This is a genomic window from Methanosarcina sp. UBA411, from assembly GCF_002495725.1.
Classification (GTDB): domain Archaea; phylum Halobacteriota; class Methanosarcinia; order Methanosarcinales; family Methanosarcinaceae; genus Methanosarcina.
This window is the reverse complement of sequence record NZ_DAGK01000034.1, coordinates 221,537-279,207: the sequence shown is the minus strand read 5'-3', so window position 1 is coordinate 279,207 and position 57,671 is coordinate 221,537. Positions and strand designations below refer to the sequence as shown.

49 protein-coding genes (1 of these 49 cut by a window edge) are annotated in these 57,671 nt (G+C 38.4%); 17 read left to right on the top strand and 32 right to left on the bottom strand.

What is annotated here, in order from left to right; translation table 11 throughout:
• On the bottom strand, window positions 1-702 hold the 5' portion of the coding sequence (guaA, locus tag BP861_RS14475; RefSeq protein ID WP_292376709.1) for a glutamine-hydrolyzing GMP synthase. Its footprint begins 216 nt before the window's first position; only the first 702 of its 918 coding nucleotides appear in the window; its start codon is at window positions 700-702; its stop codon lies off the left edge, out of view.
• A 507-nt stretch (window positions 703-1,209) separates the two neighbouring features.
• Here guaA and BP861_RS14470 point away from each other — a divergent pair.
• Both BP861_RS14470 and recQ read left to right on the top strand, forming a co-directional pair.
• Window positions 1,210-1,344 (top strand): hypothetical protein, encoded by a 135-nt coding sequence (locus BP861_RS14470; RefSeq protein ID WP_292376708.1) that lies wholly within the window; start codon window positions 1,210-1,212, stop codon window positions 1,342-1,344.
• A gap of 682 nt (window positions 1,345-2,026) precedes the next feature.
• Window positions 2,027-4,684: a DNA helicase RecQ gene (gene recQ / locus BP861_RS14465; protein ID WP_292376800.1), complete on the top strand. Its 2,658-nt coding sequence runs from the start codon at window positions 2,027-2,029 to the stop codon at window positions 4,682-4,684.
• Between the two features lie 114 nt (window positions 4,685-4,798).
• On the opposite strand, the gene hxlA is transcribed toward recQ, so the two are convergent.
• Entirely contained in the window at window positions 4,799-6,079 is a 1,281-nt protein-coding gene (gene hxlA / locus BP861_RS14460) for a 3-hexulose-6-phosphate synthase (RefSeq protein ID WP_292376799.1), read from the bottom strand.
• A gap of 365 nt (window positions 6,080-6,444) precedes the next feature.
• On the opposite strand from hxlA, the gene BP861_RS14455 reads away from it, so the two are divergent.
• The 4 genes from BP861_RS14455 (at window position 6,445) to BP861_RS14440 (ending at window position 9,074) form a co-directional block, all read left to right on the top strand.
• Window positions 6,445-6,921, top strand: coding sequence for a DUF5788 family protein (locus BP861_RS14455; protein ID WP_292376707.1), 477 nt, complete (start codon window positions 6,445-6,447; stop codon window positions 6,919-6,921).
• A 103-nt stretch (window positions 6,922-7,024) separates the two neighbouring features.
• Window positions 7,025-7,951 carry an aspartate carbamoyltransferase gene (pyrB, locus tag BP861_RS14450; RefSeq protein ID WP_292376706.1) on the top strand — a complete coding sequence of 309 codons (927 nt, stop codon included), beginning with the start codon at window positions 7,025-7,027 and terminating at the stop codon, window positions 7,949-7,951.
• Window positions 7,948-8,418, top strand: a complete 471-nt coding sequence (gene pyrI, locus BP861_RS14445) for an aspartate carbamoyltransferase regulatory subunit (RefSeq protein WP_292376705.1) — start codon at window positions 7,948-7,950, stop codon at window positions 8,416-8,418. The genes pyrB and pyrI overlap by 4 nt, the downstream gene beginning before the upstream one ends.
• A 182-nt stretch (window positions 8,419-8,600) precedes the next feature.
• Window positions 8,601-9,074, top strand: a complete 474-nt coding sequence (locus tag BP861_RS14440; protein ID WP_292376704.1) for a DUF5788 family protein — start codon at window positions 8,601-8,603, stop codon at window positions 9,072-9,074.
• Window positions 9,075-9,143: 69 nt separating this feature from the next.
• On the opposite strand, the gene BP861_RS14435 is transcribed toward BP861_RS14440, so the two are convergent.
• The 9 genes from BP861_RS14435 to BP861_RS14395 form a co-directional block, all read right to left on the bottom strand.
• Window positions 9,144-9,863, bottom strand: a complete 720-nt coding sequence (locus tag BP861_RS14435; protein ID WP_292376703.1) for a DUF1673 family protein — start codon at window positions 9,861-9,863, stop codon at window positions 9,144-9,146.
• The gene (locus BP861_RS14430; RefSeq protein WP_292376702.1) at window positions 9,864-10,061 is read right to left on the bottom strand and encodes a DUF1673 family protein; all 198 of its coding nucleotides are present in this window, start codon (window positions 10,059-10,061) and stop codon (window positions 9,864-9,866) included.
• The gene (locus BP861_RS14425) at window positions 10,039-10,464 is read right to left on the bottom strand and encodes a DUF1673 domain-containing protein (RefSeq protein ID WP_292376701.1); all 426 of its coding nucleotides are present in this window, start codon (window positions 10,462-10,464) and stop codon (window positions 10,039-10,041) included. Before BP861_RS14425 ends, BP861_RS14430 begins: the two co-directional genes overlap by 23 nt.
• A complete protein-coding gene (locus tag BP861_RS14420) occupies window positions 10,461-11,090 on the bottom strand; it encodes a DUF1673 domain-containing protein (RefSeq protein ID WP_292376700.1) in 630 nt (209 codons plus the stop codon). The genes BP861_RS14425 and BP861_RS14420 overlap by 4 nt, the downstream gene beginning before the upstream one ends.
• Window positions 11,091-11,699, bottom strand: coding sequence for a DUF1673 domain-containing protein (locus tag BP861_RS14415; protein WP_292376699.1), 609 nt, complete (start codon window positions 11,697-11,699; stop codon window positions 11,091-11,093).
• Window positions 11,696-12,313 carry a DUF1673 domain-containing protein gene (locus BP861_RS14410; protein ID WP_292376698.1) on the bottom strand — a complete coding sequence of 206 codons (618 nt, stop codon included), beginning with the start codon at window positions 12,311-12,313 and terminating at the stop codon, window positions 11,696-11,698. The genes BP861_RS14415 and BP861_RS14410 overlap by 4 nt, the downstream gene beginning before the upstream one ends.
• 13 nt (window positions 12,314-12,326) lie before the next feature.
• On the bottom strand, window positions 12,327-13,034 hold the full coding sequence (locus BP861_RS14405; RefSeq protein WP_292376697.1) for a DUF1673 domain-containing protein: 708 nt from the start codon (window positions 13,032-13,034) through the stop codon (window positions 12,327-12,329).
• 107 nt (window positions 13,035-13,141) lie between these two features.
• Entirely contained in the window at window positions 13,142-13,447 is a 306-nt protein-coding gene (locus BP861_RS14400; protein ID WP_292376696.1) for a DUF1673 family protein, read from the bottom strand.
• A 23-nt stretch (window positions 13,448-13,470) separates the two neighbouring features.
• Entirely contained in the window at window positions 13,471-13,929 is a 459-nt protein-coding gene (locus tag BP861_RS14395) for a hypothetical protein (protein WP_292376695.1), read from the bottom strand.
• A gap of 251 nt (window positions 13,930-14,180) precedes the next feature.
• Between BP861_RS14395 and BP861_RS14390 the strand changes: the two genes are divergently transcribed.
• A complete protein-coding gene (locus tag BP861_RS14390; protein ID WP_292376694.1) occupies window positions 14,181-14,591 on the top strand; it encodes a hypothetical protein in 411 nt (136 codons plus the stop codon).
• A 252-nt stretch (window positions 14,592-14,843) separates the two neighbouring features.
• Here the strand turns inward: BP861_RS14390 and dapB are convergent, their stop codons facing one another.
• From dapB to BP861_RS14355, 7 genes are all read right to left on the bottom strand, one after another.
• The gene (gene dapB, locus BP861_RS14385) at window positions 14,844-15,635 is read right to left on the bottom strand and encodes a 4-hydroxy-tetrahydrodipicolinate reductase (protein ID WP_292376693.1); all 792 of its coding nucleotides are present in this window, start codon (window positions 15,633-15,635) and stop codon (window positions 14,844-14,846) included.
• On the bottom strand, window positions 15,632-16,507 hold the full coding sequence (gene dapA / locus BP861_RS14380) for a 4-hydroxy-tetrahydrodipicolinate synthase (protein ID WP_292376692.1): 876 nt from the start codon (window positions 16,505-16,507) through the stop codon (window positions 15,632-15,634). Before dapA ends, dapB begins: the two co-directional genes overlap by 4 nt.
• Window positions 16,508-16,547: 40 nt before the next feature.
• Window positions 16,548-16,742, bottom strand: a complete 195-nt coding sequence (locus BP861_RS14375) for a 30S ribosomal protein S17e (RefSeq protein ID WP_292376691.1) — start codon at window positions 16,740-16,742, stop codon at window positions 16,548-16,550.
• A gap of 457 nt (window positions 16,743-17,199) precedes the next feature.
• Window positions 17,200-17,499: a hypothetical protein gene (locus BP861_RS14370; protein ID WP_292376690.1), complete on the bottom strand. Its 300-nt coding sequence runs from the start codon at window positions 17,497-17,499 to the stop codon at window positions 17,200-17,202.
• A gap of 294 nt (window positions 17,500-17,793) precedes the next feature.
• Window positions 17,794-18,561 (bottom strand): heparan-alpha-glucosaminide N-acetyltransferase, encoded by a 768-nt coding sequence (locus BP861_RS14365; protein WP_292376689.1) that lies wholly within the window; start codon window positions 18,559-18,561, stop codon window positions 17,794-17,796.
• Between the two features lie 337 nt (window positions 18,562-18,898).
• A complete protein-coding gene (locus BP861_RS14360) occupies window positions 18,899-19,774 on the bottom strand; it encodes a CPBP family intramembrane glutamic endopeptidase (RefSeq protein WP_292376688.1) in 876 nt (291 codons plus the stop codon).
• 2 nt (window positions 19,775-19,776) lie between these two features.
• A complete protein-coding gene (locus tag BP861_RS14355) occupies window positions 19,777-20,658 on the bottom strand; it encodes a DUF1616 domain-containing protein (RefSeq protein ID WP_292376686.1) in 882 nt (293 codons plus the stop codon).
• A gap of 465 nt (window positions 20,659-21,123) precedes the next feature.
• Between BP861_RS14355 and BP861_RS14350 the strand changes: the two genes are divergently transcribed.
• Window positions 21,124-22,020 (top strand): SDR family NAD(P)-dependent oxidoreductase, encoded by an 897-nt coding sequence (locus tag BP861_RS14350; RefSeq protein WP_292376685.1) that lies wholly within the window; start codon window positions 21,124-21,126, stop codon window positions 22,018-22,020.
• A gap of 178 nt (window positions 22,021-22,198) precedes the next feature.
• Here BP861_RS14350 and BP861_RS14345 read toward each other — a convergent pair whose 3' ends face one another.
• A complete protein-coding gene (locus tag BP861_RS14345) occupies window positions 22,199-24,406 on the bottom strand; it encodes a TIGR04279 domain-containing protein (RefSeq protein WP_292376682.1) in 2,208 nt (735 codons plus the stop codon).
• Between the two features lie 98 nt (window positions 24,407-24,504).
• Window positions 24,505-25,470 carry a hypothetical protein gene (locus tag BP861_RS14340; RefSeq protein ID WP_292376680.1) on the bottom strand — a complete coding sequence of 322 codons (966 nt, stop codon included), beginning with the start codon at window positions 25,468-25,470 and terminating at the stop codon, window positions 24,505-24,507.
• Window positions 25,471-26,051: 581 nt separating this feature from the next.
• Between BP861_RS14340 and BP861_RS14335 the strand changes: the two genes are divergently transcribed.
• Window positions 26,052-26,255, top strand: a complete 204-nt coding sequence (locus tag BP861_RS14335) for a hypothetical protein (RefSeq protein WP_292376678.1) — start codon at window positions 26,052-26,054, stop codon at window positions 26,253-26,255.
• A gap of 285 nt (window positions 26,256-26,540) precedes the next feature.
• On the opposite strand, the gene BP861_RS14330 is transcribed toward BP861_RS14335, so the two are convergent.
• Both BP861_RS14330 and BP861_RS14325 read right to left on the bottom strand, forming a co-directional pair.
• Window positions 26,541-27,665, bottom strand: a complete 1,125-nt coding sequence (locus BP861_RS14330) for a CPBP family intramembrane glutamic endopeptidase (RefSeq protein ID WP_292376676.1) — start codon at window positions 27,663-27,665, stop codon at window positions 26,541-26,543.
• Between the two features lie 573 nt (window positions 27,666-28,238).
• Window positions 28,239-29,135: a DUF1616 domain-containing protein gene (locus BP861_RS14325; protein ID WP_292376674.1), complete on the bottom strand. Its 897-nt coding sequence runs from the start codon at window positions 29,133-29,135 to the stop codon at window positions 28,239-28,241.
• A gap of 874 nt (window positions 29,136-30,009) precedes the next feature.
• Between BP861_RS14325 and BP861_RS14320 the strand changes: the two genes are divergently transcribed.
• The gene (locus BP861_RS14320) at window positions 30,010-30,963 is read left to right on the top strand and encodes a glycosyltransferase family 2 protein (protein WP_292376672.1); all 954 of its coding nucleotides are present in this window, start codon (window positions 30,010-30,012) and stop codon (window positions 30,961-30,963) included.
• A gap of 97 nt (window positions 30,964-31,060) precedes the next feature.
• Here BP861_RS14320 and BP861_RS14315 read toward each other — a convergent pair whose 3' ends face one another.
• From BP861_RS14315 to BP861_RS14275, 9 genes are all read right to left on the bottom strand, one after another.
• Window positions 31,061-32,554 (bottom strand): lipopolysaccharide biosynthesis protein, encoded by a 1,494-nt coding sequence (locus BP861_RS14315; RefSeq protein WP_292376671.1) that lies wholly within the window; start codon window positions 32,552-32,554, stop codon window positions 31,061-31,063.
• A 567-nt stretch (window positions 32,555-33,121) separates the two neighbouring features.
• A complete protein-coding gene (locus BP861_RS14310) occupies window positions 33,122-34,168 on the bottom strand; it encodes a polysaccharide deacetylase family protein (protein WP_292376798.1) in 1,047 nt (348 codons plus the stop codon).
• A 59-nt stretch (window positions 34,169-34,227) separates the two neighbouring features.
• Entirely contained in the window at window positions 34,228-35,655 is a 1,428-nt protein-coding gene (locus BP861_RS14305) for a nucleotide sugar dehydrogenase (RefSeq protein ID WP_292376669.1), read from the bottom strand.
• A gap of 88 nt (window positions 35,656-35,743) precedes the next feature.
• Window positions 35,744-36,688, bottom strand: coding sequence for a UDP-N-acetylglucosamine 3-dehydrogenase (locus BP861_RS14300; RefSeq protein WP_292376666.1), 945 nt, complete (start codon window positions 36,686-36,688; stop codon window positions 35,744-35,746).
• A gap of 45 nt (window positions 36,689-36,733) precedes the next feature.
• A complete protein-coding gene (locus BP861_RS14295; protein WP_292376664.1) occupies window positions 36,734-37,816 on the bottom strand; it encodes a DegT/DnrJ/EryC1/StrS family aminotransferase in 1,083 nt (360 codons plus the stop codon).
• A gap of 64 nt (window positions 37,817-37,880) precedes the next feature.
• Window positions 37,881-38,549, bottom strand: coding sequence for an acyltransferase (locus tag BP861_RS14290; RefSeq protein ID WP_292376662.1), 669 nt, complete (start codon window positions 38,547-38,549; stop codon window positions 37,881-37,883).
• A 700-nt stretch (window positions 38,550-39,249) separates the two neighbouring features.
• Window positions 39,250-39,459, bottom strand: coding sequence for a hypothetical protein (locus BP861_RS14285; protein ID WP_292376660.1), 210 nt, complete (start codon window positions 39,457-39,459; stop codon window positions 39,250-39,252).
• Between the two features lie 611 nt (window positions 39,460-40,070).
• Window positions 40,071-40,913, bottom strand: a complete 843-nt coding sequence (locus BP861_RS14280; RefSeq protein WP_292376658.1) for a CPBP family intramembrane glutamic endopeptidase — start codon at window positions 40,911-40,913, stop codon at window positions 40,071-40,073.
• A gap of 2 nt (window positions 40,914-40,915) precedes the next feature.
• Entirely contained in the window at window positions 40,916-41,803 is an 888-nt protein-coding gene (locus BP861_RS14275) for a DUF1616 domain-containing protein (protein ID WP_292376656.1), read from the bottom strand.
• A gap of 903 nt (window positions 41,804-42,706) precedes the next feature.
• On the opposite strand from BP861_RS14275, the gene BP861_RS14270 reads away from it, so the two are divergent.
• The 3 genes from BP861_RS14270 to BP861_RS14260 all read left to right on the top strand — a co-directional run bounded on the left by BP861_RS14270 (window position 42,707) and on the right by BP861_RS14260 (window position 46,863).
• Window positions 42,707-43,603, top strand: a complete 897-nt coding sequence (locus BP861_RS14270; protein ID WP_292376797.1) for a glycosyltransferase family 2 protein — start codon at window positions 42,707-42,709, stop codon at window positions 43,601-43,603.
• A 25-nt stretch (window positions 43,604-43,628) separates the two neighbouring features.
• Window positions 43,629-44,642 (top strand): glycosyltransferase family 2 protein, encoded by a 1,014-nt coding sequence (locus tag BP861_RS14265; RefSeq protein ID WP_292376654.1) that lies wholly within the window; start codon window positions 43,629-43,631, stop codon window positions 44,640-44,642.
• 187 nt (window positions 44,643-44,829) lie between these two features.
• Window positions 44,830-46,863 (top strand): hypothetical protein, encoded by a 2,034-nt coding sequence (locus BP861_RS14260; protein ID WP_292376652.1) that lies wholly within the window; start codon window positions 44,830-44,832, stop codon window positions 46,861-46,863.
• 183 nt (window positions 46,864-47,046) lie between these two features.
• Here the strand turns inward: BP861_RS14260 and BP861_RS14255 are convergent, their stop codons facing one another.
• Entirely contained in the window at window positions 47,047-48,252 is a 1,206-nt protein-coding gene (locus BP861_RS14255; protein WP_292376651.1) for a glycosyltransferase, read from the bottom strand.
• A 200-nt stretch (window positions 48,253-48,452) separates the two neighbouring features.
• On the opposite strand from BP861_RS14255, the gene BP861_RS14250 reads away from it, so the two are divergent.
• The 4 genes from BP861_RS14250 to BP861_RS14235 all read left to right on the top strand — a co-directional run.
• Window positions 48,453-49,637: a glycosyltransferase family 4 protein gene (locus BP861_RS14250; RefSeq protein ID WP_292376649.1), complete on the top strand. Its 1,185-nt coding sequence runs from the start codon at window positions 48,453-48,455 to the stop codon at window positions 49,635-49,637.
• Window positions 49,638-50,582: 945 nt separating this feature from the next.
• Window positions 50,583-52,070: a right-handed parallel beta-helix repeat-containing protein gene (locus tag BP861_RS14245; protein WP_292376648.1), complete on the top strand. Its 1,488-nt coding sequence runs from the start codon at window positions 50,583-50,585 to the stop codon at window positions 52,068-52,070.
• Window positions 52,071-52,826: 756 nt separating this feature from the next.
• Window positions 52,827-54,803 (top strand): right-handed parallel beta-helix repeat-containing protein, encoded by a 1,977-nt coding sequence (locus tag BP861_RS14240; RefSeq protein ID WP_292376646.1) that lies wholly within the window; start codon window positions 52,827-52,829, stop codon window positions 54,801-54,803.
• A 961-nt stretch (window positions 54,804-55,764) separates the two neighbouring features.
• On the top strand, window positions 55,765-57,671 hold a 1,907-nt coding region (locus BP861_RS14235), incomplete at its 3' end, for a disaggregatase related repeat-containing protein (RefSeq protein ID WP_292376645.1).

Genomic DNA, 57,671 nt, shown 5'->3' with positions numbered 1-57,671 from the left:
GCCAAGCACAGCAGCAAAAGTTTGCCAGGGGCAGAACCTGTCAAGAAGCTCTTCTTCTACTATAAAGTTTGCTTCCCGTACAACCTCAAGTTTCTCTTCTGTAATTTCTCCAAGAATCCGTACAGCCAGGCCAGGTCCTGGGAAAGGCATCCTTTCGCAGATCTCGTCAGGTAACTGGAGCGCCCAGGCAACTTCCCTAACTTCATCTTTATAAAGGTCTTCTATAGGTTCGACAATCTTCTTGAAGTCCATTACGCTGGGCAGCCCTCCAACATTGTGGTGGGATTTGATCCCGCCTTCGGACTCGATCCTGTCAGGATAAATTGTGCCCTGGATTAAATAATCGGCTGCAAGTTTTCTTGCCTCTTCTTCAAAGACCCGGATGAAAGTTTCGCCTATAGCTTTTCTTTTCTCTTCAGGGTCAATTACGCCTTCCAAGGCTGCAAGGAACCTGTCTTTTGCATACACAACGTCCAGGTTCATATGGGAGAAAATATGTTTTATTCTCTCGGTTTCTCCTTTCCTCATTAGCCCTGTGTCAATATAGATTGGCTGCAGCCTGTCCCCAATTGCCCTGTAAGCCAGTTCCGCGCAAACAGAACTGTCCACTCCACCCGAAAGTGCAATAATTGCTCTCCCGTCCTGAATTTCCTTGCTAATTTTCTCAACTGCTTTTGGAATGAATTTTTCGGGTTTTACCATTGAAATGCTCCTTAATGATGCTAAACTGAAATCCTTTGAAAAAATGATCGTGATCAGTGAATACTGTCCAAACTATCTAAATTTGATTATTTTATTGTGATATATGAGTCTGTGCATGGGGGTTTTGATATTTAAAGGTATCATAAAGGAATTCATAATATAAGTGAAAATATTTTACTTCTGCTAAGATGAAATCAATTTTGTGTAATCTTTTTCATCTAAAAGTTATAAAACGTAAAACTGTATTTTTCTTTAATCTCCCGTTCTGGGTTTCAGCTTATATCTTACTGCCCAGTAACTTATTGGGTGGTAAGATCTCTTTAAATGGAGCCGAAAACTCACCTCCTGAAGACTTTTGGGAAATTACGCTTGATAAGGAAAAGCAAGTTAATTCTACACAGACAGAAATTTAAGTCTACCTTTTTCAGAAAATTAAAAATTAGAATTATATACAAAGCTTTTCCAAAAATATTCCTATTAAAATCCCGAGAGGAATTGGTGATAGGAATGGACAGTGAGAACTATGAGGTTGTTGATAAGCTTGAAAGGATTGCAAACTCCCTGGAGAGCCTGGCAGAGTCGCAGAAAAGAGTAGCTGATACTTTGGAGTGGATTGCAAAGGAAAAGGGAATCTTAGGTTAAGTTGGGAGAAAACTTATTGAATAAGATAAGTATGCCAAAATGGAAATTCGCGGAAAACTGAAACATAGGTGGCTGGCAAAGCAGCATAACTGAAGAGGAAGATAAGAAGTGCCTGGGTGTAGCCACACTCCTGATCTTCCTATCCTTACCTCAAATCAAACATTAATAATGCTGACGCTAGAAACCAGTAAACCATTTGCTTATTTTCCATTTTTCAACCTTCAATCATTTTCATACTTTTTCCTCGTTTGGTGATCTGATTTTTTTCCTTTCTAAACCTTTTTTAATCTACTATTTTGGGAGGTCTTCGATGTATATCCAGAGCTTACAGTTAATATATCCGAATACTTTCACCCCGTACACCTGCAACTTAAATATGATGAGCTTTAAACATCACAGCGTCAGGATTCTATAACTGGCAGACTTATACCAATATCTGATTTATCATATCATGGGAACAATCTATCATATACATGGAGATTTGTCTACCATAAACATAGGAATTCATAAAAACGGAAAATGTTTAGGATATAGCTGTGCATGAGAGCATATCCATACCTTGATTTCTCCGGATCTTCCGAGATTTATATTCTGGCTTGACATTGATTCTACAGGTCAGGAGGATTTGAAAACGAGCACTGAGTATGATTTCTTTAAGGAGAGTAAACGCGAGCTTGAGCCAATGCCTTCGCTGTCTGCCAGAATATACTCAGCCCTGTACCAGTATTTCGGATACACTTCTTTTCGTCCATTGCAGGAGGAAATTATTAGGGATGTTCTGGAAAGAAAAGACGTTTTCGTACTCATGCCCACTGGCGGGGGTAAGTCAATGTGCTACCAGCTGCCTGCCCTTCTTATGGAAGGAGTTACAATTGTTGTTTCCCCCTTGATTTCCCTGATGAAAGACCAGGTTGACGGCCTTGAAGCAAACGGAATTGCTGCAGCCTGTATGAACAGTTCCCAGAGCGCCAGAGAACTTCGGGACGTGAAGACTGCTTTCCTCGAAAACCGGTTAAAAGTTCTTTACGTCGCTCCAGAGAGGCTCATGATGCCAGGAACCTTTGCCCTTTTGAAAAAAGGGAAGGTCAGCCTCTTTGCAATTGACGAGGCCCACTGCATTTCCGAATGGGGTCATGATTTCCGGCCTGAGTACAGGAAATTGAAACTTTTGAGGGACCCTAAAACAGGCTTTCCCAATATCCCAATTATTGCGCTTACTGCAACTGCTACCGAAAGGGTTCGAGAAGATATTATATCACAACTTAACCTTCGTATAGCTCCGGAAAAAGGGCCTTATGTAGCCAGTTTTAACCGAAAAAACCTTTACTATGAAGTCAGGCCAAAGAAGGAGACTTTTTCCGAGATTACAGGCTATCTGCGCAGGCATAGAGGCGAAGCAGGAATTATCTACTGCCAGAGCAGAAATAGCGTCGAAGCCCTTACAAAAAAATTGAACCTTGCAGGTTTTAGGGCTCTTCCCTATCATGCAGGACTTTCGGATTCCGAGAGAAACCGAAATCAGGAGATGTTCATTAAAGATGACGTGGACATCATAGTAGCTACAATCGCTTTTGGGATGGGGATTGATAAATCCAATGTACGTTTTGTAATACACTATGATCTCCCCAGAAATCTTGAAAGCTATTACCAAGAAACCGGTAGGGGCGGAAGGGATGGAAGCCCATGCGAATGTATCCTTTTTTTCAGCAGAGGGGACCGCTTCAAGATAGAGTACTTTATCTCACAGAAGACAAACGAAAAGGAAAAGGACATTTCTCTTGTGCAATTAAGGCAAATGGTAGCTTATTGCGAGGCAAATAAATGCAGGCGCCAGATCTTAATGGAATATTTCGGTGAAGAGCTTTCAGAATCCTGTGGAAACTGTGACTGCTGCCTTAGTCCGAAAGATACCTTTGATGGGACTGAGGCTGCGAAAAAATTGATAACCTGTGTTCAGGAACTGAATCAGCGCTTTGGCACAAACTATGTTATTGATGTCCTCACAGGATCAAAAAATAAAAAGATCCGACAAAATCGTCACGAAAAATTGAAAAGCCATGGCATTGGTAGGGAATTTACAAAAGAACAATGGAGATCATTAGCTTCCGAGATGATAAATACCGGACTTCTGGATGTAAGCGGGGCACAGTATCCTGTGTTGAAGCTGAATGCCATGAGCAGAAAAATACTGAAAGGCCTGGAACAAATAGAGCTTGTATGCCCTGAAGGTTTTGCTCCTGAGGCTGAAGAAAGTTTAATACTTTCTACAGCTACCAGTGCAAAAGGAAAACCAGCCGATGACATAGAGTTTTCTGCAGAAGGTACCTTCCCAGAAAAATTTTCAGTTGCTTCTGACATCCTGAAAGCATCAGATGCGAAAAAAACCATAAAATCAGGAAAAGAGCCTGATCCTATCCTTTTTGAGCGGTTAAAAGCTCTAAGAAAGGATATCTCTATAAAGAAAAACCTTCCTCCTTATATTGTTTTCTCTGATACCTCTCTTAAGGAAATGGCTACAAGATTTCCGCATAGCCTTGAGGAGTTTCATTCAATTACAGGGGTTGGAGAATATAAACTAAGAAAATACGGGGATGTTTTTCTCAAGGAAATTGAAAATTATTGCAGAGATTACAATTTAGTTCCCGCTGAAAAATCCGCTGAAAAACCCACTGAAAAATCTGCTGAAAAACCTGAAAAACCGGAGATCGCCTGTAAAAATCCTGAGCGAGAGGAAATAATCTCACAAGAAATTGTTCAAAACGATGAAAATTCCGAAGCTGAGATCGAGATGCTCGGGCCTAATATGCCCGATCCTGAATCTGACAGCATAAACAGCTTGGAAGCTTGCAACTTATCTACAAAAAGAATAAGATATCTGGATACAAGCATTCAGGATTGGTCAGAGAGAAGCTCTTCAGCACGCGACTCCAGGGAAATAGATTCAACAGATATTTTGCCTGAATCAGAGACTGTAGACGGCGTCAAAACAGATTCTTCTAACTCCAGTTCTTTTGAAAAGGATTCTCTGCAAAGAACTTTTTCTCTTTTTACGCAAGGGCTCGGGATCGATGAGATTGCTGACATCCAGGGCATGAGTATCAGAACTGTTTTCAGGCAGCTTGAACAACTCATCCTTTCTGGAAATATCAGGAGTATTGGAAGAATCTTGCCTCCCAAAAGACAACAGCAGATAAAAGCTGCACTGGAAAGCTTAGAAATTGAGCTGGATTCCCTGCTTCGGACAAGGTTAGGTAAGAACTGCCAGGAAGAAGAAATGAAATTTGTCAGGGCCCTCCTTCTGTCCAGAATCTGCTTTTCCCAGTCTGAGGAAGGCGAGTAAAACTTTCTCCTGCAAATTTCGCTGTTTTTCTCCGATTTTTATGATTTTATTGTCTTTTTATTCTCACTTACGTTTTAGTCTTTTTTTTGGTCTGAGTTCTGAAAGCGGGGTCATTCAACGCTTTTCCCATTTCTTCAGATTCATTATCTCAGACAGCGTTCCCCCTCTTTTGATTTCATCGAAGAGTCTTTTTTCGGTTTTGTAAACCTCTTTTGCTCTTCTTGCCAGCTCGTATGCCCTCTCTGCTGGAATTACCACAACACCGCTTTCATCGCCCACAATATAATCTCCTGGCTTCACGGTCTGGCCACCACAGGTAATCTCAGCATTGATTTCTCCAAAACCTTTAGGATCCCCAGCGTTAGGTACTGTATTGCTTGTATAAATGGGAAGTCCCAAGTTTTCGACTTCGTCAATATCCCTGACAGCGCCCTCTATTACCACGCCTGCAATTCCCTTGTTTAAGGAACTCCAGGTTGCAAGTCCTCCCCAGCAGGCAATATCCTTGTTTTCGTTGTAAATAACGAGTACATCTCCTTCTTTTGCAACATCAATTGCTTCCACAGGTTTTGCCCAGTCTCCGGGAAAAGTCTGCACGGTAACTGCAGTTCCTACCATTTTTCCTCTTACTAGAGGGTGAATGCCTTTCATCGCGCCTTTCCTGTGCATGGCATCCGAAATGTTTGAAGTGGATACTTCCTTAAGAATTGCCCTGATTTCTTGGTCTATAGTGCCGGCAGTGCGGATTTCCACAGCGTCCGGGGAGTCTACACTCTGCCGGATTTTTCTTGCGGCTTCAGTTACGTTGTCAGAGTGGGTAATATTCCCTCCGACAATTATAATTTTAGCTCCAGCTTTGACCGCCTGCACTGCAGTATTTGCATCAAGCCCTCCAGCGACTGCAAGCTGTACGTTGACTCTCTGTGAAATTTCGTTGAGAAGAGATATGGGGTCTTTTCCCATCATCTGCTGGTCTATGCCTATATGTACATTAACATAGTCCACGCCCAGAGCCTCAAGTTCGATTACTCTTTTTACAGGGTCAGGAGCCGAAATGAGGTCTGCCATCAATCTGACACCATATTTATGGGCTGAACGGAGAGCATCAAGTAGTGTAGAATCATCTGCGCTCCCTAGCACAATAACGACATCAGCCCCAGCTTTTGCTGCCATCTCGACTTCTATAGCGCCTGTGTCTACAGTTTTCATATCTGCCAGAATCGTTCGGTCTGGAAAAGCTTTCCTCATTGTGCGAATTGCATCCATTCCTTCACTTTTTATCAGAGGGGTTCCAATTTCAATCCAGTCCGCACCCCCTGCTATCGCCTCTTTTGCAATCTCTACTGCGCGATCCAATTCCAGAAGATCAAGTGCAACCTGAATTATCGGAGCTATGGTATCACCTCAAGTGAAAAATCGAAAAAGCTGAAATTTTCAAGCATTTTTATATCAGATGTCCTGTATATTTTCATTCTGTTTTTATTCTGGATTCCTATCGAATTTCCGGTTTTTGTATTGATTAGCTTAATTTATTCTTTTAATTTAATCCTCTTTATTTGATTCTTTTAAATTTATTCTTTTATTTTGATTTGAATTATCTTATTTTTGTATGTGAGTTTTTCATTACCTATATTTCTTTTTATTTGCGACTGTTTTTGTGTTAATGTTGTTATTTTATATTTGAAGTTCACAGATTAAGAATGAATTTTAACTAGTTGTCATAGAAATTTGACGAGCATACAATATCTTGGGGGAGGACGATGGAGGAAAACCGTGGAATATGCAAGAAAAAAGCCTCTGAAAATTATATAACCGATGAAGAACGCAGGCAGCTACTTTCGGCTCTGCATTCTCGCCTTTTCTGGGTTGGTCAGCATATTCCGGATTATATTGAATTTGAAGGAGAAACTTATCCTCTGCACAACTATGTATGGGAATTGATTCAAAAAGGCGAACTTAGTGTAGCTGAAAAATCCAGGATAGATAAATGTATCGAAATAATTTCAGCAAAGGAAATGGAAGAGGAAAAGGAACTTGAAGAGAAGTCCCTTACCTCGGAAGAAGCAAGAAAACTCTATCATGAGACTGCAGGTTTATTGCGTGCAATAACAGATCTTAAGGAAATCGAGAGCGGAACATTTAAAGAAAATACAAAATGCTTTCAGGAAAAGTTCGATAATCAGAGGATTAAAGATGCAAAGCTCTGGCTTGAATTTATCAATAAGGTATCTAAGTGAAGTACCAAAATTGATATGCGGAGATAGAATTTAATTCCTTAAGTACTCTTAGTTATTTCTGGAGCAAAGGTTATATCTCTGGGAATCACTTTATGAAAATAGGATGTCATTTAAGAACAGACACATCATCTCTATGAAGGACTTTTCGCGGGAAGAAATTGATTACATTCTGGACACAGCAGAAAGGCTTGAGCCTGTGGCCAGAGGTGAGGAAAGGTCCCGGCTGCTGGATGGAAAAATTATAGCTCTTCTTTTTTTTGAACCAAGCACAAGGACAAGGCTGTCTTTTGAGGCTGCTGCGCAGAGACTCGGAGGAGAGGTTCTCAACCTGGGGTCCATAGAGGCAAGTTCAGTGATGAAGGGAGAAAATCTTGCCGATACTATCCGTGTAATCAGCAACTATGCAGATCTTATAGTGTTGCGTCATCCCCTTGACGGATCAGCACGAATGGCTGCGGAATTTGCAACCGTCCCTATAATCAATGGTGGAGACGGCTCTTTACACCACCCTTCACAAACTTTCCTTGACCTTTATACTATTCGCAGAGAAAGCCATCTTGAGGGCCTGAAGATAGCTATGGCAGGGGATCTAAAATATGGAAGAACAGTTCATTCCCTATGCTATGCCCTATCCCTGTATGGAGCTGAAATGACTTTCGTTTCGCCTCCTGAACTCAGGATGCCCCAAGAGATTGTAAGGGATCTTCAAAAGAATGGAATCCACATCAGGGAAACCGATTCCCTTGAGGAAATAATTGGAGACGTCGAGGTCCTTTATATGACAAGGGTTCAAAGAGAACGTTTCCCTGATCCTGAAGAATATGAGAAGGTCAAAAACAGGTTGAAAGTTACAGGTGACCTATTGAAAAATGCAGATCCGAAACTTAAGATTCTTCATCCTCTACCACGGGTCAACGAAATCTCTCCTGAAGTGGATGCAACACCATATGCATGTTATTTCGAGCAGGCTTTCTATGGGGTTCCTACGCGGATGGCACTTCTTGCTCTTGCTACAGGAGTGATTGAATGAAGGAAAAACGAGACCTTAAGATCCAGGCTATTGAGAAAGGAACAGTTATTGATCATATAAAGGCAGGACAAGCCTTAAATGTTCTGCGCATACTTGGGATTTCCAGTGCTTTTCGAGCTACCATCAGCTTTGTCATGAATGCTCTTGGTGCCAGAGGCAAAAAAGACGTTGTGAAAATTGAAGGCAAGGAACTGAGTGTAGAGGAGCTTAATAGGATTGCCCTTATCTCTCCGAAAGCCACTATTAATATTATAAGGGATTTTGAAGTAGTTCAGAAAAATAATGTTGTACTCCCTTCTTATGTTGAAGGCGTTGTACGTTGTATCAATTCTAACTGTATTTCTAACAGCAGCGAACCTATAAAATCCAAATTTTCCGTGCTTCAGTCAGAAGAAGAAGGGGTAATTCTACGCTGCCTTTACTGCGAACATGTAATTTCAGAAAATATAGCCGAAAATTTACTGTAAAGATGACTTTCAGTGAAGCTAAAATCAATTTTTTTCTTTTATCTTGGAGTTCTCTCAGAACTTAAGCTCTCAGAACTTAAGTGTTCAGAGAAATATTGTTTCAGTATAACAGTGAATCTGATCTTAATAGTGAGTCTGATCTTGCAGTTTTAATTGCTACTTATTTTCAGGGGAAGTTGTTCATGGTAAAAAGCGATAATGACACGGAAGAAGCAGATGAAGAATGTCTTAGTTATGAAGAGCGCAATAAACTCCTATGGAGCCTCAGGAGTGACTTTGCTTGGGCAGGAAAGAAAATCCCTGAAAGCGTAGAGATCGATGGGTGCGAGTACAAACTCAGGGACATGGTTAGAGGGCTGAGCGAGAAAGAATCGCTGGATACGGATAAGGCTGCCGAAATAAAGGCTTTAATTCCAAAATTGGAAGAAAAGTCAAAAGCAGACGAAGAACTACTGGAGACTGAAGAACTTACAAAAACAGAGGCTAAAGCCCTCTATGAAGAGGCAACTGGGCTTCTGCGGGCCTCAATGGAATTAAAAGACAAACTTGAGGGGAAAGGCGGGGAAAAAAGCGTCGATGAGTTTAAGCGGATGCTCAATATCCAGAAGATAGTGGACGAAAAGCGCTTTCAGGAGCTTATTAAAAGTTTAAAGTAATGATTTTTTTCATCGGGCACCATCCCATCAATTTTCTAAAATATTTTACTAAAGTCATTTTATAAACCTTCACAAATGCCTTTCAATAGATGATTTAATCTTTGCAGCCGAGACTTCGTCCGTGATTAGGGAATGATAAGAATTCAGTTCGTACCATTTTTTGTGTTTAGTCTTGATATACAGTTGCGTGTTCAGTTTCCATAAGTGGGTTTTTTGCTTTCTCGTAGCAAACAGAATAAGGGGAAGCAGTGAGACCAATAGCAGAGGTATTTTCCATTCCCCTTTTATTACAGTCATGTAGACCACGAATCCACAGAAAGCAATTTCTCCAATTACAAGGAGAAGGGACATTTCCTTTGAACGCTTTTCAAGCCTGTGTGACGTTATGTTTTCGATCTCTTCATAAGGGATGTCAAATTTCTTCAATCTGAATGCCTGAAGGTGTACTCCTGATTTATCTATCAGAACTGCTGCCTCGAAGGTTTTGAGAATTAGCAAGTAACAAGGAATGTTCAGCAGGAAGAGACCGACTAAGAAGAGAGAAATATTTTCTGTATGCGTCATGAGCAGGTTGAAGAATATTACAAAAAGAAAAGTAAACAGAGCTGTATTTGCAGGGAAGATCACATTTGCTGTTCGGAATTCAGTGGTGTTTTCTGTTTTTCCGGAAATTATGGCTGTGTTTATAAAGTAACAGGACTGTTTTGTTTGATGAGCCGTTTTCTTGCAGGCTGGGCACCATCCCATAAACTTTTCGATCTGCTCAAAAGCAATAGCTTTAGCAGACATTTATTTTTTCTCCCTGATAATATACGAAGTTTTCCAGGTCCCGTGCTTTTTGCCGAAATAAATAGTTTTGTGGTTCTCTTTCTCCCAATATATTAGCTGGAAATAACTAAGCCACATCGCAACCGTGGAACCTCCCAATAATGAAAATATTGCTTGCATAGCAAGTTCTTGGCCTTTAAAATATAGGTAGAAAATCACAATTATAAGCGCATATGCGAGTATAAAATAGAGTTTTTTTCTTATCTGAATAGTCGATTACCGGATGTTTTACTAGAGCATCATATCTTTGCATTTGAGCTTTCCAGTCAAATATAACGAAAAATAAAGGAACTAAAAATCCGGCAAGTAGAAAGATCAGGTTTATACCTAACTGCTTAATTATTAGGAGATATGCGAGTGTAAATAAAGTGTTAATTAAGAGAGTATAATTACTCAGTTTTCGGAGCCATCCGGGATTTTTTTGATCCTCGTTATCTCCACTTATTCTACTCGAAATACCAGATTCAAAACTTTCAAAGTTAATGGGTTGTCTTGCCTCATGTGCTTTTGCATTTGGGCACCATCCCATCAACTTTTTTATGCATCTGGACTCCCAGTTCATAGTTCTTCCCCTTTTTCTCCAAGGACATACAGCTTTTGCTGTCCCTTTTCTCTTTTCGTATACATTTTCATATGGTTTTTCCTTTCCCAGTAAATTAGCTGGAAATAGAAGCCCCACATCAATATCAGAGTTCCTGAAGTGAAAGAATACAATGCCTGATCGTTAAAAATATAAGCTGCATGAGATGAGATATAGGGCAAAAAAGCCATGAGCAAAGTGAAACCCAAAAATAGGAATAATATTACACAGGCAAGTGTTTTTCTAAAGGAAGGAGAAACGACAGGATTTTTTTTCACGGCATAGTATTGATGCATTTGCTTTTTCCAGCCAAGCAAATTTATTGGCAAAGAAAGTAAAATGCCTAGAAGGAAAGCCTCTGTGTTTATACCTTTTTGAAATAGTTTTATGTAAACAGGAGTAAAGAAAATTGGTAGCAGGAAGAGTTGGGTATCAAGCCTTGAATGCTGGCTAGAAACCTTCGGACTTCTTGTTTTTTCTCCTTCCGATTGATCGTTTGCTTCAAAATTAGCAGAACTAATCCTGGGTCCGGTTTCAAGTGCTTTTACATTCGGGCACCAACCCATAAACTTTTTGATCTGATCAAAACCAAAAACCTTAGCTGGCATTTATTTATTCTCCCGAATTATGTATGACTTTTTCCACTTTCCGTAACTTTTGTCTAAATAAATTATCTTGTGATTCTCTTTCTGCCAATATATTAGCTGGAAATAACTAAGCCACATTCCGACCAGGAAACCACCCATAAACGAAATGATTACTTGCATAGAATGATTCCTTGCCACATCTCCAGAAAAAATCCAATAAAAAAGAACTGTATAGAAAATTAGGTTCATTATTTGAGACACTTTTTTCATGCCGGGATTCTCGCAAATGAGTTTCTGTGCCAGGATATCGTATCTTCTCATCTGCTTCTTCCAGTCAAGGACAATAAGAGCTACAGAAATGAAAAATCCGGCGAGTAAAAAGGCTAGATTTAGGCCCAGATGATTAATCGCTAGGATGTACACGAGTGTAAACAAAGTGTTAATAAAGAGAGTATAATTACTCAGTTTTCGGAGCCATCTGGGATTTTTTTGATCCCCGTTATCTCCTTTTTCTCTATCTGGGATACCAGATTCGAAATTTTCAAAGTTAATGTGCTGCCTGGTTTCAGATGCTCTGGCATTAGGACACCATCCCATTGGTTTTCTAATGTATTTTGCTCCCCAATTCATAACTCTCCATCCTTTTTCCCAATAGCATACATTTTTTGGAACCCCTTTTCACTTTTTATATAAATTTTCATATGGTTTTTCCTCTCCCAGTAAATTAACTGAAGATAACTTCCCCACATAAGGGTCCCAGCTCCAGCAACTAAGGAATACAGTGACCGTGCGTTAAGAAAAGAAGGTATCTGAGATAAGAAAACCATAGGCAAAATTAAAAACAAAATTAGGGTTAAGAATACCCATAAGAGTATTTTCTTTGAGGAAGAGCCAAAAATGGGGGTTTTTGCCAGGGAATCGTAATAATGCATCTGCTTTTTCCAGCCGAGCATATAAATCAGTAGAGAAAGTGAAAAGCCTAAAAAGAAGGCCTCTGCATTTATACCTCTTTGAAATAGCAAGTTTATGTAAATAGGAGTCAAGAATAGTGTTGGTAGGAGAATCCGGACATCAAATCTGGAAAAAAACCTGGAAATATGACTCGAAATCCCTGTATTCCTGGCCTTTTCTCCTCCCGATTGATTATATGCTTCAAAATTAGCAGGACTTATCTGGAATCCATTTTCAAGTGTTTTTGCATTCGGGCACCATCCCATGAGTCTCTTGATGTGTTCCAGAGTCATAATATCCCTCCATTCATGCATTTACAATGTAGATCTCTGGCATTTTGTGCCCATACACAAGCAATATTTTCCCGTTTCTCTTTTCCCAGAATATATCTGTAAGGTAATAGAGAAAAGCCGTCAAACAAAAGCCAGATATAAAGCCTATAGTGTGTCTCCAACCAAGCGATGAACCAAAGACAAGAAGCAGTACTAGGCCGGTTGAATCAAAGTTAAAATAATAAAACAAAGCTATCAAACAAAAGGCAGAAATAAAAAATAAAACGAGTCCCCAATTAGACTGTGAAAAAAAGAGATACAGTAATACCAAGGAAAGTATTATATTTATAACTCTCCATTTTGGAGATCTAATATTCTTCTTTATTTTCTTGCCTGTGTTTTTTATATTATTCAGGTAATGCCAGTTCCAGATGCAAATGTATAGGTTAAAAATGGTTCCGATAATTAACCCAAATATGAAACCTTTATCCATGGGATGAACTTCCAGAAATCCAATTCCCAGTATAGAAAAAAGAGTCAACGCTGAGGATATTATTAGTGCTCTATTATGGCGTTTGTTCCACCAATCAGTGGGTAAAACCGGAGGATTTCCAGCATCTCTTCCTTTAGCCTGGTCATTCGTTTCAAAATATTCAGAATGGATAGAACGCTGAGTTTCAAGCATTTTTGCATTTGGGCACCATCCCATCAGTTTCCTTATATTCTTAATTAACACGTTCATAGTCTATGTTTCCCCCATTCTCAGCTTATTCCCACTGGAATCGTGAACAATCACCCTTTCTATCAAGAAACCTCATTCTATCATGACTTCGATGCATGGAGTCGCTATCATCCTTTAATATAGAGAGTAGCACCAATTAAAAATAAGAGAGTTCCTACTCCGACCGTAAGCGATAATAGGTTATCCTTTAAATCCAAAGTAAGTGACAACATTGAAATCAAAGCACCTACACTGGCAAGTAGCAGTCCAATTCTTTTCATACGGCTGAGATTGTTTCCGGCTTTTTCTCCTCCAGATTTATCATATATTTCAAAATTTGCAGGAGTAATTTGAGATCCGATTTCAAGTGCTTTTGCGTTCGGGCACCATCCGATTAATCTCTTTATGCTTTTTGTGAATACATTCATTGCCATCTTTTCCTCAGTTTTATCTGGCTTTAGTAGGCTTGTTCAATCGATTCTTTTAATTTCTCAAATAATTCATCAGCTATCTTTGTGGGATCTTCTGTACTCTGTAGTTTGAGCTGCATCTCTTCTGCAAAGTCCCAGAGAAGTTCAATACATTCCCTGTATCTTTCGCAAGATCCGCATTCTCCCTCGTGCTCGTACCAAACTTGCATTCCATGTTTTGCCGAGACAAAAATTATTGCGTTGGCTTTGAAAGGAACCGATCTCCCGAAGAGTATCCCTTTCTTTGAGTCTAGTTTTTGGACTTCAATCCTGTTTGCTCTGGCCATTTCAAGCAGGGTTTCTTCAATACGCTTATCCATACTAAGAAGGGCTCGCGAGACTGCCTGTCTTGAGACTCCGAAATGTTTTGCAATATTGATATTCGGAAGCCCGTTTCGGCGCAAGATCCAGAACTCAAACTGTTTTTCACCTGCCGGAAGGAACATATGTAAACATATAAATGTTGACTATTTATATCTTTCTACTCTGGAAGTTTTTGAAACTTTCTAATTAAAAATTTCTTTTCTCTAGAACAAGTTTTGATGTTTTCTCAAGAACATTTTGATGATCTGGCCATAAAAAATATATGAAAGATGGTTAAAATTTATCTCATTTGTGAATTTTTTCTGTAACCTGAACATTAAATTAAATTTGATAATTATATAACGTAAAACTGTAGGTCCAACGAGGCTCTTTTATGCAAAAGAAGGACAACTTTGAGGCAGATTCAGATGTTTTATATCTTTCTGATGACTTAAAAGCCAAAAATGAAGACGAAAGAACTAAGAATGAAACTGAGGAACTTGGAGTTAAAACTAAAGCAACTGTTGATTCCAGAATCTATGAACGTCCATCTTTCTTTCTCGGTGCCCTTTTTATTATTATATTTGGAAGCATTGGAAGCAAATATGAAAGTGTATTTTCCATCGAATATGAAGGAAAAAACGTACTTGTACTCTATCATGGCTTATGCCTAGTTTCAGCGGGGGATAGACTTCTTATTCAAGGAAAATGGTATAGTGGAAAAAAGCTGGGGATACAGGGAAATATCGTTGTAGCGGATAGAGTTGAAGACTTGAGTTCCGAACTTGTCTTCAGCAAGAAATGATCTTGCTTGGGCTATATGGTTAGGTGTTAACTATAGCTCAAATTCAAATTACATATTATATATTATTAATGATATGCAACTTCCAAATTAGGATCAGGTTCGAGTCAAGTTGAATCAGGTCAAAAATAAGAAATCAAATAACTCTGTTTTGAGCTGAAAATATGGGTGGGCCTGATAAGTAAACTCATGGCCCAAGCACATAATTCTAAAGTTTTTATTAGCTGATGTAAAATTGTGATCTAATATATTGCTTTATAATCCGAGCACATCGTCCATGGAATAAATTCCAGGTTTCTGCTTGCAGATCCATTCGGCTGCACGCACTGCGCCTTTGGCAAAGATCTGGCGGGAGTGAGCCATATGCTTTATTTCGATCCTTTCAGAATTGCCTGCAAAGAGAACGGTGTGATCACCTGTGATATCTCCGGCGCGGACTCCGTGAATTCCGATTTCTTTTCCGCGTGGGGCAATACCTTCTCTGCCGTAGACATAATCCTTTCCGCCGAGAGCCTCACTGATGACGTCGGCTGCCCTAAGGGCGGTTCCACTCGGAGCATCTTTTTTCTGGTTATGATGAGCTTCTATAATCTCTATATCATAATCTGCAAGGTATTTTGCAGCTTCCTTGATTATCTTGAAAAAGACATTAACGCCTACCGAGTAGTTAGGGGAAATTACGGCACTTACCTGACCTTCCTTGATAGCCTCGTCAATTACTGCTCGCTGCTCCGGAGTCAGGCCTGTAGTTCCTATAATAAGATTTACTCCAGCTCTGGCTGCTATTGGAGCGTTAATTACGGTTGCACCAGCTGCGGTAAAGTCGATAAGGATATCAGCCTTGCTTTCTTTCAGAACAGTTTCAAGGTCTTTTACATCCGAGATCTGGACTCCCAGGTTCCCGACATGGGCAAATTCTCCTGCATCTCTTCCGAAATTATTGATGTCAAAAGCAGCAACAAGCTGCATGTCCGTAGAGCTGGTAATATTCTCCACAATTAAAGAGCCCATTCTGCCGCAGGCTCCGAGTACTGCCGCGTTAATCATTCAATAACCCCCAATTTCCTGAGTTCATCTGCAACCTTTTCAATGTTTGTATCGCTAAGGGGTGCGAGTGGAAGTCTCAGATGCCCGCTTGCTAGGCCTGCAAGCTCTGCAGCTTTCTTGACCGGGATCGGGTTTGTTTCGAGGAAGAGGGCACGAATCAGAGGGGCAATCTCAAAATGAATCTTTCTTGCGGTTTCATAGTCTCCGACAAGAGCTGCATTTACCATCTTGGACATCCTATCAGGTACTATATTTGCAGCAACAGAAATGACTCCTTTCCCTCCTACAGAAAGAATCGGAAGAGTCAAACCATCCTCACCTGAAAGAACCACGAAGTCATCATCTGCAGTATTTTCCAGGATTTGGGAAACTTTCCCGACACTTCCGCTAGCTTCCTTAATTCCCACAATATTCTCGACTTTTGCAAGCTCGGTAATAACTTCTACTGGCATGTCCTGTCCTGTGCGGGAAGGGACATTGTACAGAATCATAGGAATATCGATTGCCTCGGCAATTTTCTTGAAGTGCGCAATCAGGCCTGCAGGATTTGGCTTGTTATAATAGGGAGAAATTAGAAGAACTCCATCTACACCCGCATCTGCAGCGTGTTTTGTAAACTGGAGAGCTTCTCCTGTATTATTTGAACCTGTTCCTGCGATCACAGGAACCTTTGAACATTCTACTGCAATATCTATTACTTCTTCGTGCTCAAGTGCAGAAAGAGTCGCGGATTCTCCTGTAGTGCCACAGGGCACAATCCCTGCAACTCCTCCTTCTTCAACAAATGCAATATTCCTTTGTAGACCTTCCCTGTCAATCCTGTCGTCCTTAGTAAAAGGAGTTATCAGGGCAGGTATTGCTCCTTCAAACATTTCAGATATCCCCACCTATATTCAGAAGTAAATCTTCTGCTTAGTATACTTTCATGCGTGCAACTTTTCTTGTGACGTAACCTGCAACCCTATTTCTTATAACTTTGCTTTCAATGGTTGTATACTTTGTCACAAGAGTCTTGTTAGTTTCAAAATCTTTTGTGAAGACATCCCCGTGGTTTTCAATCAGTCCGAATGCAATTTTTTTTATGTTTGTCTGTCTTATATTTCCCATCGTATCTCCTCTTAGATGTTTTTGCTGTTTTTTAGTCCAGTTATTCAATTCTACTTCTAGTTTATATCACATGTTTTCCTGTGAATTCTGGTTAACGTGAAGTCGAAGATAGAAAATATGGTTATTTGACGTCTATTTTCTTCTTTCGAATTGATAGGTTTAGTGAAAACTGGATTGAAAAATTTGATTGATTATGAATTCGTCGACTAATAGGTCACTTGAGATTTATAAGTTTTGGGGTCAATACTCCAGTCTAAAGCTGTGAGGCTTATCATTCTTTTTCTCAATTAGTTCTACATGTAATAGACACTGACAATTTTTCCCTAAGATAATATTAATTTTGCAAGATGAGTATAGCAACAATGGTTAGATTTTTGATCTAATCTCTTTATTCATCATACGGCATTTGGATAATCCTGTATTAAAATATATTCTGCATTCTTATGTATTATCCTTCTCATTTTCTCTTTACATAATCTGTTTTTCCGAGAAAGCGGTCAAGAGTTCCTGCACTAGTAAAAACACGCTCTCTTATTCCTTTACGATTGATAAAGAGTCCTATTAATACGAAAAGCAATCCAAGCTCCGGGTTTACCTCAACAACAACTGCTCCTATCAAAACTAGGGAAGAAGCTGCAAGTCCCTTCATGGCTCCTCTCCTGTAAGAACGATAACCGGTTCTTTTAAAAATCCGAACATCTCGAAGAGTCAAGAAGAGAACTACAAAATAGGCAAACATCGCAATTTCGAGATACATTTTTTTCTCCATCTTCTGTTTTTGATTTTGCACTTTCTGCTCCTTTATCGGACTGAAAATATGAATCTGATTTGTTTTTGACCTTATATCCTGGCTATACTTTACATCATTATATTTTTTCAGAGAGCAGGCGAAGATTGATCAGTATATGAGTGCAAGTAAACAGATATACAATTACGTCTGTTAGATAATATAAAACCATCAGGTTTAGGTCTACTGGTAATTTTGAGTCGTAAAGAAAACCTAGAAAAATATACTTCTTAGGGTTTCTTTTAAATGGACTTTGTATAAGTTTTATAGTAATATATTCAGATTGATTAGCCCACTCAGGAATAAGAATCCGAGAAAGACCGGCTGATGAATGAAATATATGACCAGAGAATGTTGCCCCACTCTGGAAGACAATCTGAAGAGAAGATTTTTTCCGGTATATGGAATTTCAAACTGCCTTTTCCCGCCTGCGTACAGGAAATTCCCCAGGAAAACTCCTGCAAGCAACACCCCAAACCAAGGAAAGATGGGAAAGTAGTCAAGGGTTCTGAAATTTTCGGGAGTGAAACCCAGCCAGAGAAGGCTGGAAAAACCGAAAGTTATAGTCCTGAGGTAAAGCCCTGAAAGGATGAAAAACAGGCTGAAATAGAGGTTTTCTCTCCCATATCTCAGGAAGGGATAGACAAGCACGGCCGAAACCCCAAAAAATTGCAGGATCCCAAAGACAATATACTCTTCAGGTAAAAAGATCCAGGTTATAACTGTGAGCAAAAGCCCCATTAAATATAGTTTGATTCCTCTCCTCAGGTATTTACAGAAGTTTTCGGTTCTCTTTCTACCAAACTCTTTATTAAGGGCTCTTGAATGGCTTATAGAAAGGGCGGTTCCTGAGATAAGGATAAAAAGGAAAGCTGAAAATCTGCCTGCATATAGGATAAGGCCTGATCTTAGCTGAATCTCCGCAAGTTCAAAAAAGTCCAAGTCATAAAGAAAATGGTACAGGAGCATCAAAAGGACGGCAAATCCTCGCAGACAGTCAATCTCCCAGAAACGGTCTGCATATCTGGCCATAAGTTTTTCTCCAGAGCCTATCAAGTTCTGTTCACAAAGAATGACAGTTTTCTTTTATATATATACTTATAATTTGTGGTTCTTCCAACAGGAGAAAAGCAGGTTTTTTATTCTTTATATATCTTATTCTTCCTTCAAAAGTAATAATTGTAGTCCGTACTCAACCAAAATTCCAATCAGCAATCTTGATCTGCTATGGTTTTTCTCGCAGCAGGAGAAAATAATCCCTGAAAGAAAGGAATACAGAAGTGTTCAGAAATGAGGTTTTACCTCACTTCTATTTTAAGATCAAATACCTACCTTTTACAGACTTTTTCAAATCAATTTTTACAGCGTTTTATATCAATCCAAGTACAGGCCCTGTATGTGGAATTATCCCAAACAAGAATACATTTATTGATCCATGAATCATTACCACAAGGGGAAGACTTCGGGTTCTATAAAATAAGTATCCTAAAAAACCTCCTACAAGGAAGGTATATGCCATTTCGTAGGGCATGCCATATGCAGAATGCATTATTCCAAAAAGGAGGCTTGAAAAGAAAATTCCCCCAGCTGGTCCCAAGAACTCTTCTAGGCTCGTCTGGAGAATTGACCTGAAGATGAGTTCTTCTATCAATCCCACAATGAAAACCATTATGATTATAAGTATCAGCAAGTTTGTTGCTGAGAGGTCTGGAATAAATTCTCTAGTCCCTATGAGTGTATATTCTACCTGGCCGAAAGCCAGTCCTGCAAGAACAGATAGGGGGAGATAGATCCATATTCTCTTCAGAGTGTCTCTTTTTCTCTCATATCTCACTTTCTGATGAGTGGTAGCAAGAGTTATTGGAATTGCCAGAGGAGCATAAATAAATACGAAAGAATAAAGATTTTTTTCTAAGAAAACCGGCATCGAAAAATTTACCAATCTAAAAATTGTCAGAAGCAAGAAGGCTTGGTAGATTTTCCTTATCTCAGGCTTTGTAATAACTGCTATTGAATACGAAAACAACAACAAAAGCAAAGTATAAGCTATTGAGGCTTCTCTCAACCTTCCTCCAAAAATCAATAATTCGGTAAGAGTAATAGCAGTTATCGGGATTCCTACATATAATATCTTTTTCAGGAATCCGGTTTTTTCTTCAGTTTGAATTTTAAGCACTTTCCCGAGCCCCGGCAGAGATGCCTTTCCCGCGTCTAGTTCTGAAGATGTAAAGCTCAAAATTGCCATCTTCAGGCCTCCTCAGTAACATTAATCCAGAGATGCAGGTTCCTGTAAGGTATTGTTTTTTCAGTTTCATTAAAAAGTAGAAACTCTAGCTTCATGTTCTTCCCTTCAAGAGACGGCGTAAAAGTAATTGGTTCTTCCCAGGACATATTATGCCCAAGGCTTATCTTTTTCTGGCTTTCCGGTAGAGATTTGTTTTCGAGTCTTACATCTATTGTATAATCCACTGGCCTGTACTCGTGGTTCATGATCCCCACAGTGACTGTTCCTTTTTCCCCCTGTACAAACTCTGTAGGATAGTCTCCTATCGTACTGTTATTCCCAAGAATATAAAATTCAGTGAAATGTTCTCCTTCTTTAGGGTTTCCTATAATGTAAGCGAGGCTCCCCATAGAGGCTAGAATAGAAAGGACCAAGATAAACGCGATAATCTTATCAGTTTTCGACTCTGGATTTTCAAGAATTTCGGCTTTCATGCTAAGGTAACATGCTTTAAGTGAAACTCCAAAGGCTTCAGTCTCAGGCAGCAGTCTTCTTCTGTAGTATGCAATTGCGCACATCAGGAGAGTAAAAATTGAAAATTCTGTCAGTAAAGGAATTTCCCTGATTCCCCAGGTGGAATAGTTCAGTCCAAGTCCCATTATCGGGGCTATTGCAATACTCAATCCGAATGAGATTGCAGCTCTCTCAACTCCTTCAAGATCTTTTTTTGCCGGGAAGAGAGCTCCAGTGAGGGAGTAGCCTGGTAAGAAAAGCACCAGAATAATGCCCAGACAGGTGCGTAGGAAACTGTCGCTAAGTACAGGTATGAGTATGAAGATATTAGTAATGAGCACAAAACCTGCAACAAGCAGCAGGTCCACGGGAAGATGTCTATTTCTGGCCATTTTATCACTGATTAAATTATTTTATGATATCTCCTCTTTGAATTTATATCTATGTAAGCCTTCCATCAACCTGCTCTGCGTATATTATCTTTTTAAGTCAGGCTTATCCTTTCAGGTGGTTCTTTACAGGAAAATAAGTAGAACATACCTTTATGCTTGAATCTAATTTTTGCTTGTAATATTCTCTATCTCAAAAATTTATTTTCAAAGATAATCTATTTCTTTTTCAGGCTCAATTTTTCTGAAAAATACCCTCTATCTCCAAATTTTTAGACTCCCCCTTATTGATAAGATCTCTTTGTATGAAAAATTTTCCCTCTTTTGAAGGACCTTTGTACTTTTTTAAAAGATATCTTATCCAGCCTGCGCCATATTTTGCACATATCAGGAATATTTCAATCTCATGTTATAAACTCCCAGGCGTGCATAGAAAATTTTATTTTGTACTTTTCCCTTTCTGCAGGCATGAAAGTATTGATTACTGGAGGAGCAGGTTTCATAGGCTCCCATATAGCTGAATATTTTGCAGAAGCAGGACACACTGTCAGGATTCTGGATAATCTTGCCACTGGTTTTCTCAGAAATATTCCGCAGTATAAAAACATCGAGTTCATTCAGGGAGATATCTGTGATTTTCCCTCAGTCGAAAAGGCGGTTTCTGGCATGGATTATGTCTTTAATGAAGCTGCCCTTGTATCTGTACCTTTAAGCTGCGAAAAACCTTCTGAAGCTTTCCAGATTAACACGCTTGGAACCCTTAATGTACTGCAGGCCTGCGTTAAAGCCGGGGTCGAGAAATTTGTGACAGCTTCTTCAGCTGCGATCTACGGAAATAATCCTATACTTCCAAAACGAGAGAATATGTATCCTGAACCAGCCTCTCCTTATGCTATTTCTAAACTTGATGGAGAGTACCTTGCAAGGATGTTTTATGAGAGTTATGGACTTCGTACTACTTGCCTGCGTTATTTCAATGTTTACGGGCCTCGCCAGGATCCAAAGTCCCCATATGCAGCCGTTATTCCAATTTTCCTTGAGAGGGCGAAATTGGGAAAGGATCTTGTCATTTATGGTGATGGTCTTCAGAGCCGAGATTTTGTTCATGTTAAAGATGTAGTCAGGGCAAACGCCAAGGCTCTTGAGCATGGGGATGGTCAGGTCTTTAACGTAGCTATGGGTAAAAGCGTGACAGTTCTGGGACTTGCCGAGAATATTATTAAGTCGACTGGCTCCTCTAGCAGGATTGTACATGCTGCTTCAAGGGCAGGCGATGTTCGGGACTCAAAAGCTGATGTCTCAAAAATCTCCGGCTGGTGGAAAGGAGAGATCGAGCTGCAGGAAGGGTTAAAAAGCCTGATTTAAGGCTGATTTATGCCACTTAAAGGCTTTTGTGTTGGAGTAAAGAAGGCTGCTTTTTAGCTACGGTCACTTGTTATGTAGATTTAAGAGGCAGTTTTTCATCTCATTTTTAAACAAAATGCTTTTAAAAAATAATTAAAACAGAAGATTTTCTATCTCCTGCTTTAATCTTTTAGAATGCTTATTGCTGAGGCCCTCTTTTTCGAATTACAATCATACCAATTATGAAAATTACAAGTAGCCCTAAAAATAAACTGGCAATTTTCAGAATCAGCTGGTTTTTGTTCTCCTTAGAAGTAGATATCTCAGTATTTGTCTTTTTTTCGTTTTGTGCTATCTCCCCATTAGGTAGCTGATTATCTCCTACTTTCTCCTCTAATGTCAATGATTTTTTTTGGGCTGTAATTGCAAACGGAGAAAAACTGGGACATTTAGCTTCGAAGTAAGTATATTCTTTATCTTCGTTTATTTTTGTGGTTGGAAGCGAGTTCCACTTTTTGTCGCTGAAATGTTGAAGAGTAAATGAATCTATATTAATATTATTTTTATTAATCCACTCTTTACTAACCTTAAAGCCCACAACAGCGTTATCAATATTTTTTGAATTTGCAAAGCCGCTGTTTCCGATCCAGATATTTACGTATTTGTAAATTTCTCCTTCTGGCTCATTGGGAGTCAGGCTAGACTTTCCTTTTAGTTCCTCAACGATTGCTGTTGTCTTTCCAACAGTTTTCTTGGCCATAAATTCTATATATCCGACACAGGTAGCTCTTTTTGTGAACTCAAATCTTATCCTGTTGCCGCTTGAAATAGATTTCTGGCAGAGCTCTTTTGAATCGATGTTTTTTGTAGATTCAGGAGAGATGCTGCATCCAGAGCTACCATGGCTTCCGGAACTTCCGCCACTTCCAGATCCATTGTCTTCTCCTGATCCATCATCTCCTCCAGACCCATCATCTCCTCCAGACCCATCGTCTTCCCCAGATCCATCATCTCCTCCAGACCCATCATCTCCTCCAGACCCATCGTCTTCCCCAGATCCATCATCTTCCCCAGATCCATCATCTCCTCCAGACCCATCATCTCCTCCAGACCCATCGTCTTCCCCAGATCCATCATCTCCTCCCGGACAATCGTCATCTCCTGATCCATCATCTCCTCCCGGACAATCGTCATCTCCCGATCCATCATCTCCTCCCGGATAATCGTCATCCCCAGATCCATCTCCCCCAGACCCATTACCTCCTCCAGAACCTTTTGATACAATTATAACTTTAAGCTGAGTAAGCCCTACAAGCCCTTTTCCAGGACAATATGCTCCCACAAAGAGGTAATAGTTACCCTCAGACAAATCAAGAGTGGTAAGTGATAGTCTTTTCTGGCCTTTTTCTCCTATTGCAATTGCACCGTTTTCTTCCCCTATAAGGGTTTGGATTTCTTTCTGAAGCTCATTTTTAGTTAGCTTTGATCTATAATTTGAAGAGTTTATGCCAAACTTATCAATAACATCCATATCATTTACTATTACTGATGTGCCTCTTCTTGTGCCGTTTGTATCTACCTCTATTTTTGCTTTGTATGCCTGTTTACTGATCAGTACTGCTCCATAGGTGCATTTACTTTCATTGGAAGTATTCGCAAGACCCACTTTTATGTCCAAGTTTTCCTTTTTTACTATGACTTTTGGACTTGAGGCTATCAATTTATCTTCTGCAACCATAAATGCTGTTGTGGAAAGGGATGTCAAGCTGCCGTCTTCGTTTTCTTGAACCATAACTATATTATACTGTCCAGCATCAAGCGGTCCTAAATTATAATCTAGTAAATCTCCATTCTTTCCGAGTACCGCAGAATATTTTTTGTAATCTTCACCCACACTGCCGTTAAAGAGCCTGTTTAAATTTGCAATATCTTTTGCTTCGAAAGCATCAAAGACCTCAAACACTGTTTCTGGTGTCACTTTGATAAGGAATATATCTACCTTTCCTTTTAGGCCAGATTCTCCATAGAAAGACATCTTTGCTTCTTCCCCGCGCAGGTAAATAGGAAGGGTACTATACGCATAAGCTGATGGGTAATTTATAGTGAAGCTTTTATTCTCTTCTTTATATAGGGTTCCAGAAACTCCCTCAAATTCAACATGTTTCGGACCATTATATGTGAATTTTATCGGGTGGGGAAGCTGGACTCTTGTCCCTTTATGTGGGTTTCCCATTATAATCCAGTTTCCTTCCTCCGGGTTGCTTGTATGATCTAGGACATAAACAACTCTATCTGTAAAACTTATATTCCCAATAGGGCTAACACTTTTTTCATTACCTTGGGCAACTGTGGTTGCAGAAGCTAATATAAACAAAGTTAATACAATTATTAATAGACCATTTCTCAAATATATTCCCCCATTTATTAACCAAATATTTTAAGCCGGTACTGTTATGATAATATAATTTCTTTCAGGTTTATTACTAGGAATTGACATCTTTCACTTCACTTCTTTCTTAAGTATATAATTAGGATTAGAACTCCTACTCCCATTCCTATCAGCAAATAAAACTTGTCTAAAGATGGTCCTAAAAATTTGTGTTTTTGGATGTTTTCTTCCGAGGCATGTACCTGAGTTTTCTTTTCTTCTAAATTTTTATCTGGAGTTAATATTTCGGAATTATTTTCTTTTTCTAGAGTTTTGGAAGCAACTGACTCTGGAGAAGACTTATTGTCTGGCAAAAGAGAAGACTTGTTTTCAGAAGATGGAGAATACTTTGTCTTTTTAGAAGACGAACTCGAGGGAGATGAGTCTGGGTTTAAATCCGAACTCGAGTCTGAATTTGAATCTGTGTCTCTCTCAGACTGAATAGTTAACTTTTTCGTTATTTCTCCAACTTTTATCTCAAAATCTCCAGAAGGAACAGCTTTTGTGTTATAAGAGTAACTGAAAACTCCGCTCGAATCCGTATCTATCCTCTGAAAAGCTGTAATCTTCAGATTTACTTCTGAAACTCCTTCTGCAGCATCTCCGTCAATCTTTATCATGTAAGTTCCCGGAGGAACATTTGATTGAGATACGGTTGCGGTATCTCCTGAAGCCTCTGAACTTTTTGTTGCCCAGACGACAAATTTTACCCTCACATTGAGGTTTTTGACTCCCATGGCTTCAACTTTAAATAGATTATTAAAGCCCCCAGGGATTTTTACATCTTCAAGAATATATTCAAACTTTCCTGAAGACACAGGAACGGTTTTCTCAAAAGTCACGAAGACATCAACTTTCTCTTCTGGAGATGCATTTCCTTTGATACTAATGGTATCTCCACAAACAGGCTCCTGAGGAGAAAATTCCCAGTTGTTAACGGATGCATCTACAGGAGAAATTAGCAGTAAAATCAAAACCGAAATGGAGGTGACCATTAAAATTAGTCTATTTCTTTCCTTAAGGAAACTAGTCAATTTGCGCACTGGCGTTGCCCCTTTTCAATCTAAATTTAATTTAATTTTCTACAAATGTATTGCTTATTTGATAATGATTGATTTACAGAGTAAACTTGCTAAGATTTCCTACTTCTAAAACATTTTGTAACTCATTTCTATAACTTACTATAAATTTTTATCTATCGCTTCTGTCCCTATGGCAAAATTAGAAGCTTACATATGGTTTAAAATTTTAAAATAGTTTAACTAACAAAACCAGTGAATTCTCAAATTCTCAAGACAATTTTATATATGGTATCAAAAGCCTGATAACTATTTTTGTGATTGCTAATTTTCTTTCACTAGATTTTCAATCTATATTCCAGAGCATTTGCATCACTTAACTCATTTTAATAGTTGTATGAGTGGGTCACTCTTGAATACTAAGATGACTTAGAATCTCTATTTTACTGATTATTTGGTTGATAATATACTATTGAATTATATAACTTAAGAAAAGTCTTTTATATGTTGCAGTTCTTTTATACAGTAACTTTGCAATAAACAATATAAATTCCTTTATCCATGGGGGCATTAATATATTATTAAGTATTATTTCTTCAAGTGCTATGTCGATGGTTACAACTGCTGGGCTTCCTCAGTATGGAGCTTCAGTTGTCATAGGACTTATAGGCTTTCTCTCCTTGAAAGAAGTCCTTTCAGCATCCCAAAAATGGAATAACTCTCTTAACAGCTCGTTAAACATGGTAATTTTGCCTTTACTTTTAGTTTTTGCAGGAATTGTCTTGTTCAAAATCTCAGAAATTATTTAATATTGGATTTCTGTCCGGGACTCTCTTTTTAATTTTTTGTCTTTTGTATACATTGACTGCTGTTATCCTTTATTTTCCAATTTTTTAATTTTTTAGGCCGTTTTATGATTTCTAGTCTCTGATATGTACAACTTTTCAGGGTTTCTACAGGTAAAGAAAGTTGAGAATAAAAAGGTTGAGAAATTACAAGAAAGTCAGTTGCTCAACTCTTTTAAACTATGAAAATATTGAAAACAGGATTAAATTCACTTGAAGATTAATTTACAAAATTAATTCAATAAAGTATCAAAATCCTATTCTGCCAGTCAGATAGTGGGGCAGGATCCCGAAAAGAAATACATTAATAAAACCGTGCAAGACCACAATAAAGGGCAGACTTTTTGTTTTGTAGAAGGCTACTCCTATAAAAAGGCCTATAATACTTGTATATAATATTTCGTAGAAAGTTCCATACCCTGAGTGCATAAGTCCAAACAGGAGAGTTGTAATTAATAACGATTCACCAACACTTAGTGTCTGTTCAATCCTTGTCTGGAGGATTGACCTGAAAGTAAGCTCCTCAACTAAGCCGACAAAGAAAACCATTATAAAAGTTAGTTTAAGCAAGTTTTCGAATGTAAGATCCGGAATCAAGTATCCTGTTCTTATTGTCAGATATTCTCCAAATCCAAGAGCTAAGCTCAAAGGAATCGAAAGGATCATATAAGCTTCTATATTCTTCATGGAGATCCCTATCTGCTCAAGAGAGTAACGTTGGTGAATAATTACAACTGCCATCGGAATTGCCAGGGAGCCATAAATAAAAATAAATGTATAAAGAGTTGTCTCAAAGAAGATAGGCATTGAAAGATTTATAATTCTTAAGAGAGGAAGGAGCATCAATGCCTGGTGAATTTTCTGAACTTCTGAGTCTTTTACGAATATATTCGAAAGAGAAAGTGCTATTAAGATCCCAATATGTACCCAGATAGCTATTCCCACTTTTTCTAAAAACATCAAAATCTCGGCAAAGGCTATACACAGAACTGGTATTGCAGTAAAGAGTCTGCGTTTCTTGAGCTGGAAGCTCTTCTGATTTCCTTCTTCAGCTCCGGCTATTTTCCAGATTTTAGGCGAATAGAGAGACTTCAAAGAATTCTTTGTAAACTTGTTCTCTCTACAAGCAATTTGTGGGTATATGAAAAGGGCCAGAACTGCTACCCTCACTCCTTCAAGCATATATCGGATGTTCGTGAGCAGTCCAAGTTTTTTGAAACGCACTAGATTCCCATATAAAGTTGAGCCAACTCTCAAACTTTTATCTTTTTCTAGGAATTTGGAAGACATTTTCCTTGTACCTATTTCCTGAAATGTGGATGACTTGGTATTGCTACCGAGTATGTCTTCAAGGAATATTGATAGTAAAGCCAAAAAAGGAAGTGATGCAATGGTTAGGAAATTAAGTTTTTTTCGCCTTTTATGAGAATTAGTTGACTTTTGCATAGAATAACTCCTTTTCAATGGGGAGAGTTTAGGTCTATATACTTCGTAGAAACATCCATTTTATTTATAATCAGTTTTAATAACTACACATTCTTATCAGTGTAACTATTATCACTCTATTATCACTCTAAAAATAAATAAATTTTTTCCAACAGTTCACGCTTCAATAACAATTCAACTACCATGAAACTTTGAAATGTCATAAAAATAGAGTTTTTACCCACTCTTTTCTTGGATATTCGTTAAATTTTGCCCATTAGCTTTTGCTAGGAAGCTAATACTAAGGATAAATTTCCAGCTGACTATTAACAAGTTTTTAAAGACTAAAGTTTTATTCTTCTTCAAAAAAAGTTCTGACTGGATGATTGAATAGTATAGTATAAGCTGGAAATCTTAAATACATGTTTTTAAATTGAAGGGAATGCAGCTTAAAAACCTGCATCAGAAGGTATTAACCTAAAGATTTAAAGGCTATATTTATTTAAGCTGCTTTTTTGACACTTAAATTTCCAATTGTTTTGTTGCATTTACATTTATCCATAGATGAAGGTCTCTATAAGGCACACTTTTCTCAGTCTCATTATAGAGCTGAAACTCAAGCTTCATATTCTTTCCCTCAAAAGGAGGCATAAGAACAACTGGTTCTTCCCAGGTCTCATTATGAGCAAGACTGATACGCTTCACATTTTCCGGAATGAATAGTGATTTATTTTCAAGCTTTACTTCCATTGTGTAATTTACGGGCCGGTATTCGTGGTTTACAACTCCTACTATTACGGTTCCACTTTGTCCGAGTGTGTAATTTGTAGTATAATTGTCTGCCTTTCCTTCAGGTCCAAGAATATAGAATTCTGTGAAATGTTCTCCTTCTTTTGGACTCACAACTACATAAGCTAGGGTTGCTACAGACAGGAGAATGGAAATAATCAGAAAGACCGTAAGAGCTCTATCAAGTTTTGATTCTGAATTTCCCATGACCTCGGTTTTGAGCGAAAATGCTGCTGCCCTGAGGGAGATCTCGAAAGTCTCGGTTTCTGGGAGACTTGCCCGCCTCAGATATGCAAGCCCACACATGATAAAAGTGAAAGCTGATAGGCTTATAAGAATTGGAAGGGGTTTGATACCCCATGTAGTATAATTGAGACCAAGGCCTATTAGGGGCACAACTGCAATACTCAGTCCGAAAGAAAGAGCCACCCGTTCAATCCCGTCAAGATCCGATTTTGCAGGAAAAAGCGCTGCAATCAGAGCATACCCTGGTAGAAATAGCACAAAAGGCAGCCCAAGTATGTTCCGGAATATTGTTTCATTTATTCCAGGAGTGAGCACAAAAATATCTGTAAGAAGCACTAAGCCCATAATAATAAATAGATCTGAAGGAATTTTTTTTCCGGTCATGCAGGTCATCCAACTTATAATGAGAATTATACTTTTTTCAGTTTCTTTTCGACGAATAAATATTTTTCTAATGCATTTTATTCTTTCGATCTATTTTTTTCATGGGAGTGGAATATTCAGTATTTCTCCACACTTTATGCTCATTTTATTCTATCCATGTCAATATTCTACTATTATCCTATACAGTACTTTCCTCTTTATTGGTAGCTTCCTTTTTATTTCTTTTCCTGAATCTTTTTCTTATCTCTCTAAATTATACTTTTCTAATAAGACAGCTTAACTATTTTACATAAAGAACATTTTTGATACTATTCTTTTTGATAGTTTTCTTCTCTTCCAGCCGAAATAACTCCATTGATTTGTATTGTTTTTTATTATATTCCTATTTTTAATATCTTTAATCATTCATTTTCAATACTAAAAATTGCGGCAAGTAGTAGCCAGGAATATTATAGTTTTGAAACTTAAAGCGCTTCTAAATAACTTCCTAAGAAGAACATAAGTTTGCGGGACTAAAATCATGAAAGTTTGAGCTTCCATACTATTGATTCTCAAGCTCGTCTTTTTCTCAACCTATTTTTATTTTTAATATGAGATTATTTTATGTAAATTTTCAATTTTCGTTATTCTAATCATATAATTTTATATCTGTCATGTCACAGAGTCTCTGTATTTTGATATTTCTCCTAAATTATTTTTCTAAAGATTAACTGCCAATAAATTTATATATCTATCTTCTAAATTTAACTTTAAAAAATTGATATTGTGATAATGCTGAACAAAACTAATTTCTTCCATATTTAATAGTTTTCAGAATGCCATACATAAATTTACTCTAAATATGAGTGGAGTTATGCACAGGGGGTCATCAAGAATGGGTAATCAGTTACTTATGGGAAATGGTACAGAGCCCATAATGACTAAAAGAAGTAAATGCACTGTAGGCAAAGTCTCTAAAAATGTCACGGTGGTTCTTTCTGCCTACAATGAAGAAGTGTCTATAGGAAGCACTATCCTTCTCGCTAGGCTCTATGCTGATAAGGTGATTGTGGTTGATGATGCCAGCTCAGATCGGACAGCTGAGATCTCAAAAAAAGCCGGGGCTGAAGTGATTATGCACAATACTAAACAGGGAAAAGGTGCATCTCTCAAGACAGGGTTTAAAGCCGCAACTGATCTCAGTGCTGATATTATTGTTATAATGGACTCAAAAGGTCATCATGATCCTGCCGATATCTCTAGGCTCGTTGATCCTATCATTAAAGGAAGCGCAGACATTGTCAACGGTAGTCGCTACTTAAAAGGCCTGGATAGGAATGCTCCAATTTATCGTCGAGTCGGTCAGACACTATTGAGCAAATTCACCAGCGTAAATTTAAGCAAGATTACTGACTGTCAGGGCGGTTTTCAAGCGTTCTCAGCTTCCGCAATAGGTTCCTTTCACTTTGATGCACAAGGTGTAGCTATAGAAAATAAAATTCTCTCTGGAGCAGAGAAATCCAACCTTCGCATACAAGAAGTGGAAATTGGAAATATTCATGAGTTTAGAGATCCGGTTTACGTTCCTGGAATCCTGAAAACCATAGTGAATGATATAGAGATCAATAAGTCCCTGTACTTGTATGCAGTTCCTGGCTTTGCCCTAGCTACATGCGGCTTCTATATGGGTGTGAAATTTCTTGAAGCCTTTCTCCTTGGAACAGAAGTTTTCTATTTCTGGCCTGTATTCTTGATGGTTTTTCTATCTGTTGCTGGAGTGTATATGACAGTAAGAGGAATTGTGAAGCATTCCCTTGTAGAGGTGGCCATGCAAACCGAAAATGCATAAATTATATGAAACTGTTCCATTATTCCTTATTTTTTCAGGACTCTCTGAGTTGAAGCCTAACTTTCAGTTTCTGATTTTATCGTTTTGAACCAGCTTATCAGGCTCGAAACTCTCTAATTGTATTTTTGATCTGTTTGTCGGTTTTTAAAATATACAGGTAATAAACACCGATAATCACGCCGGAAAAGGCTACAAGCAGAATTTGGTTTATCTCGGCCATTTTCAGAGCAATAAGGATAATTCCTGCAGGGACAAAAAGAATAAAGTTAGAGAATACGATTCTTAAGGCTCTTGAAATCTTTACTCCGGAATAGGACATCATCTTCAGACAAAGATACCCGTATACTAGAATTCCTGAAATTGAAAAAAGAATAAGCGCAGTACGTGCGCTTCCGAGCAGACCGCCGATTGCAAGGGAAAGAAAGCGTGTGACAAGGTTGAAAAAATTGTAGTGAAAGCCAAAGTGATGTTTTTCGACTACCACGTATATAGTGGTTAATGGGGATGAAATAAACCATATAAAAGCCCAGAGACTCAGAATCTGGGTATAAACACCTGCTTCTGCCCAAGCGTTCCCGAAAATAACCGAAAAAACATCGCTACCGACAATTGTCAGGATCAGTATTGGAAACATACCTATGATTACAAGCATTCTGAATACATTCTCAACAAGAGAAGGGAGGGTGCCTTCGGAGAAAGCTCTTGATGCTCTCTGGAAAAAGACTTGTGAGATCGAACCTCCAATGAAACTCATTGGCAACTGCAAAAGACGAAACCCAAGGGAGTAAAAGCCTACTACTGTAGGTGTGAAAAAGGCTGAAAGAAGAAAAGCAGGAAGTTGCCATGAGACTGAGTTCATAAGGGCAGCCCAGGTATCTATAAGTGAAAACTTGTGGTACTTCTTAAATCCTTCATATACCTTTTTCCAGCTCAGGCTTTTCATAATTAATTTTTTATCATCTTTCCAGATTTGTCCTCCAAGCGCAAATGTCGCAATAGACTGGCCAGCAAGACTCCCAGCTATTAGTCCGCCTGCTCCGACTCTTCCCACAACCCCGAGGCCTAGCTGTGTTGTAGTGCTCGAGATCGAACTGAAAACTTTTGAAAGGGAAAGCCTTTTGAAAAGTTTTGTTCTTGAATTCCAGTTATTTAATGCAAGAAATAACCCATTTACAAAAATAAATGGAGATACAAGCCAGAAATAATCTCCTATCTGCTGAGAATTCAGAATATTAACTAGAGGTTCTTTAAAATACCATATAGTTGCAAAAGTTAAACCACTTACTAAAATTACTGCCAGAAAACTCAAACCTAACAAATTTACAGCCTCTTCATCCGATTCGGGCAGCATTATGGAATACTCGTATCTCATGCACGCAATGACACTAATAATGCTGGTGATAGATATATATAAAGTCCAGACTCCGAAATCTTCAGGCCCATAGAGGCGGGTCAACACAGGAGCAGCTAGAATTGTAAGAATTTGAGCAAAGGTTGTTCCGCCTGCAAGGGTCAGCACATCAAAAGCAAAACTTTCCTTCTTGCTGCTATCAGATCGTTTTTCTGCTGCATCCGCTATTGTCTCATCCATATCCGGTACCTTAAAAGAAGTTTCCTTTAGAGCTGAAATCTATGTATTCCTTCAGTTTCAAGCTGTTTTTATCTTTGAAAATGTAACTATGGGGTATGATATTCTCAAGCTGATGCTGAATATCTGACTCTTCCCACTCTAAATCCCCTTATAAATAAGCCCTCTTGAAATAAATTTGTCGGTTTCCTGATTTTATATACGTTAATAATTATGATCCTACGATCTTTCCTCAATCCTCCTGTTCTCCTTCCTTACCTAACACTATTTTACCATAGGCTCCTTTTATGATTCTTATGGAATACCAGTTATGGTCAGAATGTTAACAGAATGCCATAGTTAACAGAATTCAGATCTCATAAAACCGGAAGCAATAAGCTTACCCAGCCTAAGACATTTTGCAAAATTGGAAAAAAGTATGTTAATCTAGACAATAGCAGCATTGATTAATATCTTGGTTTGATAATGTTATTATCCATCAGAGATACTTGATTTATCTAGGGATACTGATTTATCTATAATACTTCTGGTAATTACCAGTTTAATACGACAAGGTTATTGGGTACTTTTTCAATATCCCGACTCAATATTAGTAGACCACCAGTTGTAGATTTCCTCTCCGCTTGCAAGCCAAGCTTTTTTGTCAGAGACATATTTGAGGAACTTTTCGTAATATTTGAGGCCTTCTCCCTCAATGACTGTATTGTTATGCCATAGAATAGTGATTACACCGTTATATTGCTCAACCTTATTAACAAGGCTTTTTATGAGTTCCCAGGCCTTTTTAACATCAAGTCGCATATAGCTTCTTAGCAAAGTCTGATCCATAACTATTAGAGGAATCTCAAGGATGCCGATTTGTTTTCCGGTACTTATATTGTAAGGCCTGAAAGGATGGCACATTCCATTTCTAAAACCTGAACAATCCGCGTATCCGAACGTTGTATCGTACTTAAAGTTCGCTTTGCTCAAAAATTCCCATGTATCCGGTACCTTAAACCTCAAATAGTGATTCCTATACCCTATAATCTCTTTGCCTAATACTTTTTCAAGTTTCTGTTTTTTTTCTATTATATCTTCCAAGCTGCCATAAGATTCGTGCCCTCCATGTAACCCGACTTCCCACCCATGAGCAGATATAAACTTTAGTTCGGCTTCAAGATCCTCAATTTTATAATTGAAGTCTTTTTCTCCAGGACTCAAGGCCAGAAAATAAAAGCTGGATTTTGCATTATATTTTGCCTCCAGCTCCATTATTTCTCTAAAATTCCAGCAAGGGTTCCACTTCTTGTTAATTCTGCAAAAAGGTGCTTTTATAGCACTTGTTAAATTCCCTTTTGCAAAGGCTTTGGCAGTTCCAATGATCGGGTAGAGCTTCTCCGGATATGCCACATCAATATCATGAGTAAGGCAAACCGCAAATTTTTTTCCATCTGGATATTCAGGGCGTAACCCGTTTTCTACCAGAAATCTGGAAACTTTTGGGTCAAAAATATTCCTCTGACCGCTTAAATAATAGGGAAACCTATCGTACTGATCAGAAAAGGTCGAATTGTATTCTTCTTTTTTAGTAAAAAGATCCCAGAGCTCATCACTTTGTTTAAGTTTCTCGATCATTGTTTTCACTCGTTTCCCATATTTGAAAGCCAGAGCAATATCTCAAATAGAATTTATGTTTACATTATTAAATGTTCGTTTTTATCGCCCCTCCCAATTCCTTTATAGACAAACCCTTTGCAAATAAATTCATCTGGCTCAACTATATTTCTTCCATCCACAATGATCGGATTTTTCTTGCCTGTAGCTTCCTTTATCCAATCAGCCTTTACATCAAAGTATGCACTGTGCCCTGCAAGAACAACCACGGCATCAGCATCCTTGACGACCTTTTCAAGATCATCTGAAATCTCAATCCCGGGATAGTTCACGACATAAGGATCATGCACCGTAACCGTTGCACCTGCTTTCAGGCAGAGGTCCCTATAAGGTTCTGATGGGGTGTTCCTTGCATCGTCCGAATCCCGAATAAAAGCCCAGCCAAGCATTGCAATCTTTGAGCCTTTCATCTCCTTTCCAATTCTTTTAAGGGCTGCAGCAGTCAGGTTGTACATGTGTAAAGGCATAAAATCATTGACTTTTCTTGCGAGCACGTAAATTGAATCCGCTCCTTCAGGATAGTCAAGCTGTCCATTCCCTATCTTAACTCCCCTTTCCAGATGGTACGTATCCTTGGTAAGACAGTGACCTCCAACGCCTGCTCCTGGCCAGAGTACAGCCCTTGTAATACCTTCTCCTTTTAGACTGTCCACTCCGGTCCTGACGTCATACACATTTATTCCCATGGCTTCACAATAAAGGGCAAGCTGGTTGATTGCTGCAATCTGGAGATCGCGGAAGGTATTTTCTGCAGTCTTCGTGACCTCGGCTGCAGTTGCACTCATAGGAATTACTTTCCCTACAGTCAATACAGGAGAATAGAGCTCAACAGCCCGCCTGGTACTTTCTTCATTAATGCCGCCTACAATCCTGTCATGTTCTCTGATATTTTTCAAAAGTCTGCCCACCATTACTCTTTCGGGGGCATGGGCAAGGGCAAAGTCTTCTCCTGCTTTTAGACCTGATTCTTCTTCAAGAATCTGTTTTGCCATACCTTCGGTTGTACCAGGAGTGATTGTTGACTCAAGAACTACGAGCATTCCTGGTCTCAGGTATTTTCCTACATTTCTTATGCCTTCAATGAGTGCTGAAAAGTCAGGTTCCAGGTCTTTGGGATTTGCAAAAGGAGTTTGGATTGCAAGTGTGACGGCATCAAGTTCTGATATTCTTGAGAAATCTGGAGTGCACTCGAACTTGCCGGCTTTCACAACTTTGCTAATCAGGTCTTCGAGGCCTGGCTCTTCCCCTTTGAGAGGGCTCTCTCCACGGTTGAGCATTTCGATTTTGTAACTTGAGCTTTTTGAGTTGCGCTGAAAGCCGAGAACTTTATCGAAACATGAGGCATCTGCAAAAAGAACAGCCGAAGGAATACCTACATATCCCATCCCCAATACTCCTACCTTTTTGATTGAGCCTCTTTCTTTTAAAAGTTTTTCTAATTTACTCATATTCACCACTTTCTAATTTGTTTTTTCAGATTTTTTCAAATCTTTCCTATCTTCAAGATTTTTGAGATTTTACTTCTTCAGATTTTTCTCAGTTTATTCTTCCTACTTCAATTAATCTTTCTTCTTCGTAGGATTTTATGGCTGCCATTGCCACTTCAAGGGCATGTTTTCCATCTTCTCCGCAGGGGTTAGGGCTTTTACCATTTGTAGCACAATCGATGAAATATGTGAGTTCATTTTTCAAAGGTTCGCTATGTTCTACTTTGGCTTTTCTTATCCATTCATTATCATGTAGCTGTACTGTCTGATTAATATAATCCAGATAAGCTACTCCCTTAACTCCAATAGCTGTTAGCTGCCTTACTTTGTGCGGAGTCAGCCAGTTTGTTTCCACAACTCCTGCAAAATTATGGTCCATGCGCAGGATAATTGAGGCATGGTCTTCAAATGAGTGAATATCGGCACCTGCAATTGCATAAACACTATTTATTTTCTTGCCGTAAAGGTATGAGATCACATCTATATCATGAACACCGATATCCAGAATTACTCCCACGTCTCTTATTCTCGGGTTATATGGTCCGACTCGCTTGGTAGAGATTGAGACTATCTTTCCCAAAATGCCTGAATTTATAATCTCTTTGAGTTTTATGACCGCGGGATTAAAGCGCTCAATGTGCCCAACCATAAGGATTTTCCCAGCTTTTTGTGCGGCTGCTATCATCAGATCCGCATTTTCAGTCGTATCTGCAATTGGTTTTTCTACAAGGACATGTACACCTGCCTCAAGAGCATCAAGTACGACCTGCTTATGAAGTTTGGTGGGCACAACCACACTTACTGCATCAAGTCCTTCTGTTAACATTTCTTTATAATCTGTAAAGGCTTTTGTCTTGAATTGTGTAGCCATTGCTTCGACACGCTTCTGGTCGACATCCGAGATTCCGGCAAGCTCCACGCCATTCATTTCACTGTAAATCCTTACGTGGTTCTGCCCCATAGCACCTGTACCTATTACTCCTACTCTAATCAAAAGTCTCACTTCCTGGTTCTGAGAATGCAGTGGCTGGAAGACTAATCAGTCCTTTGCATAAAATTCTTTAGTCGCTTCGACTATCTCCTGCAAATCGGTTCTGGATAATGCAGGGTGTACAGGGAGAGAAAGAACCTCTTCTGTTGCTTTTTCTGAGACCGGCAGGGAATCCCTGTATCCAAGCTCCTTGTAGACAGGTTGCTTGTGAATGGATATAGGATAGTGGATTCCTGTTCCTATTTCTTTTTCTTTCAGGAAAGCTGCCAGCTGATCTCTCTTTTCTGCTCTGACCGTGTACTGGTGGAACACGTGGGTACAGTCGGCTTTTGCAATTGGAGGTACAATTCCGGATATACCTTTTAATCCTGCTGAAAGAGTTTCTGCATTCTTTTGCCTAGTTGCAGTAAATCCATCTAGTTTTCCAAGCTGAATTAGCCCGATTGCAGCTGCAATATCAGTCATGCGCAGGTTGAATCCCAGCATTTCATGCAGATAGCGGACTTTTGAGCCGTGAGCTCGGATCATTTTTGCCTTCTCTGCAATTTCCTTATCATTTGTAGTGAGCATTCCACCTTCGCTAGTTGTCATATTTTTGGTTGGGTAAAAGCTGAATGCTCCTGTTCCAAAGCTACCTACCTTTTTTCCAAGGCATTCTGCGCCGTGAGATTGGCAGGCGTCCTCGATTACAATAAGCTTATTATCTTCTGCGATTTCCATTATCGCTTTCATGTCTGCAGGGTGTCCATAAAGGTGAACAGGCAAAATAGCTCTGGTTTTTGGAGTGATTTTCTCCTGAATTCTTTCAGGGTCTATATTATATGTATCTGATTCAATATCTGCAAAAATAGGTTTTGCCCCGGTGTAAAGGATACTGTTTGCTGTTGCAATGAAGCTGAAAGGACTTGTAATTACTTCGTCTTCTTTTCCTATTCCATGGGCAAGAAGTGCAATGTGCAAGGCTGCAGTGCCAGAGTTCACAGCAGCTGCATACTCACAACCAGTATATTCAGAAAAAGCAAGCTCAAATTCTTCAACTTTTGGGCCCTGTGCAATCATACCTGAATTCAGGACTTCTGTTACTGCATCAATCTCTTCCTTACCCAATAGGGGTTTGGCAATTGGTATCATCTTGAGACCTCTTTTAATAATCTCGATAAAACTAATCTTACTTAGCCTTGGTTTTTTGATAGGTTTATATTCTATTTAATTCCTTTAAATCTTTGGGGAGTTCTTTTATTTTGGCAGGCACTCCAATTGCAAGCTTCCAGGCTGGCACACTTTTTGTCACAAGTGCTCCTCCTGCAACCATTGCACCTTCGCCAATTTCAACATCTGGGAGCAAGGTGACGTTTGCTCCTATAGACGCACCTTTCCTCAAAACAGGGCCTTTCAATTCGTATTTCTTTCGAATAGGATATTTATCATTGGCCAGAACTGCACAGGGTCCGATAAATACATTGTCCTCGATGACAACGTTGGTCGGAATGTAAACATTTCCCTGAATGCTGACATTGTTTCCTATCTTCACATGCCCATCTATAATGACGTTGGTTCCGATAAGGACGTTGTCCCCAATTTCCGTATCTTCTCTAATCATTACGTTATGCCCGGTTTTAAAACTCTTCCCGGTTTTTACGTTGGAAAATATCGTTGATCCAGCTCTTATTATCGAATTAGGGCCGATGATACACCCTGGAAAGTCAAAGTTTTCAATTTCGACATTTTGCTTCAGGATTTCCATTAGAATCCTGTGTTCAGGGTATCCTAGGATCACATTTTCCATTATCACAGTGTCTTTCCCAATTACAGTGGTGCCATATATCTTAGAAGAGTTGTGAATTTTAAAGTCAGTCGAGTTCATTGTTCCCCCCGTTTTTCTGGTTTTTGTTAACCAGATAAACTTTTTGTTGGAGTATAAAACCTCTGTTTACTTTTAAACATTTTTTTCTTTTTAAAGATCTTCTATCTTTTATTTTTCATAATCCTGATAATCGGGAGAGCCCAAACTTTCAGGACAAGCCCCAAGAGGATGTTACTACTTTTTTCTGATACTCACTATGATAGGACTCTATAACTTTTCTTAATTTTTTAGTCAATATACTTTGTAGTTATTTAAGTGATTTGGTTTATTTTTCTACTCTCCTTTTTTATTTATTCAAATGACTTTTCAATGCATTTTCCTTTTTTTGCACTTATAACTCCTTAATAAAATTTTTATTTTATTTCCCATACTATTCTTTTTAACTTATCACTTCATTTTACCGTCATGAAGCTTCAAGTGATAGGACAATGGTGGCTCTCTCTAAACTAGGTAAGTGTTCAGTAAAGTCTGATAAAGTAGCCTGAAGTTATTTTTTCCTTTCTGTATTTCATGGGATTATGCTGTTATGAATGTCTTTTCTTTTGATTGCGGACTCAAGCTCACAGCATTTTCATTATATATTAAGGGGATTCTCCTATCTTTTTTCAAAAATTGGGTTTCGTATTTTTCTCCTCTTGATATTTGTCAATGGCAGGAGGAGGATTTTTATATCTTATTGCTTATTTGTTCCTTAAACACGCTAATTAACTCGAGGAGTGTTGGCTACGCTTACAAGTTTAATCACGTCTAATTCAGTTTCTTCAGGTGCGCTCTCAGTAACGACTGTAATTCCAGGAATTTCTGACGGCGCGTCTGTGGCTACGGCAGTTTTGCTTTTATTGCTTTTGCTCAGGGATTTCCTCCCTGTGTCGAAATACTGGGAAAATCCAGTAAAGGCTTCTTTAAACATGGGAATTATTCCACTGCTATTTTCCTTTGGTGCGATTCTTCTTTATAAGGTTGTTGCACTCTTTTAATGGTTTTTCAGAGGGTCACTGTCCAATTTCCTTCTCGCCTGAATTCTGCTTCGGGAGGACAGAGCCCTTTTCGTTTAGGGAGGATGGAGTTCTTTGTTTCTAGCGTTGATGTAGTCAAGCTGTACAACGCTTGCGCTCAGCAGACTGATATTTAAAAAATCTTGAGTTTCACTCAATAAACTAATTCCTCGATAAGTACTTTTTTGCTTAAGAAAGACTACCATAATTGATTTCAATTTCGTTTAAGTGTGAAATTGATTTCAATTTCATTTACTTTTTTGCTCAGACAGAATACAGTTTGTATCTAGAATCTTTGGTTAGTTCTAAAAACGCGAAAACACAGAAATTATAGGAGAACCGCTAACAGTTGTTCCATTTTTATACTTTCTTTTTATACTTCATGAAGTGAATTTTTCCTGACTATGTAATTGTGAGTCATTGAAGAACAACGTTCTCACTATGTCGAAGCTTTCACCTTTATTTAATCCCCTTAATCAAATTCTCTTCTCTGTATTTTTGGGGTATATTGCTGCAAATAAAGAGTTTAAAGGAGAAGGGGAATAACCCCGAAAAAGAATACATTCATAAATCCATGAATTAGCGTAACAAGCGGTAGGCTCCGTGTCCCGTGGAATAGATAGCCTATAAAAACACCTACTAAGGATATGTAAAATATCTCATAAATGCTCCCATATCCTGAATGCATTAACCCGAATAAAATACTTGTAATTAGCAGCGCTTTCCAGCTTCCTAACACTATCTCTAACCGATTCTGCAGGATTGACCGAAAGATCATTTCTTCTACAGGGCTCACGAAAAAGACCATAATTATGGTGAGACTCAGGAGGTTAAAGATTGAAAAATCCTCAATAAGAGGGTTTTTCCCTACTATAATATATTCTCCTACTCCTAACAAAAGGCCCATCAATATTGATAGAGGAATATATCTCCCTATTTTTTTAAAGGTTATCCCGAGCTGCGTGCTAGTAAAGCCCTGATTCATGGCTGCAATGCTTACAGAAATCGCCAGAAGACAGTATGTGAAAATAAGATTGTAAAGTTTCTCTTCATAGAAAAGGGGCATTGAAAAGTCTACCAGACGCAGGATCGGCAAAAGGATGAGCGCCTGATATGTTTTTTGAATTTCCTTATTTTTTATATATATCATGGAAAAGGAAAGCCCAAGCATAATCAGTGCATATATTACCATGGCTTCGAGTTTCCTTCCCGAAAATATCATCAGTTCCCCAAGAGCAATAGATACAATCGGGATTGTCAGGTAAACCCATTTATTTTTTATCTGAGGTGTTTTCTCCTTCAGATTCTCAGACGTCTTCGTTCTTATATATTCTGGAGTCTCTATATTCTGACTCTCAAACGTCCCCATCTTCACACCTCCTCTCCAACATTAATCCAGAGGTGAAGGTCTTTATAGGGTATATTCTTTTCAGTCTCATTAAAAAGCAGGAACTCAAGCTTCATATTTTCTCCTTCAATAGAAGGCGTAATCTCAAGAGGCTCTACCAAGGTTGCATTATGGGCAAGCCTGATATGCTGCAAATTTTTCGGAAGAGGTAACGATTCATTCTCAAGCCTTACTTCCATTGTATAATCCATTGTTCTGTGCTCTTTATTTGTTACTCCTATAAAGTAGGTCCCACTTTCTCCCTGTATATACTCTGTTGTATAGTTGTTAGCTGTTCCGTTGGTCCCAAGGATATAGAACTCTGTATATTGATCTCTGTCCTGAGGCACCATAACAACGTAAGCTACAGTTCCGATCAAGATCAAGAAAGAAAGAGCTAGAACTATCCTGAGGTTTCTCTCAGTTTTTGATCCTTGCTTTCCCGTAACTCCTGACAGCAGGGTGTGGGCAAGGGCTCTGAATGATACCTCAAATGTCCTGTCTGCGGGTAGATATCTTCTCCTAACGTATGCTGCTACCAACATGAGCAGGGTAAATACGGAGACAGTTGTAATGAGAGGGATATCCGTGATTCCCCAGGGGGTAAAATTAAGTGCAAGCCCTATCAAAGGCAGAACTGCGACACTCATTGCAACAGAAAGAGCTATTCTCTCTATTCCTTCAAGTCCGCTTTTTTCTGGAAAAAGCATGGCTATGAGGGCGTACCCTGGAAGGAAGAGTATCAGGGGCAGACCAAGAGCTGTGCGGATAAAACTTCCGCTAAGTTCAGGAATTAGTACGAAAATATCTGTGAGAATTACAAGGCCTGCTACTAAAAACAGGTCAGATGGGAACTTTTGGTTTCCGGCCATATAACTCCTCATAACACGGTTTTATGTTTTTTTGGCTTCCCAGTCTTTTCTTTATTCGGGCTAATCTGCCAATTTCTTTGTTCCCTAATGAGGTTTTTCGGAAACCTTCCGATTCCTCTTCACCAGCTGCTTTAATCTTCAATTATGAAGAATTACGCCGGAAAGGTGAAAACTATCCGAGCTTTAATCCCAGTTTTCTTCTGATTTAGCAGAATATGTTTTCCTGAATTGTATTCGTTTTCAAGACTGTTTTAACCCGATCTACTCAATTACCTCGTTGTATAAAATATCTTTCCCTTTTCCTGCTTGTTATATCTAAAATACTTTTCCCTTTTTTTCTATCTTCTTGAAAGAAGTTCTTGCCTTTTAAGTTTAAAGTTATGTAACTTTTTATCTAAAGTTTCCGAGTTTACTCAGCAGGTTTGTAAAGATTTGACATATCACAATAAAGTCTTTGATTTTTATATCTGCGTAATTTTTTCTTCAATTTTTCCTTTATGTCATGTAAATAATAAATGCTTACTAAGCTATTATTAAGGCTAACAAGCTTTTATATGAGTTTAATTCTTTTTCGCCATCGGGATTACTGATTAATTATTTTTCATGTCTAAATGCTTATATAGCTCGTATATTAAAACAGATACTGGTCTTATAATAAATGCCGTGACACAATTACAGAGTATTTATATTCCTTCTTTTGGGTAAAAGGAGGAAAAAACTCCCCCCATTTGATTCTCTGTAAATGTAACCGTAAAAGACCTTTTGAAACCCTCTAAAAATTATGGAGCGATGACTCTGAAAAATATATTAGTCAAATTTGGAATTTTTACTGATTCTTCTCTAATTAACTATGTTACTAAGGACACTTATTGCTTTTATCTTCAAAGAGGTAGATGATTGCGTATGGCCATTACGATTGCAGCCATGCCTGCCTATAACGAAGCTCATGCCATTGCAGATGTTATCAAGGGTTGCAAAAAATATGTCGACAGAGTGGTAGTTGTAGATGACGGAAGCACTGATAGTACTGTCGACATTGCCGAATCTCTTGGCGCTTATGTAGTTCGTCACGAAACAAATAAGGGATATGGAGCAGCCCTAAGGAATTGCTTTGAAACCGCCCGTAAGCTCGATGCAGGTGCTATGGTCATAATTGACTCTGATGGTCAACATGACCCCTCCGAAATTCCCAAACTTCTTGAACCCTTACAAGATGGGTTTGACCTGGTAATTGGCTCAAGATTTGTCAATGGTAACGGTAAAAATGTCCCTGTTTATCGTAAATTTGGGATGAAAGTCCTTGATATCGCAACCTATATTGCAGGCGGTCTGAATGTAACGGATTCTCAAAGTGGCTTTCGAGCTTATGGAAAAAAAGCTATTGAAAACATAAATTTGAATGGTACAGATATGTCTGCAGGCTCTGAAATTCTCATTCAGGCCAAAGATCACAAACTGAAGTTTACTGAGGTAGAAATCCATTGCAGGTATGATCTTGAGGACTGCTCAAGTGAGCATCCTTTCATACATGGGCCCAGAGTCCTGTTCCGCATCCTTAAAGATATGGAGTACAGACGCCCTCTGTATTATTTCTCCGTTCCTGGTCTGATTATGACATCTACAGGCTTTCTTATGGGACTGATATTTTTACAGGATTTTCTTCAGGGAGGATCTCTGCGCTTCGGGCCAACACTCCTTATGGTAATGCTGACGGTTATAGGAGCCTTTATGGTATTTACCGGGATAATACTGCATGCCATCTCAAGGATGATATTTCTAAACGAGAATATCCGAAAATAATAATGTCAAAACGGGGCCAATTTGTATGAAATACCCTTTCGTTTCAGTCGTAGTAGGTATTCGTAATGAAGAAAAATTCATTGAAGAATGTATTGAATCACTTATTAATCTAGACTACCCACAAGATTCTTACGAGATTATTATCGTTGATGGCATGTCCACAGACAAAACGCGCGATATAGTACAGAAATATCCTGTCAAACTCCTTTTGAATGAAAAGAAAAATGTTGCAGCTGCAAGAAACCTTGGTGTGAAGAATTCCAGGGGAGAACTTGTCGCGTTTACTGATGGAGACTGTAAAGTCGATCCTCAGTGGTTGAAAGTTCTTGTCCATGAAATGCAAGACTCTCCAGATGAAGCTGTGTGTTTTGGGGGGCCTAACCTGATCTTTGATACTGATCCTATATTTGGCAGGGTGGTGGGATATGCCCAGGAATCTTTCTTGGGGTCAGGAGGCTCAGCTCAGTCCAAAAACTCCATAAAAAAGCATTATGTCGGCTCTCTCCCTAACTGTAATGCAATGTACAAAAAAGTAGCAATTCAGGAAGCTGGGGGTTTTGACGAGCGGTTTATAGTGGGCCAGGATTGTGACCTGAACTACAGAATTGGTAAGAAAGGTAACAAGTTTTTGTACATTCCAGAAGCGCAGGTCCTGCATCATAGAAGAGGAACGCTCAAATCCTTTTCCGTAAGGATGTTTAAATATGGTATGTGGATGGCAGAACTTTTCAAGAAGCATGGAGAATTTGTCCGTTGGTATGCTTTTCTGCCTTCAATTGCCATCGTATTTGCAGCCCTTTTGCTTGTTGCTTCTATCAAATATCCCGCTTCAATCCTGCTTCTTCTTGCACTCATGGCCATGTATTTTATTCTAGTCTTTATTACCTCAATCCAGGTCACCTCTAAAATGAAATCAAAATATGGCCTTTTTTCCCTAGTTATTATTCCTGTGCAGCACATTGCCTATGGATTGGGATTTTTGTACAGCTTCACAAATTCTCCTCTTATCTCAAAAGTCAGTTCCTGCTCGGACACTTAATTATGATATTTATTTTACTACATTGAAAAAGCGACCGAAACACTTGAATTTTGGGAGTCTTTTTGGGGCAAAATCTTCTTAATCAATAAGGCCCTGATGAACTCTCATTAATTTTCAAACACAGAATTTTGGATTGTATGTTTATTCAATCTATGAAATTATGAGTATTTAAGGTCATGGAGATAGTATGTTAGGAGTAAGTAATGAAGCAGGATTCAAATTGGACAATAACCGTTTAATGAGATTAATTTCTTTCCTGTTTCCGCTAGCTGTAATTTTCGCAGTAATATTCGCTTTCTTATGGATGTTTGCAGCCGGAAAGTTCGGTTATGCACTTCGAGGTCTATTTACAGGAATACCTGCAATACTTTCCTGTCTTTTCATACTGTTCATTTACAAAAAAGATGTAAGTTTGCACGATATAGATCTCTTTCCATCATTGAGTACAAAATCCCTTACTTATCTGTTCGGGATATTTTATATTGGTTCCATAGTTGTACTTTTGCTGTCTCCAGGAAATAGGCCACTATATTATTTCTTCTTTATTTTAGGGGTTTATCTATCGGTATTCTTCCAAATTTTCTCTAAAGATGTAAACCCTCCCCTCATTCTGGCAGAATCTGTCTTAATTGCATGTAATTTAATTTTCAGTGTAACTTTAAATCATGCTTTCTATGTTGGTACCACAGACATCCTGCCTCACATCTTTATTTCAGAAGTTACTGCAATGGCCGGGAAAACGATCCCAACTTCCTTAAGTGATTATGCTTACTTCCCTCTTTATCACGTGTTTATTGCAGAGGCTTCCGAGATCTTACATATAGGCGCAAAAAATTCACTTTTTCTGGTAACTGCACCTATCTATGCAATAACCATAGTTTTCCTTTATTACCTTTTTAATTACATAACTAACAACAGGCAGATTTCACTCCTCTCATGCTTGCTGTTCTCCGTGAGTTCTACTGTACTCTACTATGGTACAAATGTAATCACCCGTACAATGGCATTTATAATGTTCATTATACTATTGTACCTAGTTTATAGTGTCAATTTCAAAAAGGATAAACTTTCCTTAAAAATCCTCTCAGTAATTGTTGCAGTTTTTTTAACCCTAGTTCACAACGTCTCTCTTCCACAGCTTGTCTTATTACTGGTTATTCTTCTTGCATCGGAATATATGGTAGGGAACGGCAACTACATCAGCAAGCCCTTTTTTATACTGCTTAATGTCATTTTTACTGCTTACTGGTTCTTTGTAGCATATGTATTTGTACAGAGGAGCCTGGCTCCCCGTTTGCAGAGCCAGTTCTTGGATTCTATGGTTCTGACTGCTGGAGGTTCAGAAGTTCTTCAGGAGAGCTTGAGTAGTTTAGTAGGGCTTCTGGATAAATCAGTATTTTTGTTCTTTGCCTTAATAGGAATAGGTTTTCTCCTGAAAAATTACAAGAAAAATTATGCTTCTGTGCTGGGGTTATTTGCTCTATTAACTCTAGTATTTTATATTCCCAATCCCCTCAACACAATCTGGCAGTTCAGAGTCCTCTTCAGGGTTGATCGGTTTATGCTATTTGTCAGTCCCTTTATGGCTTTTGCAATGGGGTACGGACTGTATATATTCTGGAATTATATTGCTAATAAATCCTCCAAGAAAGTAAATTCTGCTTTCTTAGTGATTTTGTTATTCTCTACTTTCGTTTTAATCTCTTCTGTCTTCAGTATTGCAGATTCGGATTTTCTTGGTCAAGAAGCAAAACACGAATACTTTACTTCCGAAGAGTTAAGTGGCTTTAATCATATTTTCAAATATGTTCCTGTTGATTCCTCAACTAAGTCAATTTATACCGATTATTATGCTTCAAGGTTCTTTTACGCCCCGTTGATCCCTCAAAAATCCGCGGAATTGAATATTTTATCTTATGATAATTATAGAATCGGTGATGTAAATAAACTCCCAGAATACAAGGGTTATGTACTTCTCAGAACCAACGAATTTCTCAGGAGTGGATTATACTTTGGCAGTGAGGAAAGCACTCTGAAAGATACTGCAAACTATTTCTATTCGGGGATGCCTGAAAATAAACTCGAGCTTGAAAGCAATCTTGAAGGGCTTGGTAAAATTTATTCAAATCCATCGATGGATATTTTTATTCCCCATAAGGGATTAAATAATCAGGGATTAAATAACCAGAGAGTAAATGATCAGGAGTTAAATAACTTCTGAAGTTTATTTTTTACAGGTACTTTTATTTCAATGTCCGTTTTTATTCCTAGGTAAAATAGTATAAGCAGCATCTTTACGTGAGTAAAAGCTTTTGGGGGTTTGAGCTGCTATTCTGTGGACTTCAAGGTATGTTATTTAGCCAAACTCAGGAATTTAAAAAAGTATAAGCTAAGGGACTCAGATTTATTTCGAAGGGTTCTCCAAAAGCTCTGAGTATATATCCACAGTCTTTTTTCCATGAGCTTTCCAGGTTAGTCCTCTCTGAATTATGCTTTTACGCCCGAGTTTCCCCATACTTTCTCTCTGGTTTTTATTCTCAAGCAGTTTATTAATTTTTCTGGATAATTCTAGAGGGTTCTTTGCAGGTACCAGGTAGCCTGTTTCTCCATCAACCATAAGTTCAGGTATCCCGCCTACATCAGTTGCCACAACCGGGACTTCACAGGCAAGCGCTTCGAGTACTACATTTGGTCTGCCCTCTGAAAGGGAAGGCAATACCAGGATATCCGAAGCTGAGATCCAGAGCGGGACATCCTCATGGTTTACTGGCCCGGTGAATCTAATGTGATCTGCAATTTTAAGCTCTTGTGCCCTTTTTTCCAGACTTTTTCTCAAGCCGTCGTCCCTACCTACCATAAAAAGATCGGTATTTGTGTTCACAAAATCCTTTGCAGCTTCAATAAGGTAGTCTACACCTTTTATTTTTCTAAGGGCTCCAACAAATAGAACAATATTCTTATCCTGCGGCAAATTTAACAGCTTCCTTGCATGTACTTTTCCTGCAGGTTTGAACTCCTCGATATCAACACCATTGGGAACTACATGAACTTTCTCTTCGTCTATTCCCAGATTTACTATGTGGAGCTTGAGATCCTCGCTGACAGAAAGAACCTTATCTGCAAAATTCATCGCCTCTATAATCTGTCTTGAGGTATAGGAACCCTCATAAGCAACTTTTCTTTCTATGGTACCGAGAGCACTTATTACAAGAGGAACTTTCCATTTCTTTGCAAGCTTCATCATTCCATATCCGTCAGGATATGAAAAGTGTGCGTGGATAAGGTCTGGTTCTGGCTTTATGTTTTTGATTGCATATTCGAAAACGAAGTGAGAGTATGAAAACCCTGTTACGGGATAAAAATACTTTTTGGGAACGGCATATATGTAGTGTGGATAATGAAGGTCGTATTTTTCAGTATGCTCAATCCGTGGCAGTTTAGAAAAGTTATGATACGGAAACGCAGAGAAAGGAAGGACGAATGGTTTTGGAGAAATAACTGTGACATCTACGCCCTGGTTTGCAATTGAGTCGATACTCTGCTTTATGAATGTCCCAAGTTGAGGATAATACCTGTTTGGAAATTCCTGACATACTTCAAGTACTTTCATAATCTTTTGCTCTTTTTCGCTTCGGATGCCTCAAAAGCAGACAGAGGAGAGAGTTAATCCTATAAATACTTCTCTTCCAAAATGCATTAAACCCTTGTTCTTGAGTTCGTACTAAACCTTTATTCTTTAACTTGAAAAAAAATAAATTTATGGGATAAACTAATTAACTACTTTTACTATTCTGATAACCGGATCCCACTATGTTTAAAAAAGTAAATAATATTTTCCTAGTCTATTACGGCTCCTTCAATACTAAATCGGGTTCGAATATCCACATTCTTGAGCTTCTAAGAAATTTGAAAAAATATACTAATATAGTTATGTTTGCACCCGGACAGAAGAGCGTAGATCGTGCAATTCCCGGGATAAAATATGTACCTGTAATAGACAATAAATATCTTGTACAGCCATCTTACGAATTTATGCTTTCCTTTTACCTTCTTTATTCATGTATAAAAAACAGGCCTGACGTGCTTTATCTTCGCCAGAATTCTTTCCCGTTCTTTCCCATATTGCTGTGTAAAATTTTAAAAATTCCTTCAATAGTAGAAGTTAATGGGATAGTTCTGGATGAGTTAAAGGTCAATCCAAATTCACAGTCTTTTGCATATAGAGTTTTCTCTTCTCTGGCACTCCGCTCAGAGAAATTCAACTACAAGCATTGTGACAGAATTGTTTCTGTCACGGATAAGTTAAGGGATGAACTAGTGAGATTATACTCTATTCCTGAGAATAAAATCTGTGTAATCAACAATGGGGCAAATACCGATGTATTCAAGCCTCTTGACCCAGGACAGACAAAAACAGAACTGCAGCTCGAAAACTCAAAAAAGTACGTATGCTTTGTCGGGCACCTTGCTGGCTGGCAGGGAGTTGAGTTTCTAATTCATGCTGCTCCTTTAATCCTGAAAAAATGTCCTGATACTCATTTCCTTGTCGTCGGGGATGGAGTTATGAAAGATAAGCTGCTGGAAATAACTTCCAGTTTAGGGCTTTTGAATAAATTTACTTTCACTGGAAGAATCCCATATGAACGGGTTCCTCTCTACATTAATGCGGCTGATGTCTGCGTTGCTCCTTTCATCAAGGATAGAAACTCGAAAATAGGCCTTTCAGCCTTGAAAACATATGAATATCTGGCCTGTGGGAAGCCGATTGTGGCAAGTAGTATTTCTGGAGTTGAAGAGTTAATCGAGTCTTCTGGAGGCGGAATCTCAGTAACTCCCGAAAGTCCTGAGGAACTTGCGGATGCTGTAGTAAGATTACTTTCCGATGAAGAAACTCGGGCTGCTATGGGAAAGAAAGGGCGCAGATACGTAGTTGAGAATCATAGTTGGGATGGAGTTGCAAGAAGGATTCTCGACATGTGCAAAGATATCATCTAATTAAGTTCTCTGTAACTCATAGAGGAATAAGCAGCTTTATTTTATAATTGCATTCTAGACGTAGATAGGAGGTAGCCTTGTAACTTACGGCATTTCCCTGCTTGAATAGCTACTAACTCTACTCTTACTTTTTTCAATCCGTTTAATCTCTAACAGCCTGCTATATCAGAACCTGGCAAGTTTTCCACATTTTCTATCTGTAAAGAGCAGAGAATAATCTGTTTTTTATTAATCAATTTGTGAGCTCAGAGAAGTTGTATTTGAGCACAGATCTATTATTCATTATTGTTTTAGTTGAACGCTTTTGTATGATGCTGTTTTATCACAATGTTAACTACACAAATTTAAATAAGAAATAAAAATAAGTTTGTTCTTTATGTTCACGACGTAATTCATGCAAATTGAAAAAAATGACCTAGAAAAAGGCGAACTTATTCTGAATTTACTATTTTAGTTGAATTCAACAGTTTTCACTGTGAATAATCACTCTGGAACACTTTTATAGTCTTAAAAGTCGGAGAGTCGGTATCGCTTACCATATCTTGTCTAATAGACTAAAAATTAGTACCATTTATAGATATTTAGCAAATATTTATAAATATTATGGATATATTGATACGTCACTATAAGAAAAGCATCTGTTTATCAAAAACATTGATGAATTTTATTTTGATGCCCCCAGATAATATCGAGGTTAAAACGAGAAATTAGGAGTTTTTCTATTTAATAGGTTGCTTATGTTCTTGTAAGCGTCTCTATAGCTTTATTCTTTATGTTCACGATGTAACTCTGGAGATTGGAGGAGTAGATACAATCTGCAAAATCTTATCCAATTCATCTGAAAAACTAATAAAAGTCTATAAATTTTGCGGAGATATTGACACGTCACTAAAAAAACATCTATCTAACAAAGATACTAATGAGAGTTGTTATTATCGACCTCAGATGATGTCGATGCTAAAACAAGAATTAGTAATTCTTTTATTGGTAAGTTGCCTTATCCTTGCAAGTGTTCCAGTCGCTTTGTGCCAAAGTCCTGCACCAACCGTTTACGTTTCAGGAGATGGTAGTGGGGATTTTAATTGCGATGGAAAAGATGATCACGTACAGATAAATCAGGCTCTTAAGTTTGTGGCAGGTAACTCTAAATATACTACTGTCCACCTCAAAGGTCCTTTTACTTATGTTATTGATGATACCCTTCTAATCGGCAGCAATACTATTCTTGAAGGGGATTCAAATGCTGTTCTCAAACTGGCTAATAACGCAGGCTGGGTTACAATGAAACCTATGATCCAGCAGATGAGCAGTTCCGGAAATAATAACATTGTAATAAGAGGGTTTGAGGTTAACGGAAACCATGATGGTAATCCCAGTGTTGCTAAGGGTAAAGGATACTATAATATAATTTATTTTACTAACTGCAAGAGTGTAACTGTATGCGATATGTATATGCATGACGGGCTCGGAGATGGGTTGAGGATAAAATATGGCGAGAATATCAAGTTTTATGACAATACTATTTACAAGCTCGGGCACGATGGGTTGTTTGCTATTCAGTGTGAGAACGTAGAGGCTTGGAATAATACAATAACCTGCAGGACTAACAGCGCCCTTAGAATCTGGAACTCAAACCATGTAAAATTCCATGACAATTTAATTGATTCTTTTTATCACTGGAGTGCAGGTGGGCCAGGTATTCAGGTCGAAAAATCTGCAGGTATTATGGATGACGTAGAGATCTATAACAATGTTATCCATAACACTTATGGACCTGGTATCTGGATGTTCAACTACGATACCTCTTCTGCTACCAAAGACAAGGAAAAAAACATCCATATTCATCATAATATTTTCTATAACACAGGCACCAATCCTAGCATTACCTGGGTAGGTGGCATCATAACAGGCGGATTTGAAGACACCGTTATCGAAAACAATATCTTTGACGGAATATATCACACTGCAATCGCTAACATGTATATCAATACTTATTCTCCAGCCTATGTACCACAAGGTGACGGATTCACAACAATTGTCCGTAACAATATAATTGTGGATACCCAGAAGCGTACAAAGTCCCCTAGTGGAACAGGGTATGGAATCGTCAATTATCTGCCTGAAACACATTCCTTTTCGATTTCGTATAATTGCCTTTATAACAACGTAGTAGGCAATTATAAGAGCTGTACCTCAAACACTGATATCCATGTAAACCCACTATTTGTAAACCAGAAAAACCATGATTATCACCTTCAATCAAGAGGAGGAACTTGGAATGGGAAAACTTGGGTTAAATACAAAGTGAGTTCTCCTTGTATTGATGCCGGTTATCCGTCTTCTGACTATTCCAAAGAACCTGAAGATAATGGTAACAGGATCAACATAGGAAGATATGGGAATACAATTTATGCATCAAAATCAAAGCATTAATGCGTAGATCTTGTTACTTATATCGCGATCCCAGAGAACCTGAGGTTGCTCTAGTAAGTTAACAGCGATCGATATAAGTAACCGAAAACGATATTGATACAGGCTGCCTCATTTGAGGCAGCCTATATGGATCTATTTTTTAATTAGTAAGTTTATTCTTCTGGCACAGAAAACAGAAATTAATTTTTCAACAAAATAATGTCAAATACTTTTATGAATTAGGTTTTAGTTTATCTGCGGTAACACTTATTCATAAATTTTTAATAAGACGATTCTAACTTGAGAATTTATCCAAAATTTTCATTATTTCTTCTTACAATTCTCATAACTCTCTAAATATTTCAAAAGGCTGCACAAATACTTTTATAACACCATTATATAATTTACAATCTTGACTATAGAAATTAATTCTAGGCTAAAAAGTAATTTATTCGCTAGGTTTCATGGGGGGAACTATGTGAATTTGAGGAATTGGCCTACAAAACAGGGAGATTTATTCTGAATTTCTTATTTATTGTATTTTATTGAATTCAATAACAATTACCATGGATAACTTCTCCCGCGATTTCTATAGCCTTGAATGCCGGAGAGTGGATACTATTTAAAAAATCTTTCCAACATTCAAGGATAGAGTAATAAATTTGTCAAATACTTTGGCAGAATATCTGAAGTTTTGTAAGGGGAGGAGACTTTCCTACCTAAGTTTACTCTGCCAACATGTGAATAAAACTCTTATAGTTATCTTAGGTGATATATATGCTAAAAAGAGAATTTGGGGTATTTCTTCTTGTGGGTTGCCTTATTCTTATAAGCGCTCCTACCGCTTCATGTAGAAGTCCTGCACCAACCGTTTACGTTTCAGGAGATGGTACTGGGGATTTTAATTGCGATGGAAAAGATGATCACGTACAGATAAATCAGGCCCTTAAATTTGTGGCAAGTAACTCCAAATATACTACTGTCCACCTCAAAGGTCCTTTTACTTATGTTATTGATGATACCCTTCTAATCGGCAGCAATACTATTCTTGAAGGTGATTCAAATGCTGTGATCAAACTGGCTAATAACGCAGGCTGGGTCACAATGAAACCTATGATCCAGCAGATGAGCAAATCCGGAAATAATAACATTGTAATAAGAGGGTTTGAGGTTAACGGAAACCATGATGGTAATCCCAAAATTTCTAAGGGCAAAGGGTACTATAATGTAATTTATTTTACTAACTGTAATAACATAAAAGTATACAATATGTATATGCACGATGGGCTCGGAGATGGACTGAGGATAAAATCAGGCAAAAATATTCAATTTTATAACAACAAGATATACAAGCTTGGTCACGATGGGTTGTTTGCAATTCAGTGTGAGAACGTAGAGGCCTGGAATAACAAAATAACCTGCAGGACTAACAGTGGGCTTAGAATCTGGAACTCAAACCATGTAAAATTCCATGATAATGTAATCGATTCTTTCTATCACTGGAGTGCAGGCGGGCCAGGTATTCAGGTCGAAAAGTCTGCTGGTATTATGGATGACATAGAAATCTACAATAATGCTATATCTAACACCTATGGACCTGGCATTTGGATTTTCAACTATGATACCTCTTCTACCAAGGATAAGGGAAAAAACGTCCACATCCACCATAATGTCTTCTACGGCACAGGCACTAATCCTAGCATTACCTGGGTTGGAGGTATTGTAGCGAGCGGATTCCATGATACTCTAATTGAAAATAATGTTTTTGATGGTGTATACCATGCTGCTGTTATTCACATGTATCCAGAAGTTTATTCCCCACGTCACTCGTCCAAATATACAACAATTATCCGTAACAACATAATTGTAAACACTCAGAAACGTACAAAGTCCCCGAGTGGGACAGGATATGGGGTGATCAGTTACCTCACCAAGAACCATAACTTTTTGCTGGAAAATAACTGCCTCTATAACAATGCAGCAGGTAATTATAAAGGCTGCACCTCTAAAACTGACATCTACTTAAACCCGCTATTTGTAAACCAGAAAAACCATGATTACCATCTCCAGTCAGTTGCAGGTCACTGGAATGGAAAAAAATGGGTAAAGGACAAGGTGAATTCTCCCTGTATTGATGCCGGTTATCTATCTTCTGACTATTCTAAGGAACCTGAGGATAATGGGAATAGGATCAACATAGGGAGATACGGAAATACAATCTATGCTTCACTGTCATCGCCTTCACGAGTAAAAACTGTACAGTCTTCATTAATGTACTCGATCACAGGAGCTACGAATGATACTTGTGAAAATATTAACTTTACTGAGGAAGTTTTTGATGCGAACGAAGATAATTTCACACATTCCGAAAATCTTTCTGTTGACTTTGAACAGGATCTTGTGATTGAACCTATTCCTGAAGCTACAGTTAAGATTGGAGAAAATTTGAACTTTACAGTGAAAGCTTCTGATGTGAACGGAGGCAACCTTACATTTTCAGCATCTGAGCTCCCTGAAGGCGCAAATTTTGACGAGATCGGGGTTTTTAACTGGACGCCTTCAGATGGACAGGAAGGGCTTTACACAATATCTTTTGAGGCAAGTGATGGGATGGCCAATGATTCTGAAGTTGCAATAATAAATGTGGTTGAAGAAGCTTCGTTGAACCTTTCTAACGTGTATGACAGCTACCTTTACGACGTTTCTCCTCAAGATCTTTGTTCGAATAATTTATCTCTCGAATTGGAGGAATAATCGATGCTTAGTAGGTTCTAATAATCCCAAAAAACTCGCAGCTTGTGGTAAATTTAGTTTTAGATAAAAACAAGATCATTGGGGAGAAAAATATTGGAACATCTTAAGAATGTGACTGGAGTGGAGTTTCAAGGAAGGTGCTAGAGCAATATAATCTGACAGTATTTTCATTATAATTACTGCTCAGAGGTTTACGCCTAACTTCCCTACTCTTTTTCTATTTTCCGTGCATTTTTCCCTAGTTAATTTTCTATCTTTTATAATCTCTTAATATATAGCTCTTGACTTTTTATAATTTATGAAACTATTTTTAAAAGTGTCTAGCTATGAAGGTGGTGCATTAGTATCTGGTTGATATTTTTGCTTAGTTACATCTGTTTTCTAAGCTTACCTGTGTACAGGAAAATTGAGTGCACATAAAGCAAAAAATGAGAGCAGAATGCTAATGTGTGAATACTCAATGTGTGAATACTCCGGAAAATACCAACTGATTATTGGTGGATCACCCCCTTGTTTATTCTCCCTAATATTTAAAAACTCTCTAAATATTTCAAAAGATTACACAAATACTTTTATAACATTATCGTGTACTTTGTAATGTTGACTATAGAAATTAATTCTAGGCTAAAAAGTAATTTATTCACTAGGTTTCATGGGGGGAACTATGTGAATTTGAGGAATTGGCCTGCAAAACAGGGAGATTTATTCTGAATTTCTTATTTATTGTATCTTATTGAATTCAATAGCAATTACCATGAATAATTTCTCCCACGATTTCTATAGCCTTGAATGCCGGAGAGTGGATACTATTTAAAAAATTTTTCCAACACTCAAGGACAGAGTAATAAATTTGTCAATTAATTTGGCAGAGTATCTGAAGTTTTGTAGGGTGGACTTTCCTACTTAAGTTTACTCTGCCAACACATGAATAAAACTCTTATAGTTATCTTAGGTGATATATATGCTAAAAAGAGAATTTGGGGTATTTCTTCTTGTGGGTTGCCTTATTCTTATAAACGTTCCTACCGCTTCATGTAGAAGTCCTGCACCAACCGTTTACGTTTCAGGAGATGGCAGTGGGGATTTTAATTGCGATGGAAAAGATGATCACGTACAGATAAATCAGGCCCTTAAGTTTGTGGCAGATAATTCTGAATATACTACTGTTCACCTCAAAGGTCCTTTTACTTATGTTATTAACGAAACTCTTCTAATCGGCAGCGATACTATTCTTGAAGGTGATTCGACTGCTGTGATCAAATTGGTTGATAATGCAGGCTGGGTTACAATGAAACCACTGATCCAGCAGATGAACAGTTCCGGAAATAATAACATTGTAATAAGAGGGTTTGAGGTTAATGTGAATCATGACGGTAATACTGAGTTCGCTAAGGGTAAAGGATACTATAACATAATTTATTTCCTTTATTGTGAGAACGTAACCGTATGCGATATGTATATGCATGACGGGCATGGAGACGGGCTGAGGATAAAATACAGTGACAACATCCAGTTTTACAACAATACTATTTACAAGCTCGGGCACGATGGGTTGTTTGCTATTCAGTGTGAGAACGTAGAGGCTTGGAATAACAAAATAACCTGCAGGACTAACAGCGCCCTTAGAATCTGGAACTCGAACCACGTAAAATTCCATGACAATTTAATCGATTCTTTCTATCACTGGAGTGCAGGCGGGCCAGGTATCCAAATCGAAAAGTCTGCTGGTATTATGGATGACGTAGAAATTTACAACAATACTATCCATAATACTTATTGTCCTGGCATCTGGATGTTCAACTACGATACATCTTCTGCTACCAGAGACCAGGCGAAAAATGTCTATATTCATCACAATATTTTCTATGACACAGGTACCAATCCTAGCATTACCTGGGTAGGTGGCATCATAACAGGCGGATTTGAAGACACCGTTATTGAAAATAATGTCTTTGACGGAATATATCACACTGCAATCGCTAACATGTATATCAATGATTATTCTCCAGCCTATATACCACAAGGTGACGGATTCACAACAATCGTCCGCAACAACATAATTGTAAATACCAAGCCGCGCACAAAGTCCCCTAGTGGAACAGGGTATGGAATTGTCAATTATCTGCCTGAAACACATTCTTTTGTGCTAGAAAATAACTGCCTTTACAATAACTCAGCAGGTAACTATAATAACTGTACCTCGAAAACTGATATCTATGTAAATCCTCTTTTTGCAAATCCGGAAAACCATGATTATCACCTTCAATCGGTCTCAGGTCGTTGGAACGGAGGAACATGGGTTCAAGATACGGTGAGCTCTCCCTGCATTGATGCTGGATGTTCTTTCTCGGATTACTCTAACGAGCCCGAAGACAATGGAAATAGGATTAATATTGGAAGATATGGAAACACGATCTATGCATCTCTTTCATGGACCCCTGTGAATCTCTCTAGAGAGATGTACGACAACCGCATGCGCGAGGCGTCTCCTGAAGATGTTTTTTCAGATAAATCATTCCTCGACGTTGGAGGAATGAGTGGTGTTGGTAGATACAGAGATCTTATATGGTTTAATGTAAGCGAATATACCAATGCTACTGAAATCAGCAGTGCAACTCTGTCCCTTTTCTGGTATTATCCTTCCAGCACACGCCCAAATAATACTGTTATTGAAGTTTACAGACCTGTTTCCTGGAATCCTGATTATGTTAGCTGGAATAAAAAGGATAAAGATATTTCTTGGAATAACGCCGGAGGAGATTGGTATGATAAAAATGATGTTCTCCAGGGCAATACTCCATATGCTACACTAACCCTGAAGGCTGATGATCTTCCAGATAACAGGTACTATGAGCTTAATGTAACTGA

Coding starts and splice junctions, on each gene's coding strand:
- BP861_RS14470 (WP_292376708.1), top strand. CDS start 1,210: ATGGACAGTGAGAACTATGAGGTTGTTGATAAGCTTGAAAGGATTGCA.
- recQ (WP_292376800.1), top strand. CDS start 2,027: ATGCCTTCGCTGTCTGCCAGAATATACTCAGCCCTGTACCAGTATTTC.
- BP861_RS14455 (WP_292376707.1), top strand. CDS start 6,445: ATGGAGGAAAACCGTGGAATATGCAAGAAAAAAGCCTCTGAAAATTAT.
- pyrB (WP_292376706.1), top strand. CDS start 7,025: ATGTCATTTAAGAACAGACACATCATCTCTATGAAGGACTTTTCGCGG.
- pyrI (WP_292376705.1), top strand. CDS start 7,948: ATGAAGGAAAAACGAGACCTTAAGATCCAGGCTATTGAGAAAGGAACA.
- BP861_RS14440 (WP_292376704.1), top strand. CDS start 8,601: ATGGTAAAAAGCGATAATGACACGGAAGAAGCAGATGAAGAATGTCTT.
- BP861_RS14435 (WP_292376703.1), bottom strand. CDS start 9,863: ATGTCTGCTAAAGCTATTGCTTTTGAGCAGATCGAAAAGTTTATGGGA.
- BP861_RS14425 (WP_292376701.1), bottom strand. CDS start 10,464: ATGAACTGGGAGTCCAGATGCATAAAAAAGTTGATGGGATGGTGCCCA.
- BP861_RS14420 (WP_292376700.1), bottom strand. CDS start 11,090: ATGCCAGCTAAGGTTTTTGGTTTTGATCAGATCAAAAAGTTTATGGGT.
- BP861_RS14415 (WP_292376699.1), bottom strand. CDS start 11,699: ATGAATTGGGGAGCAAAATACATTAGAAAACCAATGGGATGGTGTCCT.
- BP861_RS14410 (WP_292376698.1), bottom strand. CDS start 12,313: ATGACTCTGGAACACATCAAGAGACTCATGGGATGGTGCCCGAATGCA.
- BP861_RS14405 (WP_292376697.1), bottom strand. CDS start 13,034: ATGAACGTGTTAATTAAGAATATAAGGAAACTGATGGGATGGTGCCCA.
- BP861_RS14400 (WP_292376696.1), bottom strand. CDS start 13,447: ATGGCAATGAATGTATTCACAAAAAGCATAAAGAGATTAATCGGATGG.
- BP861_RS14395 (WP_292376695.1), bottom strand. CDS start 13,929: ATGTTCCTTCCGGCAGGTGAAAAACAGTTTGAGTTCTGGATCTTGCGC.
- BP861_RS14390 (WP_292376694.1), top strand. CDS start 14,181: ATGCAAAAGAAGGACAACTTTGAGGCAGATTCAGATGTTTTATATCTT.
- dapB (WP_292376693.1), bottom strand. CDS start 15,635: ATGATTAACGCGGCAGTACTCGGAGCCTGCGGCAGAATGGGCTCTTTA.
- dapA (WP_292376692.1), bottom strand. CDS start 16,507: ATGTTTGAAGGAGCAATACCTGCCCTGATAACTCCTTTTACTAAGGAC.
- BP861_RS14375 (WP_292376691.1), bottom strand. CDS start 16,742: ATGGGAAATATAAGACAGACAAACATAAAAAAAATTGCATTCGGACTG.
- BP861_RS14370 (WP_292376690.1), bottom strand. CDS start 17,499: ATGTATCTCGAAATTGCGATGTTTGCCTATTTTGTAGTTCTCTTCTTG.
- BP861_RS14365 (WP_292376689.1), bottom strand. CDS start 18,561: ATGGCCAGATATGCAGACCGTTTCTGGGAGATTGACTGTCTGCGAGGA.
- BP861_RS14360 (WP_292376688.1), bottom strand. CDS start 19,774: ATGGCAATTTTGAGCTTTACATCTTCAGAACTAGACGCGGGAAAGGCA.
- BP861_RS14355 (WP_292376686.1), bottom strand. CDS start 20,658: ATGGCCAGAAATAGACATCTTCCCGTGGACCTGCTGCTTGTTGCAGGT.
- BP861_RS14350 (WP_292376685.1), top strand. CDS start 21,124: ATGAAAGTATTGATTACTGGAGGAGCAGGTTTCATAGGCTCCCATATA.
- BP861_RS14335 (WP_292376678.1), top strand. CDS start 26,052: ATGTCGATGGTTACAACTGCTGGGCTTCCTCAGTATGGAGCTTCAGTT.
- BP861_RS14325 (WP_292376674.1), bottom strand. CDS start 29,135: ATGACCGGAAAAAAAATTCCTTCAGATCTATTTATTATTATGGGCTTA.
- BP861_RS14320 (WP_292376672.1), top strand. CDS start 30,010: ATGGGTAATCAGTTACTTATGGGAAATGGTACAGAGCCCATAATGACT.
- BP861_RS14315 (WP_292376671.1), bottom strand. CDS start 32,554: ATGGATGAGACAATAGCGGATGCAGCAGAAAAACGATCTGATAGCAGC.
- BP861_RS14310 (WP_292376798.1), bottom strand. CDS start 34,168: ATGATCGAGAAACTTAAACAAAGTGATGAGCTCTGGGATCTTTTTACT.
- BP861_RS14305 (WP_292376669.1), bottom strand. CDS start 35,655: ATGAGTAAATTAGAAAAACTTTTAAAAGAAAGAGGCTCAATCAAAAAG.
- BP861_RS14295 (WP_292376664.1), bottom strand. CDS start 37,816: ATGATACCAATTGCCAAACCCCTATTGGGTAAGGAAGAGATTGATGCA.
- BP861_RS14290 (WP_292376662.1), bottom strand. CDS start 38,549: ATGAACTCGACTGACTTTAAAATTCACAACTCTTCTAAGATATATGGC.
- BP861_RS14285 (WP_292376660.1), bottom strand. CDS start 39,459: ATGTTTAAAGAAGCCTTTACTGGATTTTCCCAGTATTTCGACACAGGG.
- BP861_RS14280 (WP_292376658.1), bottom strand. CDS start 40,913: ATGGGGACGTTTGAGAGTCAGAATATAGAGACTCCAGAATATATAAGA.
- BP861_RS14275 (WP_292376656.1), bottom strand. CDS start 41,803: ATGGCCGGAAACCAAAAGTTCCCATCTGACCTGTTTTTAGTAGCAGGC.
- BP861_RS14270 (WP_292376797.1), top strand. CDS start 42,707: ATGGCCATTACGATTGCAGCCATGCCTGCCTATAACGAAGCTCATGCC.
- BP861_RS14265 (WP_292376654.1), top strand. CDS start 43,629: ATGAAATACCCTTTCGTTTCAGTCGTAGTAGGTATTCGTAATGAAGAA.
- BP861_RS14260 (WP_292376652.1), top strand. CDS start 44,830: ATGTTAGGAGTAAGTAATGAAGCAGGATTCAAATTGGACAATAACCGT.
- BP861_RS14255 (WP_292376651.1), bottom strand. CDS start 48,252: ATGAAAGTACTTGAAGTATGTCAGGAATTTCCAAACAGGTATTATCCT.
- BP861_RS14250 (WP_292376649.1), top strand. CDS start 48,453: ATGTTTAAAAAAGTAAATAATATTTTCCTAGTCTATTACGGCTCCTTC.
- BP861_RS14245 (WP_292376648.1), top strand. CDS start 50,583: ATGATGTCGATGCTAAAACAAGAATTAGTAATTCTTTTATTGGTAAGT.
- BP861_RS14240 (WP_292376646.1), top strand. CDS start 52,827: ATGCTAAAAAGAGAATTTGGGGTATTTCTTCTTGTGGGTTGCCTTATT.